Annotated in this window: 64 protein-coding genes, 1 pseudogene and 1 riboswitch (2 of these 66 running past the window's edge); of the genes and pseudogenes, 57 read left to right on the top strand and 8 right to left on the bottom strand. The window is 46.4% G+C overall.

The features are described 5' to 3' along the window. From DESRU_RS17760 to DESRU_RS17705, 12 genes are all read left to right on the top strand, one after another. Positions 1-488 carry the 3' end of a hypothetical protein gene (locus DESRU_RS17760; protein WP_013843471.1) on the top strand. Its footprint begins 1144 nt before the window's first position, so 488 of the gene's 1632 nt are visible here — the last part of the coding sequence; the start codon falls outside the window, past its left edge; the stop codon is at positions 486-488. Further along, positions 485-1159 carry an RAMP superfamily CRISPR-associated protein gene (locus DESRU_RS17755; protein ID WP_013843470.1) on the top strand — a complete coding sequence of 225 codons (675 nt, stop codon included), beginning with the start codon at positions 485-487 and terminating at the stop codon, positions 1157-1159. The genes DESRU_RS17760 and DESRU_RS17755 overlap by 4 nt, the downstream gene beginning before the upstream one ends. After that, complete coding sequence (locus tag DESRU_RS17750) at positions 1156-2796, top strand: RAMP superfamily CRISPR-associated protein (RefSeq protein ID WP_041275474.1); 1641 nt, start codon at positions 1156-1158, stop codon at positions 2794-2796. The genes DESRU_RS17755 and DESRU_RS17750 overlap by 4 nt, the downstream gene beginning before the upstream one ends. Next, on the top strand, positions 2793-4130 hold the full coding sequence (locus DESRU_RS17745; RefSeq protein ID WP_013843468.1) for an RAMP superfamily CRISPR-associated protein: 1338 nt from the start codon (positions 2793-2795) through the stop codon (positions 4128-4130). The genes DESRU_RS17750 and DESRU_RS17745 overlap by 4 nt, the downstream gene beginning before the upstream one ends. Positions 4131-4156: 26 nt before the next feature. Further along, positions 4157-4561 carry a hypothetical protein gene (locus tag DESRU_RS17740; protein WP_143758815.1) on the top strand — a complete coding sequence of 135 codons (405 nt, stop codon included), beginning with the start codon at positions 4157-4159 and terminating at the stop codon, positions 4559-4561. A gap of 1 nt (position 4562) precedes the next feature. Beyond that, on the top strand, positions 4563-6785 hold the full coding sequence (locus DESRU_RS17735; RefSeq protein ID WP_013843466.1) for a TIGR03986 family type III CRISPR-associated RAMP protein: 2223 nt from the start codon (positions 4563-4565) through the stop codon (positions 6783-6785). Between the two features lie 399 nt (positions 6786-7184). Beyond that, positions 7185-8009: a DUF4915 domain-containing protein gene (locus tag DESRU_RS17730; RefSeq protein WP_013843465.1), complete on the top strand. Its 825-nt coding sequence runs from the start codon at positions 7185-7187 to the stop codon at positions 8007-8009. Positions 8010-8417: 408 nt separating this feature from the next. Then, positions 8418-9020: a TetR/AcrR family transcriptional regulator gene (locus DESRU_RS17725; protein WP_013843464.1), complete on the top strand. Its 603-nt coding sequence runs from the start codon at positions 8418-8420 to the stop codon at positions 9018-9020. 5 nt (positions 9021-9025) lie between these two features. After that, positions 9026-9826, top strand: coding sequence for a respiratory nitrate reductase subunit gamma (locus DESRU_RS17720; RefSeq protein ID WP_049786813.1), 801 nt, complete (start codon positions 9026-9028; stop codon positions 9824-9826). 169 nt (positions 9827-9995) lie between these two features. After that, complete coding sequence (locus tag DESRU_RS17715) at positions 9996-10811, top strand: alpha/beta fold hydrolase (RefSeq protein WP_013843462.1); 816 nt, start codon at positions 9996-9998, stop codon at positions 10809-10811. Positions 10812-10931: 120 nt separating this feature from the next. Then, positions 10932-11690 carry a class I SAM-dependent methyltransferase gene (locus DESRU_RS17710; RefSeq protein WP_013843461.1) on the top strand — a complete coding sequence of 253 codons (759 nt, stop codon included), beginning with the start codon at positions 10932-10934 and terminating at the stop codon, positions 11688-11690. A 77-nt stretch (positions 11691-11767) separates the two neighbouring features. Beyond that, positions 11768-12013 carry a hypothetical protein gene (locus DESRU_RS17705; protein WP_013843460.1) on the top strand — a complete coding sequence of 82 codons (246 nt, stop codon included), beginning with the start codon at positions 11768-11770 and terminating at the stop codon, positions 12011-12013. 28 nt (positions 12014-12041) lie between these two features. Here the strand turns inward: DESRU_RS17705 and DESRU_RS17700 are convergent, their stop codons facing one another. Beyond that, the gene (locus DESRU_RS17700; protein WP_013843459.1) at positions 12042-13517 is read right to left on the bottom strand and encodes an aldehyde dehydrogenase family protein; all 1476 of its coding nucleotides are present in this window, start codon (positions 13515-13517) and stop codon (positions 12042-12044) included. 611 nt (positions 13518-14128) lie between these two features. On the opposite strand from DESRU_RS17700, the gene DESRU_RS17695 reads away from it, so the two are divergent. After that, positions 14129-16144, top strand: a complete 2016-nt coding sequence (locus DESRU_RS17695) for a sigma-54-dependent Fis family transcriptional regulator (RefSeq protein ID WP_013843458.1) — start codon at positions 14129-14131, stop codon at positions 16142-16144. Positions 16145-16225: 81 nt separating this feature from the next. Here the strand turns inward: DESRU_RS17695 and DESRU_RS17690 are convergent, their stop codons facing one another. Continuing rightward, the gene (locus tag DESRU_RS17690) at positions 16226-17638 is read right to left on the bottom strand and encodes an IS1182 family transposase (protein ID WP_013843457.1); all 1413 of its coding nucleotides are present in this window, start codon (positions 17636-17638) and stop codon (positions 16226-16228) included. Between the two features lie 277 nt (positions 17639-17915). Continuing rightward, positions 17916-18578 carry a helix-turn-helix domain-containing protein gene (locus DESRU_RS17685; protein WP_013843456.1) on the bottom strand — a complete coding sequence of 221 codons (663 nt, stop codon included), beginning with the start codon at positions 18576-18578 and terminating at the stop codon, positions 17916-17918. Between the two features lie 351 nt (positions 18579-18929). On the opposite strand from DESRU_RS17685, the gene DESRU_RS17680 reads away from it, so the two are divergent. The 28 genes and pseudogenes from DESRU_RS17680 to DESRU_RS17565 all read left to right on the top strand — a co-directional run bounded on the left by DESRU_RS17680 (position 18930) and on the right by DESRU_RS17565 (position 36993). Continuing rightward, the gene (locus DESRU_RS17680) at positions 18930-19460 is read left to right on the top strand and encodes a sigma-70 RNA polymerase sigma factor region 4 domain-containing protein (RefSeq protein ID WP_041275473.1); all 531 of its coding nucleotides are present in this window, start codon (positions 18930-18932) and stop codon (positions 19458-19460) included. A gap of 310 nt (positions 19461-19770) precedes the next feature. After that, on the top strand, positions 19771-20751 hold the full coding sequence (locus tag DESRU_RS17675; RefSeq protein ID WP_013843453.1) for a hypothetical protein: 981 nt from the start codon (positions 19771-19773) through the stop codon (positions 20749-20751). After that, positions 20751-20936, top strand: coding sequence for a YqzN/YkzM domain-containing protein (locus tag DESRU_RS17670; protein WP_013843452.1), 186 nt, complete (start codon positions 20751-20753; stop codon positions 20934-20936). Before DESRU_RS17675 ends, DESRU_RS17670 begins: the two co-directional genes overlap by 1 nt. Further along, a complete protein-coding gene (locus DESRU_RS17665; RefSeq protein ID WP_013843451.1) occupies positions 20936-22387 on the top strand; it encodes a phage tail sheath family protein in 1452 nt (483 codons plus the stop codon). The genes DESRU_RS17670 and DESRU_RS17665 overlap by 1 nt, the downstream gene beginning before the upstream one ends. Positions 22388-22399: 12 nt before the next feature. Next, positions 22400-22810 carry a phage tail tube protein gene (locus DESRU_RS17660; protein WP_013843450.1) on the top strand — a complete coding sequence of 137 codons (411 nt, stop codon included), beginning with the start codon at positions 22400-22402 and terminating at the stop codon, positions 22808-22810. Positions 22811-22820: 10 nt separating this feature from the next. Next, on the top strand, positions 22821-23228 hold the full coding sequence (locus DESRU_RS17655; RefSeq protein WP_013843449.1) for a phage tail assembly chaperone: 408 nt from the start codon (positions 22821-22823) through the stop codon (positions 23226-23228). 20 nt (positions 23229-23248) lie between these two features. Beyond that, positions 23249-23395, top strand: a complete 147-nt coding sequence (locus tag DESRU_RS21020; RefSeq protein ID WP_013843448.1) for a hypothetical protein — start codon at positions 23249-23251, stop codon at positions 23393-23395. Then, the gene (locus DESRU_RS17650) at positions 23392-24894 is read left to right on the top strand and encodes a hypothetical protein (protein ID WP_013843447.1); all 1503 of its coding nucleotides are present in this window, start codon (positions 23392-23394) and stop codon (positions 24892-24894) included. The genes DESRU_RS21020 and DESRU_RS17650 overlap by 4 nt, the downstream gene beginning before the upstream one ends. 23 nt (positions 24895-24917) lie before the next feature. After that, positions 24918-25562 carry a LysM peptidoglycan-binding domain-containing protein gene (locus DESRU_RS17645; protein ID WP_013843446.1) on the top strand — a complete coding sequence of 215 codons (645 nt, stop codon included), beginning with the start codon at positions 24918-24920 and terminating at the stop codon, positions 25560-25562. Further along, on the top strand, positions 25559-26563 hold the full coding sequence (locus DESRU_RS17640) for an XkdQ/YqbQ family protein (protein WP_013843445.1): 1005 nt from the start codon (positions 25559-25561) through the stop codon (positions 26561-26563). Before DESRU_RS17645 ends, DESRU_RS17640 begins: the two co-directional genes overlap by 4 nt. Next, a complete protein-coding gene (locus DESRU_RS17635) occupies positions 26550-26957 on the top strand; it encodes a hypothetical protein (protein ID WP_013843444.1) in 408 nt (135 codons plus the stop codon). Before DESRU_RS17640 ends, DESRU_RS17635 begins: the two co-directional genes overlap by 14 nt. Continuing rightward, complete coding sequence (locus DESRU_RS17630; RefSeq protein WP_013843443.1) at positions 26958-27407, top strand: DUF2634 domain-containing protein; 450 nt, start codon at positions 26958-26960, stop codon at positions 27405-27407. Continuing rightward, positions 27404-28516 carry a baseplate J/gp47 family protein gene (locus DESRU_RS17625; RefSeq protein WP_013843442.1) on the top strand — a complete coding sequence of 371 codons (1113 nt, stop codon included), beginning with the start codon at positions 27404-27406 and terminating at the stop codon, positions 28514-28516. Before DESRU_RS17630 ends, DESRU_RS17625 begins: the two co-directional genes overlap by 4 nt. Then, the gene (locus DESRU_RS17620; protein ID WP_013843441.1) at positions 28513-29100 is read left to right on the top strand and encodes a YmfQ family protein; all 588 of its coding nucleotides are present in this window, start codon (positions 28513-28515) and stop codon (positions 29098-29100) included. The genes DESRU_RS17625 and DESRU_RS17620 overlap by 4 nt, the downstream gene beginning before the upstream one ends. A 31-nt stretch (positions 29101-29131) precedes the next feature. Then, a complete protein-coding gene (locus DESRU_RS20420) occupies positions 29132-29263 on the top strand; it encodes an XkdX family protein (RefSeq protein WP_013843440.1) in 132 nt (43 codons plus the stop codon). 46 nt (positions 29264-29309) lie between these two features. Then, the gene (locus DESRU_RS17615) at positions 29310-29552 is read left to right on the top strand and encodes a hypothetical protein (RefSeq protein ID WP_013843439.1); all 243 of its coding nucleotides are present in this window, start codon (positions 29310-29312) and stop codon (positions 29550-29552) included. Between the two features lie 17 nt (positions 29553-29569). Next, complete coding sequence (locus DESRU_RS21015; protein WP_013843438.1) at positions 29570-30565, top strand: hyaluronate lyase N-terminal domain-containing protein; 996 nt, start codon at positions 29570-29572, stop codon at positions 30563-30565. Between the two features lie 15 nt (positions 30566-30580). Beyond that, entirely contained in the window at positions 30581-30871 is a 291-nt protein-coding gene (locus tag DESRU_RS17605; RefSeq protein WP_013843437.1) for a hyaluronate lyase N-terminal domain-containing protein, read from the top strand. Further along, entirely contained in the window at positions 30871-31644 is a 774-nt protein-coding gene (locus DESRU_RS20025) for a hypothetical protein (protein WP_013843436.1), read from the top strand. Before DESRU_RS17605 ends, DESRU_RS20025 begins: the two co-directional genes overlap by 1 nt. 277 nt (positions 31645-31921) lie before the next feature. Further along, complete coding sequence (locus DESRU_RS20020; protein WP_013843435.1) at positions 31922-32284, top strand: hypothetical protein; 363 nt, start codon at positions 31922-31924, stop codon at positions 32282-32284. A gap of 8 nt (positions 32285-32292) precedes the next feature. Next, positions 32293-32430 (top strand): annotated as a pseudogene (locus tag DESRU_RS21835) (S24 family peptidase); the annotation flags it as partial. Positions 32431-33339: 909 nt separating this feature from the next. Beyond that, positions 33340-34365, top strand: a complete 1026-nt coding sequence (locus DESRU_RS21380) for an Ig-like domain-containing protein (RefSeq protein WP_238446323.1) — start codon at positions 33340-33342, stop codon at positions 34363-34365. A gap of 10 nt (positions 34366-34375) precedes the next feature. Next, positions 34376-34699: a hypothetical protein gene (locus tag DESRU_RS17585; protein ID WP_013843433.1), complete on the top strand. Its 324-nt coding sequence runs from the start codon at positions 34376-34378 to the stop codon at positions 34697-34699. Positions 34700-34818: 119 nt separating this feature from the next. Next, positions 34819-35136, top strand: a complete 318-nt coding sequence (locus tag DESRU_RS17580; RefSeq protein WP_013843432.1) for a hypothetical protein — start codon at positions 34819-34821, stop codon at positions 35134-35136. Between the two features lie 14 nt (positions 35137-35150). Then, positions 35151-35729 (top strand): N-acetylmuramoyl-L-alanine amidase, encoded by a 579-nt coding sequence (locus DESRU_RS17575; protein ID WP_013843431.1) that lies wholly within the window; start codon positions 35151-35153, stop codon positions 35727-35729. Further along, positions 35729-36049 carry a hypothetical protein gene (locus tag DESRU_RS17570; protein WP_013843430.1) on the top strand — a complete coding sequence of 107 codons (321 nt, stop codon included), beginning with the start codon at positions 35729-35731 and terminating at the stop codon, positions 36047-36049. Before DESRU_RS17575 ends, DESRU_RS17570 begins: the two co-directional genes overlap by 1 nt. A gap of 425 nt (positions 36050-36474) precedes the next feature. Continuing rightward, positions 36475-36606, top strand: coding sequence for a hypothetical protein (locus DESRU_RS21565; protein WP_013843429.1), 132 nt, complete (start codon positions 36475-36477; stop codon positions 36604-36606). 189 nt (positions 36607-36795) lie between these two features. After that, positions 36796-36993, top strand: coding sequence for a hypothetical protein (locus DESRU_RS17565; RefSeq protein ID WP_013843428.1), 198 nt, complete (start codon positions 36796-36798; stop codon positions 36991-36993). 114 nt (positions 36994-37107) lie between these two features. On the opposite strand, the gene DESRU_RS17560 is transcribed toward DESRU_RS17565, so the two are convergent. Continuing rightward, on the bottom strand, positions 37108-37482 hold the full coding sequence (locus DESRU_RS17560) for a hypothetical protein (RefSeq protein ID WP_013843427.1): 375 nt from the start codon (positions 37480-37482) through the stop codon (positions 37108-37110). 171 nt (positions 37483-37653) lie between these two features. Between DESRU_RS17560 and map the strand changes: the two genes are divergently transcribed. The 11 genes from map (at position 37654) to DESRU_RS17505 (ending at position 50901) form a co-directional block, all read left to right on the top strand. Next, entirely contained in the window at positions 37654-38400 is a 747-nt protein-coding gene (gene map / locus DESRU_RS17555; RefSeq protein WP_013843426.1) for a type I methionyl aminopeptidase, read from the top strand. 163 nt (positions 38401-38563) lie between these two features. After that, positions 38564-39268, top strand: coding sequence for a GntR family transcriptional regulator (locus DESRU_RS17550; protein WP_013843425.1), 705 nt, complete (start codon positions 38564-38566; stop codon positions 39266-39268). 349 nt (positions 39269-39617) lie between these two features. Next, positions 39618-39968 carry a DUF5362 family protein gene (locus DESRU_RS17545; RefSeq protein ID WP_013843424.1) on the top strand — a complete coding sequence of 117 codons (351 nt, stop codon included), beginning with the start codon at positions 39618-39620 and terminating at the stop codon, positions 39966-39968. A gap of 129 nt (positions 39969-40097) precedes the next feature. Further along, positions 40098-40844, top strand: a complete 747-nt coding sequence (locus DESRU_RS17540; protein WP_013843423.1) for a P-loop NTPase family protein — start codon at positions 40098-40100, stop codon at positions 40842-40844. Positions 40845-41208: 364 nt separating this feature from the next. Next, positions 41209-41292: riboswitch (cyclic di-GMP riboswitch) on the top strand. A gap of 73 nt (positions 41293-41365) precedes the next feature. After that, entirely contained in the window at positions 41366-41548 is a 183-nt protein-coding gene (locus DESRU_RS17535; RefSeq protein ID WP_013843422.1) for a hypothetical protein, read from the top strand. A gap of 189 nt (positions 41549-41737) precedes the next feature. Continuing rightward, positions 41738-43336: a methyl-accepting chemotaxis protein gene (locus tag DESRU_RS17530; protein WP_013843421.1), complete on the top strand. Its 1599-nt coding sequence runs from the start codon at positions 41738-41740 to the stop codon at positions 43334-43336. A gap of 142 nt (positions 43337-43478) precedes the next feature. Continuing rightward, positions 43479-44753: a diguanylate cyclase gene (locus DESRU_RS17525; protein WP_013843420.1), complete on the top strand. Its 1275-nt coding sequence runs from the start codon at positions 43479-43481 to the stop codon at positions 44751-44753. Positions 44754-44965: 212 nt separating this feature from the next. After that, complete coding sequence (locus DESRU_RS17520) at positions 44966-45880, top strand: DMT family transporter (RefSeq protein ID WP_013843419.1); 915 nt, start codon at positions 44966-44968, stop codon at positions 45878-45880. Positions 45881-46019: 139 nt separating this feature from the next. Then, positions 46020-48572, top strand: coding sequence for an alpha-glucan family phosphorylase (glgP, locus tag DESRU_RS17515; RefSeq protein ID WP_013843418.1), 2553 nt, complete (start codon positions 46020-46022; stop codon positions 48570-48572). A gap of 344 nt (positions 48573-48916) precedes the next feature. Then, positions 48917-50332: a branched-chain amino acid transporter BcaP gene (locus DESRU_RS17510; protein ID WP_013843417.1), complete on the top strand. Its 1416-nt coding sequence runs from the start codon at positions 48917-48919 to the stop codon at positions 50330-50332. Positions 50333-50559: 227 nt separating this feature from the next. Beyond that, entirely contained in the window at positions 50560-50901 is a 342-nt protein-coding gene (locus DESRU_RS17505; RefSeq protein WP_013843416.1) for a hypothetical protein, read from the top strand. 37 nt (positions 50902-50938) lie between these two features. Here DESRU_RS17505 and asd read toward each other — a convergent pair whose 3' ends face one another. Next, the gene (gene asd / locus DESRU_RS17500) at positions 50939-51718 is read right to left on the bottom strand and encodes an archaetidylserine decarboxylase (RefSeq protein WP_013843415.1); all 780 of its coding nucleotides are present in this window, start codon (positions 51716-51718) and stop codon (positions 50939-50941) included. A 235-nt stretch (positions 51719-51953) separates the two neighbouring features. Between asd and DESRU_RS17495 the strand changes: the two genes are divergently transcribed. Both DESRU_RS17495 and DESRU_RS17490 read left to right on the top strand, forming a co-directional pair. Beyond that, the gene (locus tag DESRU_RS17495) at positions 51954-52412 is read left to right on the top strand and encodes an MgtC/SapB family protein (protein ID WP_013843414.1); all 459 of its coding nucleotides are present in this window, start codon (positions 51954-51956) and stop codon (positions 52410-52412) included. A 178-nt stretch (positions 52413-52590) separates the two neighbouring features. Then, entirely contained in the window at positions 52591-52890 is a 300-nt protein-coding gene (locus DESRU_RS17490) for a zinc-ribbon domain containing protein (protein WP_013843413.1), read from the top strand. A gap of 46 nt (positions 52891-52936) precedes the next feature. Here DESRU_RS17490 and DESRU_RS17485 read toward each other — a convergent pair whose 3' ends face one another. Next, positions 52937-53377 carry a CBS domain-containing protein gene (locus DESRU_RS17485; protein WP_013843412.1) on the bottom strand — a complete coding sequence of 147 codons (441 nt, stop codon included), beginning with the start codon at positions 53375-53377 and terminating at the stop codon, positions 52937-52939. A gap of 261 nt (positions 53378-53638) precedes the next feature. Here DESRU_RS17485 and DESRU_RS17480 point away from each other — a divergent pair, with 261 nt between their 5' ends. Beyond that, on the top strand, positions 53639-54304 hold the full coding sequence (locus DESRU_RS17480; RefSeq protein WP_013843411.1) for a TerC family protein: 666 nt from the start codon (positions 53639-53641) through the stop codon (positions 54302-54304). A gap of 55 nt (positions 54305-54359) precedes the next feature. On the opposite strand, the gene DESRU_RS17475 is transcribed toward DESRU_RS17480, so the two are convergent. After that, complete coding sequence (locus DESRU_RS17475) at positions 54360-54905, bottom strand: carbonic anhydrase (protein ID WP_013843410.1); 546 nt, start codon at positions 54903-54905, stop codon at positions 54360-54362. 197 nt (positions 54906-55102) lie between these two features. Here DESRU_RS17475 and DESRU_RS17470 point away from each other — a divergent pair, with 197 nt between their 5' ends. Beyond that, positions 55103-55555 (top strand): YaaR family protein, encoded by a 453-nt coding sequence (locus DESRU_RS17470; RefSeq protein ID WP_013843409.1) that lies wholly within the window; start codon positions 55103-55105, stop codon positions 55553-55555. 72 nt (positions 55556-55627) lie between these two features. Here DESRU_RS17470 and DESRU_RS17465 read toward each other — a convergent pair whose 3' ends face one another. Then, a complete protein-coding gene (locus tag DESRU_RS17465; RefSeq protein WP_013843408.1) occupies positions 55628-56113 on the bottom strand; it encodes an RDD family protein in 486 nt (161 codons plus the stop codon). Positions 56114-56492: 379 nt separating this feature from the next. Here DESRU_RS17465 and DESRU_RS17460 point away from each other — a divergent pair, with 379 nt between their 5' ends. Further along, a protein-coding gene (locus DESRU_RS17460; protein WP_013843407.1) for a PAS domain S-box protein crosses the window boundary here: on the top strand, positions 56493-57671 show its 5' portion. It continues 630 nt past the right edge of the window; only the first 1179 of its 1809 coding nucleotides appear in the window; its start codon is at positions 56493-56495; the stop codon falls past the right edge of the window.

Genomic DNA, 57671 nt, shown 5'->3' with positions numbered 1-57671 from the left:
TGCAGGATGGTTTTGAACGGCTTGAGGAAGGCGATGCCTCGGCGCTCGATTTTCATATTTTGCATGGAGATTGGTCGGGCTCAATCAGGCAGCAGCGGGAGGAAGATTACCTGATGAAAGATGCGAATAATCAAGCCTATTCCCTGACATTGAAGCCCTATTATGTGATGAGCCCTTCAGCCCGTCAGTCCGTCAGCGGTTTATTCAACCAGTTGGCAACTTTTCAGGTTGCTTGGGAGCGGATGACCGATAAAGAGAAGATAGCCAGAAGCAAGATTAAAAAACTGCGGGAATGTATTAAACGGGGACCGGCGGAAACGAAACGATTTATCCAATTGAATCAATTGGAGGATTATTTGATGGGCTTTAAAGATACGCCGCTGGAACAAGGGGAGATCTTTACTTATGAGCGCTGCTGTCCATATTATGATGCCATCGAAGCGATGGATGATGTGCTTTTATTTCCACGAGAGGAGCGGGAGTTATGAGTTGGTCAGCACGAATTCATTTGAAATCGGAGGCCATATTCGGCAGCGGGCAATCTACGCCGGGGGAAGTGGATCTGGAGGTTTTGCATGATGACTATGGTTTTCCTTACTATGGATCGAGAACGCTGAAAGGCCATTGGCTGGAGCAAACAAAACTGGCGGCCAAGGTGTTGGGTCAAGGGGCGGCGTCAAGGGCAAAGGCTGCTGAACTGGCTGCTGTTGTTGACCGTTGTTTCGGGCAGGGAGGTATAACTAATGCTCTGCCGGGTGCAATTCATTTGAACGATGCGCAAGTAGCGCCGGCCATCCGTGCTTTGTTTGCTACGGCAATTCAAAAACAACAGCTTACTTCTTCCGAAGTGTTCAATTCCATGACAGATATACGCAGGTTTACAGCGATCAATGACGAGACGGGCACGGTAGAAAAAAGGTCTTTGCGTAAATTTCGAATAATTCGGAAGGATCTTGTGCTGGAGGCGGAGATTGACGGTTTGGATTGCTTGCGTGGACATGAAATTGGACTATTGGCTGCGGGATTAAGCAGTCTCCGCTATTTGGGAACAATGAAACACCGCGGCAAGGGATGGGTTCGTTGTGCCTTAATCCATAAAGGAACGGATGTCACAGCAAAGTATATTCAGGAATTACGGGAGTGGGTGACTACATCATGACCGTTTATTATTACTATGAGTTGAAGACGCTCCAGCCTCTTAAGATGGGGGGAACGGGGTCTCAGGCAGATAATGAGACAGCCCTTGATTATATCGCGGGTTCTGCTTTACGGGGTGCATTTATTGGAGCTTATGTGCGGGAAAAACCTGAAATTCAATTGTGTAGAGACAGTCTAATGCGCAAGCGATGGCTGGAAGGGGATTTAAGGTTTCTCAATGGTTATATAAGTATTGACGGACAAAGAAGCCGGCCATTCCCGGCCTGCCTTTGTATGACCAAGAATAACCGGAAGCTTTTTAGCGAGCAGAATCAGCCGGCGCCTGTAGTTAACTCACTGGACCACTTGATTGGCGAACAGATGGAACGGTTGCCTGCCGCCGGTTTTATTTCGGATTGGACTGCGGAACAAATTACCTGGCATCAAACGAAAATGACGGCTAAACTGCACATTAACTTGCAGGGGGAACAAACCCGCTTGTATCGCTATGAAGCCATTGCCGCAGGGCAAACCTTTATTGCTGTAGTGGCTGTGGACCATGAAGATGACGAGATCAAGACATTTCTGCAGTCATTTACCAATAAAATCATTTATTTAGGCGGTTCCAAAAGTAATGGCTACGGCAAATGCCGGGTGATCAGTGTAACCAGACGGACAGAAAATCCTGAATATGGAGATAATTGGCCGGTTTTTTCCCAGACGCTTTATGTCTATTGTCTATCCGATATTATCGTCCGGGATGAAAAAGGACGTTTAAGTTCACGAATACCGGAGCACATTTTGGCGGCAGGTCTAGGTGTGGATAAGGCTTTTCTGGAGTCTGCTGCCGTACAAACCATTACTACGGATGGATTTAATCAGAAATGGGGTGCGCGGCTGCCGAAGCAGCAGGCAATCCGGAAAGGAAGTATCTTTAAATTTCGTTATGAAGGCAACATAGATCAATCAAAAGCGGAGCAGTTTTTGCACCAGGGGATTGGGGAAAGACGTGTTGACGGGTTTGGACGGATTGCCTTATTACCGGACATGAAAGTGGAGTTGGTGGGCAAAGGAGAGGCTCTGCCCATGTCCCGGCAGGTTTCGGACTTCCGGCTTAATCAGGAAGAACTCAGGCAAGTACAGCAGATGCTCAAGCGCGTGATGATGCAGCGAATTCGTGCTGGTTTGGAAAACCGGATTTTGGAATGGTCCCAGGATAGCGATGACAAAGCGATTTCATCATCACAACTGGCACAATGGATGGATCTTTTTAATCGTGCGAAAGGGCTGGCGCCGGATGCGGGTAAGGCGGAAATTGAACAATATATCCTGTATTTGGAGAAGCGGGGGAAGGAGCAAAAAGGGAAAAGCGAAGAAACCGAAAGAGCCAATCAAAGGGTATTGCATTCGCTAAGGGACGCACGAATTGGCAAAAAACCGTGGTTGGAGCAAATCCACAGCTATATACGGCAGGCGGATGACGTGGATGAACTGATCCATTCCTTACAGTTGCCGGAGTTGAGTATTGCGGGACAGGAGGCCAAGGTCTTGTTGTCTAAAGAAGAGGTGTATTGCCTCAACATGGAAATGTTATATCAATACGTGCGGGAACGTCGAAGATTAGCTAATTTTAAGAAGCAAAGGAGGCAGAAAGTATGAGTTGGAAACAGTATGTGACCGTACTGCTTTTTGAAGCAACAAATGTCGGACCTTTGCATGTGGGAGACCAGGATGGAGAACTGCTCATGGATGGGGAAAGCGGTTGCGCTATGATCCCGGGCAGTTCTTTGGGGGGAGCGTTGCGAGCCTGGTTGAAACAAAGCGGTGCAGTGGAACGCCAGGTATGGCTCTCCTTGTTTGGCAGTCCTAAGCCGGATGGAAGACGCCCATCGAATTTGTATGTTCACGATCTGGTTAGTGAAAAAATAGCCCTTAGGGAAGAGCGCCCGGGTGTGCGTATTCATGGAGCCGCCGGTGCGGCTGTAGACAAATTGGAACGGATATATATTGCTCCGGGAGCCGTATTTCGAGGTAGACTGGTGTGGACTGCGGCCCATGAAGAACAGAACCAAGCCTATGCTCAGGCCATAGAAAAGTGCTTGCAAGCCTTACATCAAGGCATTGTTCGCCTGGGAGCTTTCAAGAATGCCGGCGGTGGACGGCTGTCCATTAACCATATCTATAGGAATACTTATAATTTAAATCAGCTGGACGATTACTTTGATTTTTTGCAGGAGGACGGGGAGCAAACAACCACGCTCAAGGGGCGGTGGATGAAAAGGATTATGGATGAGAATGTTTCCCTGCCCGGTTATAGGTACACCTTGAAGGCTAAAATCGTTTCTCCATTATTGATTCGCGGGGATGAATTTTCCTGGCCGGGAGAACCGGACGCAGCTCCTATTCGTACGGCAGATGGCAAGTGGTATATCCCGGGAACCAGTTGGAAAGGGGCCCTTCGCCACCAATTATGCCGCATTGTGCATTATTACGGTCGTCCCGAATTGGAAGAACAAGCTTTTGGGAGCGATGCGGAGCCGTCGCCAGGAGATAAAAAAGCCAATGGCGACCGGTATGGGGGTATTGTCCAGGTAATGGACGCCATGATTGAAGAAGATCAACAATTGGAGCGGCAATGGGTAGACTATTTTGGAATTCACATTGATAAATTTACCGGCGGTGTGATAAACGGGGCATTAAAACAGGAAAGAACAGTTCGGGGAAAAGTTACTTTTGATTTGTTTTTGCAGCCCGGTAAACAAGGGAAGGATTATGAAGCGATTGCCGGAGCGCTGTTATTGGCGCTGCGGGATTTGGCTGAAAAGGGCTTCGCATTGGGAAGCGGCTCTGCCAACGGGCGGGGCTATCTGTGTGGGGAAAATTTGCAGATTGCCACGCCGGAGGGGAAGGTGACGGTTCATTTCGGCGACCGCCGGGTGGATAATGAAAATTTGGCCAATCATTGGATTTGTGCGTTAAAAGGAGTGAGTTAAACATGGACAAGACCCAAGGAGTTAAATTGACGCCGGTCGCCCCGTCCGAAGTGAGTAAGGAATGGCTTGCGGATCAAGGAATGACCCAGGCGCTACTCTATTATTGGGACCATATAGAAGCATATCCTTATCATGCGCCGTCTCCCCGGGAAATTGAGATGGAGCAGTTGTTTGAAGCCTATTGGTTCGGCGAAACGGTAGCCGTGCATTTCTACCGGCTGGATCATGGCTGGCAGGTCATTTGGTGTACTGAAACGGGGACTGAGGAATGTTTGGATGAACGCCAATTTATTCAGAGGATGGACGATTTTGGGAAAACGCTTTGTATTCGCAACTATTTGGAAGCGGATGAGGATGGACAGTTTCATGTTGTGTACACAAGACCGTTGAAACTGGAAGCGAATTTGGGATCATCAAAGGGAGGCGAGTGACATGGCTAAATTTAATCGGGATCAGCATCCGTCAGATAAATCTTCCAACTCCTCCCATGACGCCAGGCAAAGTAAGGGGAATTTCGAATATGTGGGCGCGCCGTACAATTTTATTGATTTTCCCCGGCGCTGGGTTGCCCGGTATGACGGTTTTGAGCAACTGCCTCCCCATGATCGTTATGGGGACGGATTGCTAAGCGGCAGCATTGACTTGAAATGGAAGGCGGAAACGCCGGTATTTATCGGGCATAAGGAAGAAGGGTTTTTTCGTAACCACCAAGGTTTTGCAATTCCGGGCAGCAGTATGCGGGGGATGATTCGCAGTCATATCCAGATATTGGGCATGTGCAATTATCGTGATGATATCGAAAACCAATGGTTTCTGTACCGGGATATGGCCAGTCGAAATCAAAGGCTTAAAGCACAGTATCGAGCCAACCTTGGTATTGTTTCGCACAATATACAAAGCGCCCAGCAGCAGGAACGGGGAGCATTACCGGATAAATTGAAGGCGGGCTATGTGGAAAAAGGAGAGGATGGGAAATACTACATCTTTCCGGCTCAGCAGGATAAAAAAGGGGTCCAAATGTACCGGATTTCTGAAAGGCATCTGAGAAGAATGAAGCTTCCTCCAGACAAGGTTAAATTGATGTATAAAAAAGAGTTTTGGGAGCAGGACATAAACAAATTGACACCGCAAGACATAAATAAAGAATACTACGATAAGCACGGGTATAGGCCTTATTATGTACCGGTCTGCTACACCATGGATGCTGCCAAGGGAAAGGTTGGCAAGATTGTAATAAAAGATGCCGTTTCAGCAGAAGGTCAGATGGAAGAGGGCTATCTTCTTTCATCGGGGTATATGTACGCGGGGAAATCGGGCAAATTAACGCACTATATTATTCGAGCGGCTGAAGAGAATATCCCCGGACGGGCCATTGACAAGACCTATGTCGATGCCTATAATACCGATTTGATACGTAAGAAATATAAAGGCAACGAAAGACTGGACAAGGAATATGAATTTTACCATTTGCCCGAGGAAGCGGGCAGGCGCAAACCCATTTTCTATGTGGAGACTGCCGGAAAGATCACGTATTTTGGTTTTACACCGTATTTGCGTATTTTCTACGATTATAGCGTGCATCAAGGCATCCCTCAAGCCTTTCGTGCGGGGGATCAACTGGATTACTGCAAGAGCCTGTTTGGTTTCAGCGCGTATCCTTCTTCTAACGATGGAGAATTGGCAGAGCCGGACGCCGTTCAGGCTTACAAAAGCCGTATTTCCTTTGAGGATATGCAGGCCGTTGGCAACCCGTGTGAGATGGACCCCATTCCTTTGATCCTTGCCGAGCCGAAGGCGACGGCTTATCCCCTGTATTTAAAGCAGCCGGATGCCCCTAGCACCGGAGAATTGGCAACATACAATGAACCTAACTTTACCATCCGTGGCATGAAGCGCTACTGGTTTAAAGAGGAAGAGCGCCTTGAAAAAAACCATAAGAAAAACGACAGAATTTTATCCTATTTGCGACCCTTACCAAAGGATACATACTTTCAAGGCCGGATACGTTTTTCCAACCTTGCCCAGGATGAATTGGGTCTGCTTTTATGGGCTATTATGCTGGAAGCGGAAAGCAAAGTGCAAATCGGAAAGGGAAAACCTTACGGTTATGGCCGCATGAAGCTGAAACGAGAGGAGGTCATATTGCAGCTTGAGGATTTGGCGATAAAATATGGGAGCCGCCTTACTTTTGCTTCAGATTATTTGAAACCCGGCTGTCCGGAAAAATACATTCAAGCCTATTGGAAATATATGCAAGAAAAATATCAAATTGACATTAGACAGGAGCCTCATGTGCAGTCCTTTTTAATGATGGCAAAGCAAGTGCTGCGTAATGAGCAGGTAAGGTACATGGAAATTGAACGACAAGCTAACGGAGAAAAAAATAATGAATACAAAGGACTTCATCCACTAAGTTCGGTGAAGGATGTCGTCGAAGGAAAAGTAGTCAGACGGGCCACAGTGAGGAGAAGCAATAAATCTTCTGGTTCGTCCGGTATTACAGAAAATGGGGGAAAAAGTAAAAGTTCCCGGTCAAAGACCGTAACGGGCTGCGAAATATCTGCAACGGATAATCATAATGAACTGCAGGTCAAGGATTTACCCGCTTGGAAAGTGAAGTTAATGAATATGGTTAACACAGGAAAAAATGACTAATAACAATTAAAATCTTTCCCGCAGCTGTACAGCTTCCTTAGACTTGTTTGTGGGCTCCTTTGGCGAATTTATTCTACCAAATGACCTCAAGCTTGTCTTTTTCTTTTTGTGCACTTTATTGTACGTTATCTTCTGCATGGTCGTCTAGATAATGTGGGTCACTCATTCTCCATTTTCCTTTAATTATAGTTATAAAGACATATGGCCAAAATTTGTGTCTTGACAATGAGGGGCATTTACAGAAGTCCTTGAATATTTTAGAGCAAAAAAGTTGTGGCCTATAGATTTTCAAAATATGGTAAATCAACTCATATAAAATTGATGATAACAGAACAATTTTGCAAAAATTTATCTTCTTAGGGTCTTAATCTGATTTATCGGATTAAAGGGGGAACTTCCTTGTTTAAATTTGACTCATGTAAAGTTCTTGTTACTTGTTGCAACTTAATGGGTGGGTTATATGAAATATCTTTTGATGAACAAACCTATCATATTAAAAAAGTCTTAGAGGCAAATTGCAGGGGAATTGCTAAATATGCAGATAATTATGTGTTAGTTGCTAATTCAAGTGAAATTTTATTATTGGATTCTAACTATCAAACAATTAAAAATTACAAAACAGAAGAAATATTAGACCTTCATGGAGTAGCTGTTCGAGATGAAAAAGCATATATTGTTGAGAGCAGAAGAAATGCTGTGGGCGTTTATAGATTGCCGGATTTAGTAAAAATAGAAGAGATAAAAATGTCACAGGAAGACTACGATGTCAATCACTTGAATGATATATGTATAGATAAAGAAAGTATTTACGTTTCCATGTTTTCAGGCTCAGATGAATGGAGAAAAAGCTCTGCTTATTTTGGCCTGATAAAAGAGTATTCTTTATTAAATTTATCATACGTCAATACTGTGTTCTGCGATTTAAAGCATCCTCATAGTGTGATTACAAAGGATGAGAGGATTTTATATTGTAATTCAGCAGATTTTGAGGTGATGGAAAATGGCAACACAATTTTTCAGGGGTTAGGTTATACTAGAGGACTGGCAGTTAATAATGATTTTATATATATTGGACAGAGTGAAAGTAGAAATATTGAAGTTTCAAGACAAAACAGGTTAAATATTTCATTAGATTGTGGTGTTAATGTGTTTAATGCTCGTGAAAAGGTAAGTAAATTTATAACATTGCCTTCTAAGGAAGTATATGCAATTTTAGTAAAATAAGTTTAGGCTTTAAAAGTGATGGGCTCAAAGAGAATAACAAATCTGTAACTAAAGACCTAAACCCGCCTGCCAGGTGGGTTTTTTCGTCGCAAAAAGTCTGCAATTTTCTGTAAGTCTGTTTTATATATTAATATTTGTAACTTTGTCATCTGAAATCACCGGATTACTCCGTATTTAGTTATAAATAAAATTTAGGTAATATTGCCCTGTTAATAAAAACAAAAGTGCTAAAAATAAAGATAATATTAAGAATGCTTCCTTCAATACCAACGATCATATGACGGAATATGATTTGGTTCATAAAACTAATTCAGGAACTGTTGTTGACGGATCCATCATTATTCGCTACAATTAAATATGAACTAATTCATATTATGAATATGATCATTTTTTGGAGGTTATATGGTGATGAGTGAGGATCTGAGCAGACGAGATAGAAAAAAGTTACGTGCCAAGAAAAGCATTTCGGAAATTGCTTTGGAAATGTTTTTGGACAAGGGTTTTGCTGAAACCACCATAGCCGAAATCATGGATAAAGCCGATCTGGGTGTGGGTACTTTTTATAATTATTTTGAATCCAAAGAAGATATCTTAAAATATTGTTTAGCAGAAAAGATTAATGGGGCACAACAAACTTTTGAAAATACCAAAGAGGCAAATATGAATGCGGCCTCTAAGTTATCCAATTTACTTATGACCATCGGAAAAACCTATGAAGAGAACCGAAAGTTACTTATGATGTACATGCACTTTTACCGCAGTAACAAACATACTCACAGACATCCGCCACACATGATTGAGTTTCAGGAGATTATTTCATCAATTATCAAAGAAGGACAGGAGAAGGGGGAGTTTAGAAAGGATATTCCTTTAGAAATCATGGTTGAATTGTTTAAAGGGATTCTGAAAACCTCTATGACCAGCAAAACAGGGATTCCCTTCTTAGAGAATTTGAAATACAAACTGAATCTCTTCTTTGAGGGAGTTATTCTAAATAAGGAGACAGATTGACAATGATAAATTATTTTATTTTACAGATATTGCCTTATATTTCTGTGGCGGTATTCATCATCGGCTTACTTTACAGACTGGGCAGATGGGCTAACGCACGTATTATTCATAATATAACCTTGACTCCGGCGCCAACCACCAAGGCAGGGGCCATGCTGGATATTGCGAAAGAGGCAACTTTTTTCCGCAGCCTTTTTAAGAGTGACAAAGCCCTTTGGGCAGGAGCCTGGATCATGCACGTTGCTCTTTTCTTCATCTTAGCCGGACATGTTTTGGGTATCGGTCTGCTGGGAAGGCAGTTTGCTTACGTGGGGCTTACTTCTGTGGAAACCAGTGAATTGCTGTCAACCCTACTGGGCACGTTCTTTGGGATTGTTCTTTTGCTGGCGCTTTTTTATCTGCTTTATCGCAGAATTCGCATCAATGAAGTTAGGGTGATTTCAGCACCCAGTGACTATGTAATGTTACTACTTTTGATTGGTATTGTTGCAGCCGGCAACTTTATGCGTTTTGTTCCTGAATGGGGCATCCATTACGAGCCGGTTCGTGACTATATACAACACTTAATAACCTTTACTTCCATAACTCCCGATATGGAAGTTATGCATAAGCCAATGTTCATCATTCACCTGCTGTTGGTCCAGATTCTGCTAATTGTTTTCCCCTTTAGCAAGCTGCTTCACTCTGTTGGTATGTTTGCCCACCGCTATATCATTAACCGTGCTTATGCTGAACCGGCATCGGGACTGCCAAATGCGGTTGTGAAGGATCAGGCAGCGGATCCCAAAATTGAACCCAAAGAATAACTCAATATTTAACACAAAGAGTAAGGACGCTAATAATAGTATCAGCAAACTATTATGTGTCAGTGAAAATTATGGTGATTTACTCCGTGCAAACAAAATTATGGACACCCATTTATTTCCAACGGAATAACCTATCCTGAGGTAATTTTTACTAAGGGGGGGAATCCGCGTGGGATACTATATTGGAGTAGAACCCGGCGTGAATATTTATGTAGAAGATATTAACCCGGGGGGCGGCAAGACCATTTTCTTTATACACGGTTGGCCGGCAAGTCATAAAATGTTTGAATATCAGTTTAACCAGCTCCCTAAAATGGGATACCGGTGTATCGGCATGGATATGAGAGGATTCGGAAAATCCGATAAGCCCTGGAGCGGCTACGATTACAACCGGCTGGCGGATGATGTGCGATGTGTGGTGGAAGCGCTCAAATTAGAAGGGATTACACTGGGAGGGCATTCTACCGGTGGAGCGGTTGCCATCCGCTACGTGGCCCGGCATAACGCATTTGGCGTAGCCAAATTAGCCCTTTTTGCCGCGGCGGCGCCCAGCCTTATTAAACGTCCCTATTTTCCCTACGGCTTAAACCGGGAAGATGTTATAAACATTATCCAGGATACCTATAGCGATCGTCCTAAAATGCTGCAGGGATTTGGAGACATGTTTTTCTTCCAGTATGTGACCCAGCCTTTCTCAGAATGGTTCTTTCAATTAGGTCTGGAGGCGGCAAGTTGGTCCACCGCTGCGGTGGCAAATACCTGGCTGGATGAAGAAGGCTTATTTTCCGATCTAGGCAAAATATTTGTTCCAACATTAATTTTGCATGGTATTCATGACCGGGTTTGCCGTTTCCCGTTGGCGGAGGCGCAAAAAGAAGGGATCAAAAACTCTAAATTGATTCCCTTTGAATACAGCGGACATGGATTGTTTTATGATCAGTGCGATAAATTTAACAAAGAACTGGCGCAATTTGCCGGAGCTTAATGACCGGCCATGATATTGTAAATAGTTTTACACCGGGAAATTGATTGAAAGCTGTCGTATTAGCAATAATGGGGCAGCTTTTCTTTAGGACCATTTGAATTTGCAAAAGGAGGAGTGGATTTGGAAACAACGATCAAACCTTTTACTGGAAAAGCAGCTATTTATTCCAAGTATCGCCCCAATTACCCGGAAGAATATATTGATTATTTAATTTCATTCAACAAACTAACTCCTAACAGTCGTATTGCAGATATTGGAGCAGGTACAGGTATTTTAACTGAACAACTTGTTGCAAGAGGGTTTAAGGTATGGGCAGTTGAGCCTAATTTTGATATGAGAACCCTTGCAGAAAAAAGCCTGAAAAGCCATCCCAATTTTACTTCCCTACCGGGTACGGCTGAAGAAACGAATATAGAAAATGCCAGTATGGACCTGATAACCGTTGGCCAGGCCTTTCATTGGTTTGTTAAAGATAAATTTAAAAGGGAATGTCAAAGAATATTAAAAGCAAACTCAAATGTAGCCCTTGTTTGGAACAGCAGAGATTCTTCCAGTCCTTTAGTAAAGGAGAATGCGGAAATATGCAAAAGGTTTTGTCTCGCATTTAAAGGTTTTAGTAAAAATATGGATGAGACGCCACACCTTTATAAAGAATTTTTCCGAGCCGGCAAATATGAATATGAAATATTCCGGCATGATCTGCAATATCATCAAGAGGCATTTGTGGGACGCAATCTGTCGTCATCTTATGCGCCTAAACCAACAGAAGAAAATTATAGCCAATTTGTAGAAGCCATTGTTGGTCTTTTTCAGAAATACAGTAAAAAGGGAATGCTGGTTGTTTCCAACCTTACACGGAGCTACATAGGCCAAGTATAGATTGAAGATCATGTTGACACCGGCATAACCCTTAAAAAGATGCCGGACGCATTGCAGCAAAATATTTGGAGGACTTTGTGGCGGGAGAAAAATATGGCCAGATATATGCCGGGAATGGCTATCCTGTGGCTACGCCCTGGTGGACAACGAATTCCCCCGGAAGTGAAACCCAACTAGCTATAGGCCGGGATTTTATTTACTCACAATATGGAGCCTTTAAACATGCCGCCGGGGCTTTCATAAATTTTAAGTATCATCCGGGTTTAAAGGTTGAAATAGAGGAGGGCGGCTTGATCCGAATAAGCCGCCCCAAACAGATTTAAATACTTCCAAAAGCGTTGAAACTGATCTCTAATAAAGTCCAACTTTATCTTCAGTCAGGCTGATAAAAATGTTTTTCTTCTGAGAATAGTGATCCAGCATCATCTTGTGGGTTTCCCGCCCGATGCCCGATTTTTTATATCCGCCGAAAGGCGCGTGAGCCGGGAGGTTGTTGTAATTGTTAACCCACATCCGGCCGGTCTCGATGCTTCGGGCCACCCGGAAAGCTCTGTTAATGTCACGGGTCCAAACTGCGCCCCCCAGGCCGTATTCGCTGTCGTTGGCCATTTTAATCACTTCCGCTTCATCCTTAAATTTGATGAAACAGACCACCGGGCCAAAAATCTCTTCCTGGGCCACTCTCATCTTATTATTTACATTGGCCAGAATGGTGGGTTGCAAAAAGCTGCCTTTATCCAGCCCGTTTTCCGTTATCTTGTAACCCCCGCAGGCAACGGTGGCGCCTTCCTGACGGCCAATCTCAATGTAGTTCAGGATTTTTTTCAACTGGTTTTCGTTGACCTGGCAGCCCATTTGGGTGTCCTGCTCCCAGGGAAGGCCCACTTTTACTTTTTCAAAAGCCTTTACCGCCTCGGCCAGGAACTTATCGTAGATGTCTTCGTGAATAAAGACCCGTGAACCGGCGCAGCAGACCTGTCCCTGGTTGAACAAGATGCCGATTTGCAGGCCTTCCATGGCCTTATCCCAGGGGCAGTCCGGAAAATAAATATTGGCCGACTTGCCGCCCAATTCCAGGGTAGCTGGAATCAATTTCTTAGCGGCGGCTTCGGCGATGGTATGTCCGATTTCGGTAGAACCGGTAAAGGCCAATTTGGCGAACCCTTTATGTTCCAGCATGTAATTGCCGGAAACGGATCCCCTGCCGGTAATGACGTTGACCACTCCCGGGGGCAGCACCTCGGCCAGCAGTTTGGCCAGTTCCAGAAGACTTAGGGGCGTGGTGGAGGAAGGCTTGATGACCACGCAATCTCCTGCCGCCAAGGCCGGCGCTATTTTCCAGGCGCCCATCAACAGCGGAAAATTCCAGGGAATAATCTGACCAACAACACCGATGGGCTCTCTGAGCACCAGGCTCATGGTGTCCTTGTCGATCATGACGGCCTCGCCCACTTCGGTTCTGACGGCACTGGCAAAATAACGGAAGTGATCTGAACTCAAGGGAACATCCACCGCCATGGTTTCTCGGATCGGCTTGCCATTATCTAAAGACTCCACTAAAGCCAGTTTTTCGGCATTGGCATCAATTAGATCCGCTATCTTTAACAACATGCCGGCCCGCTCCTGGGGACTTACATCTTTCCAACTGGCATAGGCCTTCCAGGCCGCATCCACCGCCATGTCCACGTCTGCCTGGCCGGCATCTACGCAAGTAGCCAGAAGTTCGCCGTTGGCAGGGCAATAAGTTTTGAAAGTATTCCCTTCCTGACCCTCAACCCATTTGCCGCCTATAAAAAGGCGATAATTTTCATCCATTGGTTTTTGCATGATGCATCCCTCCAATTTTTTTAAATGTTGATCGTTGAAGTTTGGTTTGGCACTTCTTAAAAGATCAAAGCGCGCACCATCTTTACATCAATTCCTGTGGTCACCACCCTTCTAAATATCCTTAAAACACAGCAAAAGTCGATATAGAATGAATTTTAAGACTGTTATGTTTTTTTGTTAAATGCAAAACCAATACCAAACCGGGCTTAATATGTTAGAATGAATTAACTGATAACCAATAAAAGCTCAAAAACCCTTTAGTAAAGGCCTTTGAGCCGATCATTTACATCCCTGGGAAACGAAAAGCAGTTCCCTTTAAAATTGTCATCATACTGTCACCTTGTTGTTCGCGATATGAAACACAATATTAACAATGGGGTTTGGCGGTTCTTAAACAGGGATGGCATCTTGTAACCAAACCATGATTGTCATAGAGAATACATAATGTAACAAAGGGTTTTAGAAATAAATATGGTATAATTCATTTAAATCATAAGGTAAAATTTGGTATTGATAAATTTGAAATTTCATCACTACTCTCCTGAAACTCATCGGAAACGGTGATTTAATTCTTGATTAGGGCTCCTCTTGTATTTTGGAGGTGAAAAATCTTGCTGGATCATAACGCCTACGCTTCCTTGGTTTTGGCTGCCTGGGAAAAATTTATTGAAACCGGTAAAATTGAGACCACTGAAATCCGACCGGAAATCACGCAATCCTGGCTCCGCTGCCGTAAAGCCGGCGTTGATCCCTTTGCCGGCCGCAGTACACGGCTGCTGCCCGAACCGGAAGTAAATGAACTGCTGGAAAAAAGAAAAAGCCTGATTAATATTGCCAGACCTTTTATGGAAAAATTATACGATTTCGTTATTTCCTCTCATTTTGTTGTCGTACTGTGCGATGAGCGCGGCTATATCATGGAGACCGTGGGAAATACTTACGTAACCAAATATTACGCCAGGGACCTCAATTTCTACCGGGGAGCGCTATGGACCGAAGAGGAAATAGGCGGCAATGGCGTGGGTACGACTCTGTTGTTGAAGAGGCCTTTCCAAATTTCCGGAGCGGAGCATTATTGTAAAAAACATCACCCCTGGACCTGCTCGGGGGCGCCAATTTTTAATGAAGAAAACCAATTGATTGGCATTTTGGAAATGTCCGGTCCGGTTGAAAAAACGCACCTTCATACCCTCGGCATGGTTGTAGCCGCTGCGGAGGCCATTAAGCAGCAGTTGCGGGTGCACCAGAGGAACCGCCAACTAACCTTGGTTAATAATCGTCTAAACAATATATTTTTATCGGTCTCCGACGGAGTGATTGTTGTGGACCGGCAGGGCATCATTAAACAGGTAAATCCGGTGGCGGAAAAAATCCTTGGCCAAGAGAAGGCGGGGATTAACAACAGCATGCTGGAGGATTATCTGGAGCGTTATACGCCGGTTAGGGACATGCTGACCAGCGGTAAAGCTTTCAGTGATCTGGAAGTAGCGGTAAAAACAACTGCCGGTATCGTCCAATGCCTGGCCAGCGGAAAGTCTATTCGGGATGATCAGGACAAGATAACCGGCGGCGTTATTTTCATCAATCCCATTCATAGAATTAAAAATTTAATTAACCGCTTCAGCGGCGCTCACGCTACATTTTCCTTCGAGGATATTTTGGGAAACGGCAAACTCCTGTTAAAAGCCATTCAATTGGGTTCCCTGGCTGCGGGCAATCACAGCAACGTGCTGCTTTGCGGCGAAAGCGGCACCGGCAAGGAAATGTTTGCCCAAGCCATTCATAATAAGAGCACCCGCAGCAGCGGGCCCTTCGTAGCGGTAAATTGCGGTGCAATCCCCCGGGAATTAATCGGCAGCGAACTATTTGGCTATGCGGAAGGCGCCTTTACCGGGGCCCGGAAAGGAGGACGGCCGGGCAAATTTGAACTGGCGGTCGGGGGAACTTTGTTCCTGGACGAGATTGGCGACATGCCGCTGGAACAGCAGGTTTCCCTGCTGCGGGTGCTCCAGGATAAAACCATCACCCGCATTGGCGGGGATAAAGTGGTGGTGGTTGATGTCCGAATTATTTGTGCGACCAACAAGAATCTGTCCCTGGAAGTGGCCAAGGGGAACTTCCGGCAAGATCTTTATTACCGTTTGAACGTAATCTCCATTACTTTGCCGGCCCTGAGAGAACACCGGGAGGACATTCCTCCGATGTTTAAAGCCTTTTTCAAGAAGTCCTGTGAAAAGCTGGGGCGGGTGCCGCCGGACGTGGACCCTAAAGTGATTACTTGTCTGCAGCAGTATGGCTGGCCCGGAAATGTCCGTGAGCTTCAGAATGTGGTGGAGAGAATGGTGAATGTCGCCACCGGACCGGTCATTCGTACAGACCATTTGCCGGAGGAAATATTGTCACCACAGTTTATGGTTTGGCAGAGAGAGACTGGCTGGTCTCCCCAATCCATTAGCATCACGGAAGAAAGGAAAAAGATCAAAGAACGGTTGGCAGAAAACCAACGGGAGGAAATCCTTACATTATTATCTAAAAACAAAGGTAATGTAAGCCAGGTAGCCAGAGAAATGGGCATTTCCCGAAATTCACTGTACAGAAAACTAAAAAAGTTAAACATTTTGTTATAAACAGTTTTAATGAAAAGGTAAAAAGAGATGATAAATCCCCACCCCTGTGGTGGGGATTTCAGACTGTCAAAGAACCTCGTTTCAAACGAAAGAAACGGGGTTCTTGATATAAAAGAGAAAGAAGTGAAGAGAAGAGAGAAAAGAAGAGGAAGCTTTAAACTTCCACATGGCCAGTTTTTTGAGATTCATGGCAGCAAATTTAAGCCGGACCCAATTGCTAACCTGATCCAGGCCTCGATAGGGAGTATAGCGCATGGCATACTTCTCTTTGGCATCTGCGAAGACCCGTTCAATGGTCTGACTTCGCAAGGCATAGGTCTCTTTCCCCAGCGGCGAATGCCGGACATCCTCTGCGCGTTCCAGATAATCCTGCCACACATGACGGGTGACTGTCTTTTGGCCGCTTCGGTTCCCGACACACCGTTCCCAGGTAGGACACTTTTCGCATCGGTAGCTTCTGCTCTTGTATTCCCGATAGCCGTAACGGTTGGTGGTGCAATAGCTCAGAGGCTTGTATTCCGGGCAGAGGATTTGATCGTAATATTCATCGTAGACATATTTGTACCATTCATGGTTTCCCTTTTTAGTCACCGGTCGTTTATAGGGTAAGGACGGCACCCGTCCATCATCAAAAATTCTTTTGCAGATCCAGGGCGTTTTGTATCCGGCATCGGCGGTGATCACTTGGATTTGAGGATAACGTTGCGTCACTTTTTCATAGACGGTATCAAAGACCACACTGTCATGGACATTCCCGGCCGTCACTTCCACTTCAAGCACAAAGTTATGCCGGTCGCATACCGTGTGGGCACTGTAGGCAAAACATTGCTTATGCTCTCCTTTGTGGAAAACACCACTTTCCGGATCGGTTGTGGATTGGGTAAGGATCTTTTCTTTGGGGCTGCCGCTGGAATCGTCGTCATCAAAGGGCTTTTTACCATGGGCCTTCCGGTCGGCATTGATCTCTTGTCTCAGTTGCTGTTCATAGACCCGGGCGGCGGTGGGAATGGCCTTTTTTACTTTCTTTTTGAGGTTGGCATTGGCTTTGATATGGGTCGCATCAATAAATACCACTTCCGGCTTTAGGTACCCTGCTCGCTCCGCTTCGTAGAGGATCCAGGTGAAGATTTGTTCCACGGTCTGGGGGGTGTAGCGCTGCTTGAAGTTGTAGCTGATGGTAGCAAAGTGCGGAATGGGTTCATTGAGGGTATAGCCCAGGAACCAGCGGTAGGCGATGTTCATTTCGATGTCTTTTACGGTTTGCCGCAGCGACCGGATCCCGTACAGATGCTGGATCAGGACCATCTTAAACAGCACTACCGGATCGACGCTGGGTCTGCCGTTATCCGGGCAATAGAGTTCTTCTACCAAGTCATAGATTCTTGTGAAATCCACGCTTCCGTCGATTTGCCTCAACAAATGATCGTTCGGCACCAGCAGGTCTGTATTCACGATCTCCATTACGTTGCGTTCTAGTTTTTCTCTTTTAAGCATCTTTCCATCACCCATTCCATTTTATCAAAAATGGCCGGCCATCGGCCGACCTTTTTTGACAGTCTGAAATCCCCACCCCTGTGGTGGGGATTTACTTGTGAGGCGCATATTTATTAAAAGACTGTAGATATAGAAAGAAACTTTGAAGTAAAGTAATCCCTGGGAATGCTTATGGAAAGATAAAAGTATGCAAAAAGAATTCTGCTGAAAGGCCGATGAGCTTGCCCTGTGAAAGAATGGTTTGTGCAGCAAAGCCTTGCTCACTGGGCGAGACTTTTTATTCAAAATCCCGAATCAGTTTGGTTACCACGCCAATCATCTGCAGTTCATGGGGATGAAGGCTTTTATATTTTAAATCCATGGGCTCAAGGACAATAAGGTTATTTTTTACATAATATCTTTTACAGATTAAATCCTCTTTCACTTTGGCCAGAATGGTTTTGCCGATTTGCGGCTCGGACTCCTCCTTACGTACAAATACCAGATCGCCCGGTTCAATACCCATATCGGACATGGCGTTGTCGGTAATTCTCACAGCCAAAGCTTCTCCTCCATAGACAGCTACTGGCAGGGGATAGTAAAGGGTTGTCTGGGGCGGATTTTCTAAAAGGGTTGGGGACACTCTGTTCATATCAAAAATAGGAATCTCTTTAATTTTAGACAGTTCATGATATTCCTTTTGCAGTAGCTTCAGTTGATCCAGCTTTTTAACCTTGGAATAAACCTCGTTGTTTTCTTCAAAAAAGGAAGCAATGGGGACATTGGCATAGGTAGCAATGATTTCCAGCATTTTAAAAGAGGGTTTTCTCTGTCCCGTAACATATTTGTGCAAGCTGGAAGGGCTGATTTCATAGCCCGTTTTCTTTTCAATGGCTTTGGAAAATTCAATATAACTTAAGTCCTGCCGAATATGATCAATCTTTTTACCGATGCTGTTCATGATTCAGCCTCCCCATATAAAAATAAGAGATATTTTAAGGATTAAAGGTTTAATCCTAATAGATCATTCAATATCATAAAATATTCATCTTGCCCTTTGTGTACTTAGAGTATATAGTTTCAAATACAAGATTGTCCAAACCATAAAGTATTTTACGTTAGAAATGCTGATCCCGGGTGATTTCTATTATTTTTTGCTAATTTCGTGTACTAAGTACACGGTGGGCGCAAAAATAAAAGTACCAACCTGTAATATATACTTAAAGTCTATAAAAGTCAATTGCTTTTTTAAAAAGTTAAGCAAATTGCCATATATGCCAAGGAAAATGAATGTTTAAGGAAGGTGATTATTTTGGGAAAACATCCTTTGTTTGAAAAGGTAGAGACTTTGCTGCGAGATTACAATTCCATGAAAGCCCGGGTAAAGAATCTTGAAATTGATATTCAACTGCTGCAGGTGCCCATGATCCGGGAAACGCCGGAAGAAACCCTGGAAGGAGTATATTTTGCCAGAAGCCTGGAAAGCCGAACCCAATCCCAGGGATGGGCCAGTGATAAGACCTCGCAGGTGGCCTTCAACTATCTCCAGGCCAATGAAGGTATCAACAGGGAATTTGAACAATTGAGAAGGCAGGATCGGGCCGCCGCCGAGCGGGAAAGAAATCACCTGATCCGGTTGCTGCAGAAAATGGATAATGCCTTAAGCTCGTTAAATGAAAAGGAGCAGGTGATTATCAAAGGCTTTTATATTGATAACCTGCGCTGGTTTGAAGTAGCAGAACAAGTCATGTATGAAGAGAGGCATTGCAAGCGGGTGAGAGACAGGGCCATCAATTATATGGCTAAAAGCCTGTTGGGCTTTGAAAATTATCATACGGCTTAAATGAAAAACCGCCTGCCCGGGCGGTTTTTCATTTAAGCCGGAAAGGATGTCCCTTTCTTGTCCTGTTTTTGTACCGCCAAAGAACTATAATGTTATTAGGGAAAGAATGAACCGCCGGCAATGAGGCGGTTTTTTCTTTCCCCGGCAAGAGAAAAACAGCCCTGCAAAAGGATAATGAAAGGAGGAACTCATGAGGACGTTGATGAATATTCTGCCCTTGCCTCCCCCTGACGGAACCGGCGGCACGCAAAAAGGGATTTCAGGAGAAAGGGATTTTATGAAGATCCTGCTTCTGATCGAGGTGAATTAAATGTACAATACAATGACATCCATCGGCAAACACATTGTTGAGAATGCGGCGGAATTTGGCTTAACCTCTACGGAGGATTTAAAGACCATTGGAGCAACCCACCAACCCCCTCCCGACGGGGCCCGCTGGCTGGTAATGCATGCCCTGCGGACCGTACCCAATCATACCGCCGACAGTTCCTTTGGCCATGGCTTGATCACCGGTCCGGGGGCGGAACGATTCCTGACCCAGGTAAAATTTGAGGTGAGAACCCGGTCCCCGGAACCCGGCAGTGATTTTTTGTGGGACACCGCCCGGCAGTTCAGAGACAAAGTATACGGCGCTCTAAAGAATGCACAACCAGGCGGGAAGGTTATTCCGCGGTATGACTGGAGCGATCCCGGGAACCCCTTGGCCGCCGGGGAAATATGGTTTGAAGTGAATCCTTCCGTTTCACCGGTGGAGGAGAACCTGGAAGACCCCCAGGACCCTGCCAATAAATCCATTTTTCTTACCTATCAGGTGCACTGGTGGAGACCGGCCCCAACCCTGGAGCCTGCGGAGCAGGACCCGTGGCTGGAGGCCCTGACGCTGTGGACCCGGTCCCGGTTGGGGGAAGGATGGACTATAAACTGCAGCGACGGGCTGGAAACCCTGGCTAGACCGGCTGTTCTGTGGAACCTGACAGGGCTGAGCACAAAACAAAGCACCGGGTCTTTGTTCGAAGTGAGCAAGAAATTTACCGGCAGGATTTTCGGCTGCCTGCCCCATCAGCACGCTATGGCCGCCGTATCCATCATGGAGGGTCTGAGCGGGGAGGTAAAAATGGTCCTAAATGCTGCGGAAAAGAAATATGCGGCGGTGGTTAACCCGCAAATGGAGATTCCGTCCAATGCCTTGCGGGAAGCCCGGGTTACGGTGGAGTTAACCCGCAAAACCCCCAGACCGGAAGAAGAGGTAGCCTTGATGATGAAAATAAAAACCGAAGGGAGCTGGCAATAATGGCTGGAAAAACCAAACAGGAACAGCGTTATCCCCGGCAGGAACTGGTGGATAATGCTGAAGCAATTTTTCAGGTAAAACCTGAGGTGATCCTGGGAGCACTGCATAACAACAGTGCCCGGGAATTAACCGTCGGCGAAGTAAAGCAGGCGGTTAAATTATTTTTAGAGGAGGTTGCGAACTAATGGCAGGAGGAACATGGAGCCCTACCGAGCAAAAAGTAAGACCTGGATTTTATTTGAACTTTGAGGCCGCGGCACTGGCCGCCATTAAACCGGGAGCCAGAGGCATTGTTGCTTGCCCGGTAAAAGCCGATTGGGGTCCGGTAAGAGACTTCAAGGAAATCACCAGCGAAGCGGAGCTCTTGGCCGCCTATGGCGAGGATACTGCCGCCGGGTCCACCGCTTATAAAACTTTGCGCCTGGCCCTGCTGGGAGGGGCCAAGACGGTATTAGCCTATCGTTTGGCCGACAGCAATGCGGCTAAAGCCGGCATCACCCTGCAGGACGGGTCCGCCAGCCCGGTGGATGTGCTAAAGCTGGAAACCAAGTATGAAACCACCCGTCCTTTTAAGCTTTCCGTCCGGACCAATCTGGTGGATTCCAGCAAGCAGGACATTCTGCTTTACAACGGCAGCGCCTTGCTGCGGACCTTTACCTTTACCGCCAACGCCAACGGTGTGGACAACGCTGTGGCGGCCATTAACGGCGATGCCGGGAACGAATGGGTAACAGCGGTTAAAATGGCGGACGGTAACGGGGCCCTGGCCCTTATCAACAGCCAGGATTTCACCGGCGGCAACAACGGCATTGCAGAAGTGGCCAATGCCGATTATATTGCAGCCCAGTCGGTCTTTGAGGCCCGGGTCTGGAATTTGTTCACCCTGGACGGCATTACCGGCAGCGCCCTGCAGACTTCCTTCAAATCCTGGATTGAACGTCTGCGTGAGGAAGGCAAAGGGGTTATCGGGGTCTTTGGCGGTTCCGTCACAGACGATGCGGACCCCAACCTGGGCAATCAGCGCTCCCTTAGCTTTAATCATGAGGGCGTCGTGAATGTAACGGTGGGCGCCGTACTGAACGGTGAAACCTACGCCAGTTCCGAGGTGGCTCCCTATGTGGCGGGCTTGATCGCCGGGCAAAAGCTCAGCGAGAGCATTACCTACGCTGTTTGCCCCTTTGAGGATGTTTCCCCCCGGCTCACCAACAATCAGGTTATTGCAGCCCTGCAGTCCGGCTCCCTGGTGCTGGTTCACGACGGGGAAAAGGTTAAAATCGAGCAGGGCATTAATACTCTGACCAGCTTACGTCAGGGGCAGAACAATCAATGGAAGAAAATTCGGGCCATCCGGACCATGGACGCCATCAACAATGATCTGCTGAAGGCGGCCAGCGACAACTACATTGGTAAGGTCAACAACAATGACGACGGGAAAGTGGCTTTGATCAATGCTTTCAAGCAATATATGGATACCCTGGTTCAGGGCGGCATTGTGGAAAGCGACTATTCGGTTTATTTAAATCCCGTTTACCACGGCAATCCCGCCCTGGCTGCGCCGGACGAGGTCTATCCCAAGTGGGAAGCCCGGATTACCGACGGCATGGAAAAAATCTTCGGCACCTTTATGGTGAAATAAGGAGGAGAGACAATGGCTTTAGATGCAAGCAGAGTAATCTTAGGAACCTATGGCCAGGTGTTTATTGACGGCGTATGGCAGACCAACGTCAATCATTTGGAGGCCAAGGTGGCCGTGGAAAAACGAGAATTAAACCTGTCCGGGGACGACTGGGTGCGCCATAAAAAGGGACCCAAAAAAGGAACCGGCACCATGAGCGGTTTTAAAGTTACCAGCGGCATGCTGCAGCGGGGTTTCAACAAATTCGAGCTGGTAAGCAAGCTGGCGGATCCGGAATCCTATGGACATGAAAGGGTCCGGCTGAAGAATGTAATGGTGGACGAACTCCAACTGGCCAACTGGACTTCCGGGGAAGAGGTAAAGGAAGAAATCCCCTTTACCTTTGAAGGCTATGAGCTGCTGGACCCCATCGTTGAAGATTAGGAGGTAGGGAATGGAAATCCACAACATGACCGATGAACAGGTTCTGGACAGGCTGCTGGATGCGGACAAACTGCCTCAAAAGACCGTTACCCTTCCCCGTTTGGGGATTCCGGTAACCCTGCAGGGATTAACGGGCAAGCAGGTGTCCAACATCCGGGAGCGCTGCACCGAACGCAGCGAGAAGCGCGGCAAGGTGGTTGAGCGGCTGGATGAAGAACAATTTAACGCCGCTCTGATATCCGCCGCCACCGTAAAACCCAATTGGGGAGATCCCAAATTACTGTCAAAATTTAAAGCCTCCGGTCCCGAGGAAGTGGTCAGACGAATCCTTTTGGCCGGGGAGTTAGCCGCTGTGGGCGATGTGGTTCTGGACCTAAGCGGCTTTAACGTGGACCTGGAAGAACTAAAAAACGTGTAAAATCCGGCGGCCTGGCCGGCATGCTGTACTCCATGTGGGTACAGCATGACCTCCGCCCCGGATTGTTTTGGCAATTACCCCGAGGGGAACAACTGCTTTTGCTGATTTTTACCGAGATTGAATTGGAACAAACCGAAAGAGCCCGGAGAGAGGGGACGAAAAGATGACTACCGTGGAAACGCTGGTAAAAATCCGAGGGGATACCTCCCAGCTCCAGTCGGTCTTAAAGAATACAACCAAGACTCTGGATAAATATATGAATACTTTTAAAAAACGGGTAGAGACTCTCAACAAATTAAAAGTAACTCCCAAGATCGAAATGATTGATAATGCAACGGATGCCTTAAAAAAGATTGAAGCCTTAAGCAACCGGGTAAAAGACAGTTTATCTTCCATCCCGGTGACAGTCAATTTGTCATCAGCGGAACAAGAACTGGCCAAGTTGGTCGGCAATGCCGGAAAAAGAATGAACGAAGCCGGAACCGGTGTATTCCTTACCCCTGCTGCCGGTGTTTTGCCTGCGGGAGGGCAAGGAGTGACTAAAGCAGGGGCAAACGGTGCAAATTTAACCCAAGAGGCTGGGGGCAGTTCCGGCTCTGAAAGAGCCGCCCGTACCTTGGCGGTTGTGGCTGGAGCGGCACCGTTTATTTTAGCGGAAGATTCCTGGAAGAAATCCCGTACCCCTAAGGCGGATATTCCGGCTTTGCCGGATGGAAATGCCGCTTCCGGGGGAACTTCACTGTGGAAAAAAGTGCTTCCTAAATTAGGAAAGGCAGCGGCCAGCCATCTGGGACCTTTAAGTATCGCCTCAGGGCTGGTGGGTGTTGTTAATTCCGATAATAAAGGGAAAGCCGCGGCAGAGATGGTTGGAAGTATTATTGGAGGAATTGGCGGCACGGTAGTGGGTGGTCCGTTAGGCGGTTTTGCGGGTTCTCTGGGTGGCCAAATGGCTGCGGGGAAACTTTATGACTTTTTATTTCAAAAGAAAGAGCAAAGCGCTGCAACAGAGGAGAATAGCACTTCAACTACAACGCAGCTTGCGGAAAGCGGCAAAGCGGTTTCCGAGCAGCAGAAACGCATGGCATCTACCGGACAGGTGTATCTGGACAGTCAGAACAATATCGTTACTTCCAATGGTTTTGTGGTCAACAGCCAAAACAATCTTATGCAGGCCTTTACCACTCTGGCCCAAGCCTTGGATTTTGCCAGCGCCAAGCTGATCGCTTTTTCCGGTGTTCAGTATTTACCATCTATCCTGCCAAACAGTGGGACCGCCGGGAACAGTCGTGAGGAATTTCATTCAATAAAGGGTTACGAGAACCACGCCACCGGCGGTATTTTAAGCAAACCCCATCTGGGGCTGGTGGCTGAAGCCGGTCCAGAGGCCGTTATTCCCCTGTCTGCACGGATGCGCGGCCGGGCCTTGGCCCTTTGGCAGCAGGCGGGGCAATATCTGGGCGTGCGGCCCTATGCCGCCGGCGGTTTTGCCGGGGTTATGCCGGTTCCCGCCGTGGCCGGCGGGGGGGAAACTCAGATTACCGTTCCCGTAAATGTAAACCTGCAGGTCGGCAGTGAAAATATAGACTATGAAAATATTAAAAACGAGGTGGGCTGGAAAATCGCCAGAAGCATTAAAAACGCACTGGAGAACAAGGCGGTTGGCTAGCACTGCGTGGGAGGTGACGCACCATGGATATATTCCTGACCGATCCCGCCGGCGGGGAACTGCACTTTCCGGTAAACCCGGAGGAAATACAAATTAGAACTGAAAAACAGTTGGAAACAGTAAACATTATTCAACTGGGCGAGATTGATCTCCCCAGCCAGGAGAAGGTAAAGGAAATTACTTTCTCTTCTTTTTTTCCCAAAGAATACGATTCATCCTTTTGCCGCTACACGAATATTCCGGACCCCGGCCAGGCCATGGCCCAGCTTATGGCCTGGACCACCGGCGGCAGCCCCATCCGGCTGTTAATTACAGGGACGCCCATCAACGGCCAGGTCCTGGTATCGGCTTACAACGGTACCTTTAAGGGCGGCGAGCCGGGGGACATTTACTTTGATCTCACCTGCCGCACCTGGCGCGACATTAAAGTGAAAACCGCCGCAGGGCCCCTTTTGTATTCCGGGGCAGCCGCTCCAACAAGCAACCGGCCCGATGAAAAACCGGTGCCTAAAAAATATACCGTAAAGCCCGGAGACAGCTTGTGGAAGATTGCCCAAATGCAGTACGGCAATGCCGCAAAGCTAAATGACATCTATGAAATCAATCAAGGAATCATCGGTAAAGATAAAAATCTCATTCACCCGGGAATGGAGCTGATCATGCCATGATGGTAAACCCCGGTCTTAATTTTTACGAGGTGGTGCTGGCTAACCAGCATTTCCTGCGGGAGATTGTGGAAAGCATTACCTTGAAGGAGTCCCTGGACGAAATGGCCTACAGCGCTGAAGTTAAAATGGTGGTGACCGCGGATTTCCCCGGCATTCAACCGGGCCAGGAAATCAGGGTCTCCGGCGTTCCCTTTGGGGGCACCAGCCGGGTTTACCTGCTTCAGCCCGGGGTGGTATGGGAGGTGGAGAGCAGCAACAGCGGCGTTAAGCACCTTTCGGTGACGGTTTATGATCGCACCATTTACCTGGCCAAATCCTACGAGGATTATTTGTTTCCCGCCGGGCAGACCGCCAGCCAGAGACTCCGGCAGTATGCCGCCGACTGGGGCATTACCCTGGCCAACGTGCCCGAAACTGCGGTTCCTTTAGCAAAAACCGGCAGCCGGTACCGGAATAATACCATCTATAACATGATCATGTCCGACCTTAAAGAAACGGTGGAGAAGGGCGGGGAGATGTACCGGCCCCGCATGACTCCCAATGGACTGGAATTGTTTAAGCTGGGCGGCAATCAAGAGGTATGGGTGCTGGAACCGGAGCAAAATGTTAAGGATGTGACCCAGCGGCGCAGCATTGATAAGGCCGTAACTCAGGTAAAAGTCCTGGGCAACGCCCCGGAGGACCGGCGGAGCCCCGTACTGGCCATTGTGAAGGGGGAAACCGAAAAATACGGCACCCTGCAAAAAATTATTACCGAGAGTACCATTACCAATGCGGGAGAGGCCAAAGGCAAAGGGGAGAAACATCTGGCCGGCTTGGAGGAAACCTTCGACGTGACCGGCATCGACATCAATACCATCCGGGCCGGAGACAAAGTTCAGTTCAGCGGCATGGAGCTGCTGGTTACTTCGGTCAAGCACGAACTGGGCAATCCGGGCCAAATGTCCCTGCAACTGGCCTCTCCGCAGGATGTAAGGAGGCGGTACTATGGATCCCTATAAAGAACTGGCCGCCCTGCTGGATCTGCGCATTCAAGGCCATACCAAGCAATCCGGATCCGGCATGCCCGGGGAACTGGGCACCATGACGGCCACCGGGTTGAAGCTGGATACCTTTAAGCATGAAATTAAGGATTACCTAATTGCCGATTGGCTGGTTAAAATCTATCTTCCGGCCTTTTCCCTGGTGGGTACCGCTACCAGCCCGGTGAAGGATACGGGCGAGGATTTACCGGGGGCAAGCACTTCCCAGTTGACCCGGTATGACTTTTCCAAGCGGGAAATTGACGATGTGCGGCTGGAATTAAAGCCGGGACTGAAACCGGGGGACCGGGTCCTGGCCGTTCCCGTCAACAACGGCCAGGAAGCCGTAATTATGGCGAAGGTGGTGATATAAATGCCCAGTATTTTTCCAACGGTGCCAACAGAGCCTCTGCCGGTTAACGAGCTGAATCAAAAACCGGTGGCCTTTGGCCGAAGCGTGCGATTCGATTATGACCGGGGAGAGTTCATTATGACCCCCACCGGGAAAATAGCCGGGAGCACCGATACCGAAGCCTGGATGGAATGGTGTCAAAAGGCCCTGAACACCCAGCGCTACCGGTATTTAGTGTACAGCAGAAACTACGGACAGGAATATGACGAGCTCATTGGCCGCCATTTAACTCGGGAGGGAAATGAAAGTGAAATGATCCGGATGACTACCGAGTGCCTAATGGTTGACCCGAGAACCGCCAGTGTGCAGGCCTTTGCCTTTAAATGGGAAGAGGACCGGGTGTATTTTACCTGTGAAGTAGTCAGCGTACGGGGAGAAACAGGTCAAATTAACGGGGAGGTGAAAATGTGACAACATTACCGGATTATTTAAACGATCAAACCCTAGACGCCATCCGGCAGCGCATGCTGGAAAACGTACCTGCGGATATGGATAAATCCGAGGGAAGCTTTATTTGGGACGCCCTGTCGCCGGCCGCCATCGAGCTGGCCCTGGCTGCTCTCTGGGGACAGGAGGTTTTGCAAAGGGGCTTTGCGGGCACCACCTTTGGGCCCTACCTGGATTTGCGCTGCGACGAACACGGCATTACCCGGCGGCAGGCGGTAAAGGCCACCGGGCAAATCAAATTTAACGGAACGGCGGGCACCGTCGTCCCTGCCGGAACCGTGGTGGCCACGCCGGCCGATCCGGCCACCAATAACCCTTCTACGGAGTTTATCACCGTTTCCGAAGAGGTTATTGACTCAACCGGCGTCGGGTATGCCGATCTTGAAGCCGTGCAGGCCGGAAAGGACGGCAACGTAGGTGCGGGAACCATTAACATCATGATTACGCCGGTGGGTGGTATCTCGGCGGTACTGAATAACCAGGCCCTGACCGGCGGGGCCGATGAGGAGGATGACGCCACCCTGTTATCCCGGTTCTACGCCAAAGTCCGTACGCCGGGCACCAGCGGCAACAAAGCCGATTATGTCAACTGGGCACTGGAAGTGCCGGGGGTTGGCGGAGTACAGGTCCTTCCCCTGGCGGACGGGGCGGGAACGGTGAAGGTGGTACTGCTGGGTACCGATAAAAAGCCTGCCGTGGAACCAATTGTCAGCAAAGTGCAGGATTATATATCACCCTCACCGGGAGGGGGCGAAGGCAAAGCTCCTATTGGGGCAAAAGTAACCGTGGTTTCTGCAGAACCCGTCGATGTGCATGTATCCGCCACCGTCATCCTTACGGGTGCCAAAACCCTGGCGGAGGTGCAGGCTTCCTTTGAGAAGTCTTTGGATGAATACCTCGGAAGCATTGCTTTTGCGGCGGATCCCACGGCCCGTTATGTACGAATCGGATCCCTGCTGCTGGACACCGAAGGGGTTCAGGATTATACCGGCATGACGGTGAACGAGGGAACCGCCAATGTGGCAATCGATCAAGGCCAGGTGGCTGTAAAAGGGACGGTGACGCTGGCATGAACGTTTACCCCATCAACAGTGTTCGGGGGCAGGAGATGTTAACCTACCTGCCCCGTTTTTACGAAACTTCCAGGATGACAAGAAGCCTGCTGGAGGCCGAAGGCATGGAACTGGACCGCCTTCGGAAGGCCATGGATGAAGTCCTGAACCAGTTTTTTGTAAATACCGCCACCTGGGGACTGGACCGCTGGGAGCAGGAATTAAATATTATGTCCACGGCGGGCAAGCCGAACGACCAGCGCAGGTCGGTTATAAAATCCCGGATTCGCGGCATTGGGACGGTAACCATCAGCCTCATCAAGAACGTTGCCGAGTCCTACGACGGCGGCACGGTAGAGGTGACGGAACAACCTTCCCTTTACCAGTTCACGGTAAAATTTATCGACACCCGGGGCATACCGCCCAATATTGAGGATTTGAAGTCAGCCCTGGAAGAAATTAAACCGGCCCATTTAACCATTAAATATGAATTCAGATACCTGATTTGGGATGAACTGGATGCCAAAAACTTAACCTGGGACCAGTTGGACGCCAGGAATTTAACCTGGGATGAATTTGAAACCGGGGGTTGGTTAGCGGATTAACCTTACATCTTAGAGGAGTGGAGGAGGATGTATGAGTCACTTTGAGCGGGTAAAATATTATTTTGAAAAAAGGTGGGCCGGTGTGGATCAGGTCCGTAAGTATGTACAGTTCAATATGATTACCGGTGCCGAATTTGAAGAGATTACCGGCGAAGTTTATTAGCGTAAGCACCCGTTAGGGTGCTTTTAAAACAACGAGGAGGGAGCCTATGCCTACGACAACATCCAATTTGGGACTTAAAAAACCACTGGGGAATGAAACGGTTACCCGGCAAGCTTATAACGAAAATCTGGATTTGATTGACCAAAATGTTGCTACAAAAACCGATCTTGCCGTACATTTGACCGAGTTTCAGCAGTTGAAAGATTTTTTAAATTATATGCCCATTAACGGAGGGGATTTTGATGGGAATGAACCTACGGGCCTCACGGTGGATGGCGGGGAATATTAAAGAGAGGAGCAGAAAATATGGTTACAATAAAACTTAAAAGGGGCAACAACGTAAATTTATCCGGTTTAAGCCTGGAAGCAGGCGAACCGGCCTTTGTTTTAGATACAGGTAAATTATATTTAGGCAATGGTACGGATAAAGTCCTGATCAACCCGGATCCGGCTTCCATAAGTCCTGAGGAGATCGGGGCGGTACCTTTATCGGATGTAGTAACCACCGCAGCAGCAAATAAAATTCTGAAATTGAATGCCAGTTCAGAACTACCTGCCAATGCCGCCAGTGCAAGCAAACTAAAAACAGCCCGGACCCTATCCCTGTCAGGCGATGCATCCGGTTCCACCAGCTTTGACGGGAGCGCCAATAAAGAGATAGAGATTCTCTTGGCTAATAGCGGGGTCACTGCCGGTACGTACACCAAAGTAACGGTAGACGCTAAAGGAAGAGTTACAAGCGCTACAAACTTAAGTGCTGCCGATATACCCGGCCTAACCTTGGCAAAGATTACAGACGCCGGCACGGCGGCATCCAAAAATACCGGCACTGCCGGGGGGAACATTCCGGTGCTGGATGCTAACGGCAAGTTGGATGCCGCTGTTGTACCGGCCATTGCCATCTCCGATACCTTTGTGGTGGCAAGTCAAACGGCCATGCTGGGGCTTACTGCGGAAGTGGGCGATATTGCGGTTCGGACGGACCAAAACAAATCTTATATCCTAAGAACCGCCGGTGCGTCAACGCTGGCTAACTGGCAAGAACTGCTTTCACCCACAAGCCCGGTACAAAGCGTAGCCGGGAAGACCGGAGCGGTGACTCTTACGGCTGCTGACGTGGGACTGGGTAATGTGACGAATGAGAGTAAAACCACTCTGTTTGCTAGTGCGGCATTGACTGGCATCCCCACAGCTCCAACGGCAGCAGCGGCAACCAATACCACTCAGGTTGCAACAACGGCTTTCGTGAAAGCCCAAGGTTATTTAAGCTCCGGTTCAGTCGTTGATGGCGGAACATTTTAAGGGGAGGGGTCAAAAGTGGCTAACAAAATACAATTTAAGCGAGGAACAAAAGCGAATTTGCCTTCTTTAAGCGTAGGCGAGCCGGGATTCTGCACAGATACTAAAGAATTATTTATAGGAGCAAGTGAGGGAAATGTGCAAATTGTGGACCAGGCGCAGTTAACTGCGCATTTGTCCAATGGAGTGCATCAAGTGTTACCTATACCGTCGGGCACAGCCTTCCCTTCGAATCCAGAGGGAAAACCGATGCTGTTTTTCCGAACGGACGAAGGGAAACTATACTGGTTTAGTGGAGGTGGGGCATAGTGACTTGGAAAGGTATTGGAACTGAGGAAAACCAAGAAACAATAAAAACAAGAATTGGACAAAACACCGATCCCGCTGGTATTACAACGCTTTTTGCCCGTTTGAAACAGATATACGATTACTTAACGACTAATTTAAGCAGTTCCAGAGCGTCAAAAATTGATAACATGGACACTACAGTCTCAAGCCGTCAGGCTAACTGGGGAGCAACTACAACCCATAAAGATAGGATAGATGCAAATATTTCAAGTCGTGCTGCTCAAACCACGGCAGATACAATCAATACAAATGTAGGTTCTAATGCTGATGTATCCAGTGCTACTGGTAGTATTCATGGAAAATTAAAAGATATTAAAGCTAATATTAGTTCGCTAGCTTCTACTAAAGGACCTATAGGTGCAAGTGGTTCTTCTGCTGTAACATCAGATTCATACATTACCGTATTAGATATATCTGGCCCAGGTTTATTGCATAGTATTAGAGTTAGTTCCAGCATTTCAAATTCTGTAGATGGTGCAGGTATTCGGATAACTGTCGATGGCTATGTTTTAGCGCAAGGGAGTTGCGGGCCTACAGCTTGTGCAGCTAACGCATATTGTTATCCAATAGCCGGATTTTATTTGGCAAATAACGGAAGTATGTTATTTAATCTTATAAGTAATGACGGAACTGTTTCTGGTAGAAATGCTGAAATTCAATTTAAAAATTCCTTAAAGATTGAAGCATATAGAGAGACCGGTATACTTAATGTTGAATGGCTATGTTTAAAATAAAAGGAGTTGACGTTATTGGATTCAGTTTTGGTTTGTTTTATTGAAAGTGAAGAAAATAATTGCTGTGTAATTATTAGATAAATATTGAGGTGCATGAGAATATAATTTGAATTACACAAAAATTTAATAATCTCAAGAGCAAATATTATTTTATACACTTAAAATATGAATATAGTACAAGTAATTGTCAATCTAACTCCTGCTTTTCAATAATTATTGAGAGTTGTTTTCTATAAGATTAAAGGTTTAGTTTGAATGGGAATAGGGAGGTGGCTGAATGCCTAACGTTACACCTAATTTGGGGCTGAATAAACCACTGGGGAATGAATTTGTCAGCAGACAGGCATATGTTGAAAATCTGGAACTCATAGACCAAAATGCTGCTAAAAAAACCGATTTTACCACACATATGGCACAGGTTATACATCCTAGATTAGCGGGAAACGCCAATTTTAACGGTGCGGTTGGAACGGTGATAGCTCATACAAAGGGAGATGCCAATTATTATGTAGAGGTAACTCCGGTTGCAAACCCTGCCGGATATTTGGGCGAGGTTTGGGTGGAGCAGGGGGCCAATAGTTTTTCCGTGAAATGTTCGGGGACGGCAACCACATCGTTTAAATATGTTGTGTTCTGGTAGGTGATAATATGGATCATTTATATCAGGTTTCCGGGTGTTCTATGATGCCGACATTAGCTGACGGGGATGTTATTGAGATCGTAGACCGCCGCTGGCAAGATGGAGATATTGTCGTTGCCCGGGTGGGTTCTAAAACGGTCGTCAAACGAGTGGTTGGAGATAAGCTAGTTGGGGATAATAATATTAGTACAAAATTTAATATTTTTGATGTTGTAATTTTAGGTAAAATCAAAAAAATACATTGTCTACCAAGCTCCTATTTATTACAGTCTGCAGAGGCAACTTATGAAAAATTAAGAGTAATTGGATTAGATTCAAATAATGTTTGGAAAGTCTATGATGTTGACATTAATACAGGAGCTAAGACCTTAGTATCAGGCTTTACCGATTTTTCAGCTTTTAATGGTAATAGACCGACAGGTTTTGGTGAAGCTGATAAATATGTTTACTTTACAAGTACAATGTCATATATAGGTAATGGAAAACTTCGGGTTATAACAAATGACAATAATAATACATGGAAGGCTTACGACGTTGACGTTAATACAGGAGCTAAGACCTTAGTATCAGGCTTTACCGATTTCTCAGCTTTTAATAGTAATAGACCGACAGTTGGTAGTGAACGTGATTCGTATGTTTACTTTACAAGTACAATGTCATATATAGGTAATGGAAAACTTCGAGTTATAACAAATGACAATAATAATACATGGAAGGCCTACGACGTTGACGTTAATACAGGAGCTAAGACCTTAGTATCAGGCTTTACCGATTTCTCAGCTTTTAATAGTAATAGACCGACAGTTGGTAGTGAACGTGATTCGTATGTTTACTTTACAAGTACAATGTCATATATAGGTAATGGAAAACTTCGGGTTATAACAAATGACAATAATAATACATGGAAGGCCTACGACGTTGACGTTAATACAGGAGCTAAGACCTTAGTATCAGGCTTTACCGATTTTTCAGCTTTCAATAGTAATAGACCGACAGTTGGTAGTGAACGCGATAATTACGTTTATTTTACTAGTGCTATGACTCAACTAAATAGCATGCCTCAAATGATATTAACCTTCCCAACCACCAATCAATCCTTCTCTACCGTCTACGAAAGAAAAATCATTACTCTTTCCGGCACGGTCAGTGACGTAGACAATGACAACGTTACGGTCAGCGCAACCATTGGCGGAAAAACAAAAGGTACGGTTATCAGCGGCACTTCCACAGAAAAAAGCTGGTCTTTAACCTGGGATGTGGCCGCTGATAATATTTCACAGGGAAGCTACAGCAATATTGTGGTCACTGCGGATGACGGCAACGGGGGCGTCGCTACGACCACCATGGGCTATACATTGACGGTGGACCGCACTGTCCCGGTGATTAGCCTTTCCGGGGTGGCAAACGGGCAGACTTATCAGAATTCAGTGTCGCCTACTTTTTCCGCTACGGATGCGGGGGGATCGGGATTGGCCTCGGTAACGGCGACGCTGAACGGTTTGGCTTACACATCCGGGACTACCATTACTTCCGGGGGGAGCAAGACCCTTGTGGTGACGGCGGTGGACAAGGCCGGGAACCAGGCGCAGCAGACGGTGAATTTCACAGTAAACAAAGCACCCTTTATGGTGCTTTTCTCTCCTGCCGCCAATCAAACTCTGGCTGAAGGACAGGCGGTATCGGTTGCCGAGGATCGTTTTACCCTGCGTGTCACTCCCGGTGATGCAGATACGGGGGACACGCTGCAGTATAAGATGATCCAGGGCGAGGTTACTAAGGTGGACTGGACCGCTTGTACCGGCGGGACGGCCTTTGAGTATACTTTTGCGGGTTTGCTGCTGGGCAATAATGTCTGCCAGGTATTGGTAAAGGACAACAAGGGCGGTCAAGCGGTTCGGACCTTTACTTTAAGAAACAAGGCTTCCGGCTCCAGTTCGGCTGCGCTGTCCCAGAAAGGGGTGCGGGAAGTGCTGGCGGCCTTGGGGTATCCGGGGACGGATTTTGGCTGCCTGAATGATCTGAAGCCCGGCGGGTACAGCGGACCGCTGTCTTTAAGCGGTATTCTTAATCAGGTGGAATAGGAGGGGAAGCATGCGGTATTTTAAAACACAAAAGCAGGTGAGGGAAGACGGGACCGTGCAGTATGGTAATCTGCCGGTCCATTTTGTTATCGGCTATGAAGGGGAATCCGAGGTGGTTTTTCCGCTGGAGGATCAGGTGGAACTGCCGGATCATGCGGAGTTACAGGAAATCAGTCCGGAGGAGTACATGCAGTTCATTGATTTCCTGAGGGAACAGGACCGGCAGAGGCGGATTATGGAGCAGGAAGAAATGATAAAGCAGATGCAAAGAGGGCGGACGAAGAATGGTATTCGGAAGCTGCTGAATTTTTTGAACGCCGGAAAGAGCCGTTAGACTGTTGAGACAACGGGCAAGATTCATTTAACGGATAACGGGGCAGCCCATCATTAACAATTTAGAGATGCAGTACCGGTATTGATTACTAGCAAGTGAATGACATAGGGGGTGGGCTTGTGCCGCCGGAGGATATCAACGTATTGAAAAATGAACTGAGTAATGTGGTGAAATGGTTAGAGAAGATTGAGGTGGCTCTGACCAAGCAGCGGGAAGAGACCCGGGAGGAAATTAAACAGATCTATGAGCGCCTGGACCACCAGCGGGACGCCGTGAACCGTCAGGAGTGCGAGCGGTACCGGGAGAAGTGTTGCAGCAGGCAGGAGTCCCGGAATGAGAAACAGGATGATAAAATCACCACCCTGATGCTGCAATTGGCCAAATGGGGCGGTATCGGCGTGGGCATTGGGCTGGTGCTGAAATATTGGCCACAGTAAAAGGAGAGGTTGGGGTGAAGAATAAAAAAATCATTGTTCTGGACCCGGGGCATGGGGGCCAGGACCCCGGAGCGGTTGCCAACGGGCTGGTGGAAAAGTTTATTGTCTGGGAACTGGCTCAAAGGGTGAAGGAGAAGTTAGCCGGAAGGAATGCGGAGATTATCATCGTGCAACCCTCTCTGAGCAACCCTAAAAGCACTGCCCGAGATGAATTATACAAGCCGCCCCAGGAAGCCAACCGCCTAAAGGCGGATTTTTATTTATCCCTTCATGTGAACGCCGGTGGCGGTGAAGGCTTTGAAAGTTTTGTTCACCCGGCTGCTAAAAATAAACCGGCGGATGCTTTGAGGAACCGGCTGCACAGTCAGATTATGCAGTATCTGGCCCGGCATAAGGTGAAAGATCGCGGGTGTAAATATGCCGATTTTGCGGTTCTTCGCCTGACCCATATGCCGGCGGTTCTTTTGGAATGCCTGTTTATGGATCATACTGGCGATGCCCAATTGCTGAAAAACCATGATTTTTTAGACGGCTTAGCCAATGAAATTGCTTACGGGTTGATGGTGACTCTGTCATTGGAAGGAGAAGCATAATGGATATTAGTGTTATTTTTGAGAATTTTGGCGGACTGCTGCAGGTATTTGTGCCTGCTAAAGCAATTCCTTTTGTACCGGTTATTCTGATTTTAGTTTGGGTTACTTATCGGTTGCTGCCAAGTCTTAAGGGTGTGGCGCCTCTTTTAGCTTTGGTCTGGGGGCTGGCTGCAGCTTTCCTGTTCCTGCAAATGCCTTGGCGGGAGGCGGTGCCGACGGGTTTAACCCTGGGAGGTTATGCTGTGGCGGCCTGGGAACTGGGAAAAATTAAAGGACTGGAGTGGAAGGACGAAAAACCGCAGAAGATTACCCTGAGATAAATCATTTTTTAAAGGTTGCACAGAACAAATGTTTGGTTTAAAATAAGAAGTGCTTAACAAACATTTCCAAAGGATGGTTTCTAAAGATGCTAATCTTAAAAATAATAATAAATATTAATAGTAAAATTTTGCAATAATACAGACTAACTTGAAAAATTTTACTATTTATGTAAAAAAATACAGGATTTTAAATCCCATTGCTAGAATAATCCTCTTTAAAAAATCTCATAAATTAAAATTAAGCTTAAGGGGGTGCGGCAGAAAACCGAGAATAAAAATTGACGTTTGACTGCGGCAACAGTCAAACGTCAACAATCACACATCCTAATTTAAAACATTCATTTTGTTTAATTCAACAAAAAGTATAGAGTTCCTTCTAGTAAAAAAATATTATGAGAAAAATAAAAGAGACGGAGGGGTTAAGTTTGAAGAATCAATCCGAGTGGGAATCCCTCCACCAGGAAATGACAAATTTAGGCATTATCAACGGAGAGGATCTTGAACAACAAATAAAACAGTTGGAGATTGAGGTTAATACCAAGCTACAAAAAATATGAAAAAGATAGGTTTCGTAAGACTTGAGCCGTAAATTTCTGGATGCAAGAAATTTACGGCCTTTCACTTTTCTGCTTAAATGTTTCTTTTATTCGGGGGATTTTCTATATAAAATAGAACAAGTTTATTAGAGATTACATTACAGATCATATGATAGATATAAATCCTTGATTTTTGAAAGGATACTTTTAATGAGCAGGGAAAAGGCCGTTGCCGAAATTTGCAGTGAAATGTTTGATAAGATTACCATTATCAAAGGATATCTTCTATTAAACATTGAGCGGAAGAAAGTAGATTATTCTCCTTTAATTTTAAGGGAAGTTGGTGAGATGGAGATTTTGGTCCGTAAAATCGTAGATACTTGTAATACAAAAGAAGAGGGAACATGATGATTTTTAGCTGGAATATTAAGATGATTGGTTGGCATTTAGATCGATCCCGGCATTTCTTCCTTTTTAGTCTTATACAAAGGTGATGAAAAATGCTCCGGCCTCTTTTTATATTTATAAATAGGTTTTTATAAAATAGAAGAGAATAACAGCCGTGGAAAAGAAAATCATGATAATCACCGAGCGGCTGTAACGGTCGCTCTTCCGGCGGTGGCGCTTTCGGTTCACCAGCAGAGTAAAGATCGAGAAGATAAGCATCAGTACACTTAAATAAAAGGCATAGGCCAAAATATCCGTATCCCAGTCCTGTCTTAAAGTAACGTTGAACAACCGGCTGAAGAAATTTTCAAACTCCGGTTTGGCCTGATCAATAATTAGAAGAATGACCAGCATGGCCAACCAAACAAGAATGGCAGCGGCTTTTAAAAACTTGACCCAGAGGTCCGGTCCCTGCCTTCTTTCCACAACGGGATTTTTTTCAGTGTTCATAACGTCTCACCCCCTTTCTTTAAGCTAAGGACGAATCATGATTCTTTCATAAGGAAAATAAAAATACATAATTTATGAACCCTTTTGGGGAAAAAGCTGTCAAAATAATCATATCAAACGTTAAAATAAAGTAAATAACAAAAAAGTAAATTTATACTAGGGGGATCCAAATTGATTATCTTAAAATCGGCCCGGGAAATTGAGATTATGAGAGAGGCCGGCCGGATCGTTGCGGAGTGCCACCGGATACTGGCAGAACGGATAAAACCCGGGATAACTACCCTGGAGTTGGATCAGACTGTGGAGAAGCATATTCGTCAAAGGGGAGCCACACCCAGTTTTAAAGGGCATCAGGGGTTTCCCGCCGCCATCTGTGTGGCCCTGAATGATGTCATTTGCCATGGTTTTCCCGGGCCGGAACCTCTACAAAAGGGGGATGTGGTAACCATTGACGTGGGGGCCTTTTATAAAGGGTATCATGGGGATTCGGCTTGGACCTATGCGGTAGGGGAGGTCTCGGAAGAGATCCGGCAGTTGATGGAGGTAGGGCGGAAATCTCTATACCTGGGGATTGAACTGGCTCAACCGGGAAACCGCATTGGCGATATTGGAGCAGCCATCCAGACCTATGCGGAGAAATACCGTTATGGGGTTGTTCGGGAGTTTTGCGGCCACGGAGTAGGGCAAAATTTGTGGGAAAGTCCGCAAATTCCTCACTTTGGCAGAGCAAACACCGGCCCTTTGATTAAGGCCGGCATGACCCTGGCCATCGAACCCATGATCACTCTGGGCAAATGGAAGGCGGTATTGGATAAAGACGGTTGGACCGCCAGAACTGTGGACGGTTCCATTTGCGTGCAGTATGAGCATACCTTGGCGGTGACTGCGGAAGGCCCGGTTATTCTGACAGAAATATAGCAATACCCTGTCAAAGTGGAGGTAATTGCAAGATAGGCTTCATAATAAGTGATTATTTAGAGAAATAAAGCCAATACAACGAGCAGCGTCCATTGCTTTAATCTCCGGGAATGGGTAGTATAGGTTCAAGATTGGTATGTGGTATACCAAAGGGGGTTAAAAAGTGCCTGAAGAATTCGGACTTACACCGGTGGAAATTGAAATCCAGCCCCAGGTGCGGGATAAGGTTTATAAACGCTTGCGGCAAGCCATTGTAGAAGGCCGGTTAAAGCCAGGGGAGCGGCTGATTGAACGGAAGTTTGCCCAACTGCTGGGAGTCAGCCGGACTCCGGTTCGGGAAGCCATCCGCATTCTGGAGTCCGAGGGTCTGGTGGTTAATCTTCCCAGAGTTGGCGCTGTGGTGGCTCAGGTAACGGATACGGAGGTTATGGAGGTCTACCGCATCCGGGCTGTGCTGGAGGGTCTGGCGGCCCGCATGGCCGCGGAGAAGATTAAACCGGAAGAAATGAATGCTTTAACCGGGCGGCTGGAAGCCATTGAACAACTGGCCCTGAAAAAAAGGCTGGGAGAACTGGAAGGGGTGCACCTGGAATTCCATAAGGTGATTTACCAGGCTGCCTGCAGCCCTCGGTTATATGAGATGATTATCTCATTAATTGACTATATAACCAGGTATACCCGGGTTGGTTACTGCCATCCCGGACGTCTTGAAGAAGCCACCCGGGAGCACCGGCAACTGCTGGAAGCGATTAAAAGAAAGGACGGTGTGCTGGCAGAGCGGGTTGCCAGGGAACATATTGATAATTCCCGCCGGGCTTATTTTAGCGAAATGGCGAACCATAGCATGAGTATGGTACCGGTCATTTAATTCTAACAGCGTCTAAGACATGGTGGGGACCCCGGTGTTTATAAGGAAATAGGACGGGGAACCATTGTTTTTCAGCGGTCTTAGTGCGGAAGTCTCAGTGGTTTAATAACTTTCGGGGATAAATTGTGTATAACTCTGTGGATAAATCAGAAACATGTGGATAAAGTAGAAAAGTGTAGAGATATGCGGAAAAACATAATCCGGTCTTTCCCTGGGACCGGGAAGGGCGTTTTTTATATTTGACAGGAAAACGGCAAAAGGAGTGCTGCTTGAGTCTTGTAATGAATTGGTATCAAGGACAATCCCCCAAGAATAGACTGAAGTAAAATGCTATCAAGGGGGTGTTTTTTTGGTCGGTCGGGAATATCTGGAACAAATGAGTAAGTGGGCAGGCTTTGTAGGACTTATGACCATTATATTCGGGGCTTTATCGGCCCTGGCCGGTGTTTTTGCTTTCATTATCGGCGCGATTCCTGGTATTATTACCATTGTGCTGGGGATAAAACTCCGGAATGCGAAAAAGTATGCCGATGAGTTTCTGGCATCGGAACAAGATGAGGCCAAGCTGAATATGCTTTTTGCCAGTTTAAATTCCTATTTTAAAATCCAGGGTATTTTAATTATCATTGTATTGGCTCTTTCCTTGCTGGGAATGCTTACCGGAATGTTTGCGGGGTTGGCCCTGCTAAATTCCCTTTAGAGATTGTTTAAGTCAGCGGGGAAGACTATAATTTAAATAACTGCAGGGACTGCATGATCCATCATGGAGTCCCTTTTTATAAAAATCCATCAGCGGAAAGAGGAGTAAAAAATAACAAGGGGTGTGAACATGTTACAAAGCATCAACATTGAAGATATTCTCAAGGGAATGGATGATCTGGTGGGACTGGCACCCTATAAAGAAACTCTCCGGGAAATGGCCAGGGATCTTTCTATATCAAGAAGGCCGGTGCATTACGCCTTTGTAGGGAATCCCGGCAGGGGGAAGGTTGCGGTGGCCCGGATGATGGGAAGAGTATTGGGGAGAATGGGAATTGCCCAAAGGGGTCTTTTTGTTGAACTGGACAGGGATGACATGGCCGGGTTATCTCAGGAGGAAGCCCTGCATAAATTAGCGTTGGCTATGGAAAAGGCAAAGGGAGGCATTCTTTTCGTTGATGACGCCCCGGAAGTTTACCGGTTGACCGGGAAAAAGTTTGAGCAAATGATGGAGCAGACAGAAGTCCGGGTGGTGCTATCCGGCAGCAAGGAAGAAATGGACCTGCTGCTGGAGAAGGCGGGGTGCGCTTCAGAGGTGGCCCGGACACTGTATTTCCCCGATTTTACCCCGGATGAGCTGGTACAGGTGGCTGAGAAAATGGCGGATGAATACCAGTTAACCATGACTGCCGGAGCCAGAGAAAAACTTCTTCAGTTGCTGGTACAAAAAAAAGATCGGATCGGACAATTGGGCAATGCCCGGTATGCTAAAAATCTGATAGACAGGGCCTACCGTAATGCCGCTTCCAGGATTATGCAGGGCGGAAACTCGGACAGGCTGCTCCCGGAGGATATAGAGGACGTGACGCCGTATTAAAAATGCGCAAGCCAGATTAATCGTAAAACTACGATTAAAAAAGACGCCAGAGAACGGGCAAATAACAACGAACAACAGACTAAAGAAATGGAACACGAATTTAACGGATTATACGGATTTGCGCGGATTTTTAAAATATTATTTAATCCGTGGGATCCGTGGAAATCCGTAAAATCCGTGTTCTATTCTTTTTATTTTAGTCAATAGGAGGCTGGACAAAAGGAACCAACTGTGTTCATTTTGACAGCTCCTTTAATTTTTTCAGGGGAAAGAAAGGGCATGGATATTGAAAAAGATGTAAAAAAAGGATAGAATGAGTAGGAAAATAGTCCTGTCTATGGGACTTTTTACCTATAAAATAAAGAGACGATAAAGGCAAACTTATCGAAAGGTAAGGACGCAAAGCCATGGGCCTAATCCCGAAGGGAACGGTTGCCAGGCTGCCAAAACTGTTTTATCACACAGGGCGGGAGTCTCTGCGTTTTTCATTTTTTAATTCATTTAAAAAAGGAGGACGAAGGATGGACCGTCAAGAAATTCGTGAAGCCTTTCAAAGGGAGCTGGATGTGATTTTGGACATTTATGAACAACTGGATAAAACCACCGATCCCCAGGTAAAGGCACAGTTGGAGAGAAGGAAGAGGGAGTTGATCCAATTACAAATTGAGTATATTGAAATGCTGCACAAAAGCATGAGCAGTTAAGGATTTTGTAATAAAAATATGTCGAAATAACAAAGAAAAAAGAAAAATCATTGCCCTGCCCCTGAGGACAATACCTTTAAATATAACAAGAATACTACAATTTTCCTAACTTTGCACCGTTTTAACGAGAAGAAAAAAATGTCGTGATACCATTGCAGTATGATTAATGTTTCAGGGAGGGGCAAGGATATGAATTTAAAAATTGGGGTAAAAGTTAGTCTGGGTTTTGCATTTATGCTTATTCTGGTTATCTTGTTAAGTGGCAATGCTTTTTTATCCCTCAGCAAATCCGAAAAACAGGTGGAAGGAATTGAACAGGCGAATCAACGATTAATTCTGGAAATGCAGCTTGAAAACCAATTTTCCAGCGCCGCAGCCGCCATTCGCGGGTACATTGCCTATGGTGACGAAAAGTATTACCAGCAGGTGGAGGAGACCCTGAATGAAATTATCCAGGGAGAAAAGGACCTTCTACAAAAAAAATATCAGGGGAACAAACCGGAAGTTCAAAACCTGATATCCGTCACCGAACAGTATAAAAACGGGTTATTAAACGTATTAGCTCCTGTTACCAGGGAATATCACCAGGCCTTGGCCGATGGCAATGTTGAAAAATCCAACCAGTTAAGAGGGAAGGTCATTGGTATTGCTAAGGAACTGATTCCCATGACGGATCAGATATCAAAAACCTTGCATGAGCTGGTCCTGGAAAATGACAAGATAATGAAGGAAATGACGGCTTCGGCCATTAAAGAGCAAAAGGGGATCATTCGAACCGCCTTAATCGTCAGTATCGTTGCCGTCTTAGTAGGAATCGTTTTAAGCATTGCATTAACTAGAATGATTCGCAATCCGATTATCCATATGGTGACTGCAGCCAATCAATATGCTGCGGGGGATTTCAGGGAGACCGTGCAAAGTCAGTCCAGGGACGAATTGGGCGAATTGGCGGATGCACTGAATAAAATGCAGGGGAATTTCCGGGAAATCATTCAAGAAATCAAGCACTCGGCGGAGCAGTTGAGTGAGGACTCCAAACAACTGACGGCCCAGGCCCAGCAGACCTCGGCCGGAGCTACGGAAACGGCGGCTACCATGAACCAGATGTCCAGCACCGTGGAGAATATGGCCGATGATACCCAGGAAGTGGCCAGACAGGCTGAAGCGGCGTCCATACATGCAGATAAAGGCCAGCAGGACGTTGAACTGGTAACCGGTCAGATGGAGGATATATCCGCCGCCACCAGCCAGGTAAACCGGTCCATCGAGGCGCTGAACAGTGCCATTCAAAGGATTGGTCAGTTTGTAGAAGTGATTACCAACATTGCCGATCAAACCAACCTGCTGGCTTTAAACGCAGCCATTGAGGCGGCGCGGGCCGGGGAAGCGGGTAAAGGCTTTGCGGTGGTAGCCGATGAGGTTAGAAAGCTGGCGGAACAGTCCGCCCAATCCACCCGCCAGATAAAACAATTGATTCAGGATATTGATGAGCAATCCCGGCAGGCTTTGCAGGCCATGGCTTTGGGCAATGAAAAGGTGCAGGTAGGAAACCGTGTTGTGTCTGAAGTGGGCCGTTCCTTTCATGAAATCATTGAAGCGGTTAAGAGCTTGGGCAGTCAGGTGCAAAACGTTGCCGCTTCAGCCCAGCAAATAACCGCCGGGGTGCAGAATGTGGCAGCCACCACCGAGGAACAAACGGCGGCCATGGAGGAAGTGTCCGCTGCAACGGAAAATCTGACCCATTTGGCGGAAAACCTCAATTCCCTAGTGGTTAAATTTAAAGTATAATCCGGATTACCCAAACACGGTCTTGCCTTGGTGTTTGGGTAATTTTTTGTTTCGGATACATTTACTGATTTTTCTAAACAAACCTTGTTCAGTTACCGATAATGATAGAATAGGTATATGATATAAAAGGATGTTGGCAATTTTGCTCAATCATATTTTTTTCAAATATAACCGGGACATTATGCTGGTTCTGCAAAGTGAGGACGGCCGGATTATAAGGGCTAATGATGCGGCTGTATGGACCTACGGCTATAGCCGGGAAGAACTGCTGTCCCTAAAAATGAAGGACTTGTGTGTAGACAGCGATATACCCCTGGTAGGAGAGAAACCGGGTGGGATTTTTGAAACCCGACACCGTTGTAAAGATGGGAGCATCCTGCAGGTGGAGGTTAGCTCCCAGTATGAGTCTCTTTCGGAAAAAACCGTAATATTAAGCGTTGTAAGGGATATTTCTCAGCGAAAAAAGGTGGAGGCGGCGTTAATTGCCAGCGAGGAACGGTTCCGCCGTTTGGCGGAGAACGCTCCCGACATCATTTACCGTTTGAAACTGCTGCCGGAACCCCATTTTGAGTATTTAAGCCCGGCAACGGCGAAAATTATGGGATGCAGACCGGAAGTGTTGTATCGCAACTTTGATATTCTTACTTTGTTATCCCATCCTGAGGATCCCCAGGATCTGGCGGAAATTTTCGCCGGAGACGGCCAGACCGTTGATACGGCACGTCTGGTACGTCCCGACGGCAGAATCATCTGGTTGGAATTCCGGAGGGTGCAACTGCCGGATCAAGAGGGCCGGCCGTTGGCTGTAGAGGGAATTGTCCGGGATATTACCGAGCGGAAAAAACTGGAGGATGAACTAAGAAGGGCAAAAATCCAGGCTGAAAAGGACCGTGAGCGTGCCGAATGCCTTGCGGCAACCGATCCCCTGACCGGACTGCTTAACCGCAGGGCCTTTATGGATCGCCTGGAGGATGAATATAACCGGACCCAGCGGCAGGGAGATTCCCTGAGCATTATCCTGGGGGACATCGATCGTTTCAAAAGGGTAAACGATACCTATGGTCATTCGGCCGGGGATTTTATTCTTCACCAGTTTGCCCTGTGTTTAACCAAGACCTGCAGGCTCTACGATATTTTGGGGCGCTATGGCGGTGAGGAATTTATTGTTTGCCTTCCGGAGACCGCTCCGAAAGAGGCTTTGACCATTGCCGAACGTATGCGTCAGGCTGTGGAAAACCAGTCCTTTGATTTGCCGGGGAGCTCGGCATCCATTCGAATAACCGCAAGTTTTGGCGTCTCTTTTCTGGATAAAGAGACCGAGAAAACCATTAGTGAATTAATTAATGAAGCGGATGAAGCCCTTTACCGGGCCAAATCGGAAGGCAGGAACCGGGTTGCTTCCGCTGCAGGCAATTAAAATTAGTTTCCTTGCTTTAGTCCTGCAGGAAATAGTTATGGGAAGATAGAAAGATATTTAGATTGCGATGTTAAATCTACATTAAGAAAATTCCCATCTTATGGATGACCCAGGCAAACAGTTCCCATTGGAAATGGCAAGGAAAGTCACCCGCGGGACCATGATTGATCTTCGACGTCAAAAAGAAAATACCGATGAGCGGGTGAGAAATCTTGAATCCATATCAAATTGGGGTTGTGCTGGTCCTACTATCGGCTGTTTTTTTTGGCATTATGCCTATTTTTGCTTTGTATGCCTATGAAGGCGGCGCCAGTGTGAATACCCTGCTGCTAATGCGTTTTAGCATCGCCACCGTGCTGTTTTTTCTTTATATTTTAATTAAAAGAGAAGCCTTTGCCATTAAAGCAAAACATTTTCTTTTCCTGTTTATTCTGGGCGGTATTTTTTACACCCTGCAATCGCTGTTTTATTTTTCATCGGTTCAGTACATACCGGCGTCCCTGGCGGTGCTGATTTTTTACACCTATCCCATTTATGTGGTTCTGCTGTCCTATTGGGTGGATAAGGAAAAATTGAACCGTCAAATTATTTTCTCCATCCTCTTATCCATTATCGGTCTCTCCATGGTGGTGGGAACATCCTTTAACGCCATTAATCATCTAGGGGTACTGCTGGCTGTAGGGGCTGCTCTGGTATATTCCGGTTATACGGTGCTGGGCAGCCGGGTGGTTAAACAATTACCGGCTGTGATTACCAGTGCCTTTGTTTCTTTATTTGCTACGGTTTCCCTGCTAATTATGGGTTTGGCCCGCCATGAACTGGAACTGGATCTGGAGCTTCAGGCCTGGGTGGCCATTGCCGTCATTGCCGTCCTTTCTACGGTGGTCTCCATGTTTACCTATTTTCGCGGGCTGGAACTGGTTGGTTCCACTAAAACCGCCATCCTAAGCATGGTTGAGCCCCTAATTACCATTGGCCTTTCCGTTATTTTATTTCATGATAAATTAACGGTCAGCCAACTGATTGGAGGGGTGGGGGTTTTGGCGGGGGCGGTGCTGGTGGTACTGTCCCATAGACCGGAACCGGCTCCGAAAGAAATCAGCAGTGTTGTAATTAAGCGAGGTTAATGCCTCGCTTTTTTTATTTTTAAAAAATTAAAGATAAAATTACCATAAGAACTAATAAAAATAATATAATTGTGCTAGAATCTTTGACAAGCCGTAATATGGTAGCGACAACCTATTTTTGAACACATGGGGGGATAAAATGTATTCTTTTCGTACAATTTCAGTTATGCCTGAAATGCCTGAAAGAATTAGCCGGTTAACCGAACTGGCCCGGAACCTCTGGTTCAGTTGGCGCCCTAGATCACAACAACTTTTCAGCAAAATTGACAGGGTGTTATGGGAAGAGGTTAATCACAATCCGGTTAAATTTTTGCTGCATGTAGATAAAGGCAAACTGGAAAAAGCAGCCGACGATCCAAATTATTTGTACATGTATGATTTGATGATGGGCTATCTGGATGAATATATGAAGAAAGAAACTTGGTATCAAAAGAAATTTCCTGATCAAGCTAATCAATTAATTGCTTACTTTTCCGCCGAATTTGGAGTGCACGAGTCCAACCCGGTCTATAGCGGAGGTCTGGGTTTATTGGCCGGAGATCATTGCAAATCTGCCAGCGATCTAGGATTACCCTTTGTGGGAGTGGGCATTTTATATAAGCAGGGCTATTTCTATCAGAGAATTAACCGGGAAGGCTGGCAGGAGGCCCACTACTCCTTTATGGATTTTAACGAGATGACCGTTACTCCGGCCTCCAAGAATGGTGGAGACGTGATTGTTACGGTTCCTCTGCCGGGCCGGGACCTTTTTGTTAAAGTATGGGAGCTTCAGGTGGGACGAATAACCATTTATTTCTTGGATGCGGATTTGGCTCAAAACCGTATGGAAGACCGGTTGCTGACCTCTACCTTGTATGGGGGAGACCAGGCTACCCGCATTTCCCAGGAAATCATCCTGGGCATCGGCGGGGTAAAGGCCCTGCGGGAGCTGGGTATCTCGCCCACGGCCTGGCATATCAACGAAGGCCACGCGTCCTTCAGTATAGTAGAACGGATCCGGGAACTGGTTGAAAAAGAAATTCCCTTTGCGGTTGCCAGTGAGGCGGTCCGTTCATGCACCATTTTTACCACCCATACGCCGGTTCCTGCCGGACACGATGTATTCAGCCCGGAAATGATTGACCAGTACCTAAGCTATTTTTATGATAAATTGCATGTCAGCCGGGATGTTTTTATGGGCATGGGCTGGGATGACCGGCGTCAGGGTTTTAATATGACCAAGCTGGCCATGAACCACTCGGTCTTTACCAACGGAGTGAGCAAACTGCACGGGGAAGTTACCAAAAAAATGTTTGCTTACCAATATACCGGTATTCCCATGGAAGAAATTCCAATTTATTATGTGACCAACGGTGTCCACACCGAGACCTGGGCCGATCGTGAAATGAAACAACTGTTTGAAAAATATATCGGCATGAATTGGATGGAGAACATTTCAAATCAGGAACAGTGGCAACGGGTTTACGATATTTCCGATGAGGAGCTCTGGCAGGTACACATGCTATTAAAGGAAAGAATGATTCAGTTTGTACAGCATAATTTGTGCCGGCGTATGGAGCGGAATTTTGAACCCATTGAATTAATCCGGGAGAATGCCGGGTATTTAAGTAAAGATGTTCTCACCATCGGTTTTGCCCGGCGCTTTGCCACCTATAAAAGGGCTAATTTACTCCTCCGCAACAAAGACCGTTTGGCCCGGCTGCTGAATAACCCCGAAAGACCGGTGCAGATTATTTTTTCCGGTAAGGCCCATCCGGCAGACCGGCCCGGACAGGAGATTATTAAACAACTTTTGGATCTGGCCGAAGAGGAGCGGTTCCGTGGAAAAATTGTTTTTGTAGAAAATTACGATATCAATGTGTCCCGGCATTTACTTCAGGGAGTGGATGTTTGGCTGAACACGCCCAGGCGTCCTCTGGAGGCCAGCGGCACCAGCGGTCAAAAGGCGGCTGTAAGCGGTATTATCAACTGCAGTATCATGGATGGCTGGTGGCCGGAGGCTTATAACGGGGAGAACGGCTTTGCCATTGGTTCCGAACTGGAGTATGACAACGAGGAAATTCAAGACAGAGAAGATGCCAATTCCCTCTTTGACCTTTTAGAACAGACCATTGTTCCCTATTATTACCGCAGGGTGAATGGGATTCCCCGGGAGTGGGTGCGCCGGATGAAGAATTCCTTGGCCACCATACCCTGGCGGTTCAGCACTGAACGCATGGTAAAGGAGTATACCCAGAGATTTTACCTGCCGGCAGCCATGAAGGGCCGGCGGTATATGGCCCAGGAATATAAAGTGGCTCAACAAATGCAGGAGCATAAGCGGTACATGCAGGAAAACTGGCACCATGTTCATTTCCAGTCGATCCGGGTTGATCAGCCCAAGACCCTGAAGGTAGGACAGAATATTTTTATTCAGGCCGACGTGTGCCTGGGGTCCATTAAACCACAGGATGTGATTGTGGAGGTGGTTTATGGGAAAGTGGGCGATAAGGCGCTGGTGGATGTCATGTTGATGCCCATGAATTTAAAAGAGCCGGTGGGACAGGATTTGTACCGCTACGAAACGAATCTGGTCCTTCTTCAGGGAACCTCCGGCTATACCCTGCGGGTACGACCCTACAGTCCGAATTTTGAATATCCCTTCGAGCTGCCCTTAATTAAATGGGGAGATAACATGAGTTTTTCAACCTAAATTTTGCGGATATTGATCTGAATAAAGCCATATAACAAGCGGGTTCTAATGGGAACCCGCTTGTTGTGTTTAAAAATATGACATATAAATAGATGGAATTTATACATATTTATCTGTCCGATTTCCTTATGTTGTAGTGGGGCTGATTCCAAGAAAAGCATGGTTTTTTAGGAAGACAAATGTCCCTTGTGTATGGTATGTGTTTAGTTTTTGAACATATAATTCCTTTTGGAATGAAATTAAAAAACTGTCATTTGGTCAAGAATTCTTTTGACTATTGTCGAAACGGGTTGTACAATTGGTTATGAGAATTGTCATAATAATTTTAACCTGGGAGGATTGGTATGAGTCTATTTCGGAAAAAGTCACTGGATGAACTGCTGGGTTCATCAAAAAGGCATGCCTTAAACCGCTGCTTAAGTTCTTTTGATTTAACGCTGCTGGGAATTGGGGCAATTATTGGTACCGGAATTTTTGTACTTACGGGTGTGGCTGCGGCGCAGCATGCCGGGCCCGCTTTGGTCTTATCCTTTGTGATTGCGGGTTTAGCCTGTGTGTTTGCTGCTTTGTGTTACGCCGAGTTTGCTTCCACCGTTCCCATTGCCGGTAGTGTTTATTCTTACAGTTATTTTACTCTTGGTGAAGTTGTTGCTTGGTTAATTGGTTGGGATTTAATTCTTGAGTATGGGTTAGCCGTTTCTGCGGTTGGTGTAGGCTGGTCCGGTTACTTTCAGAACCTGATTGCCGGTTTTGGTATCCATCTGCCGGCGGCCTTAACCGGTGCCCCGGGCAGTGCTCCCGGCGCGGTATTTAATCTGCCGGCCTTTGTTATGATCCTGCTGATCACCTGGCTGTTATCCCGTGGCATTCGCGAAAGCGCCAAGGTGAACAATATTATGGTTGTCATCAAGGTTGCCGTGGTATTGGTTTTCATCGCGGTAGGGATCTGGTATGTTAAGCCTGCCAACTGGACTCCTTTTATGCCCTTTGGTTTTAGCGGTGTCATGACCGGCGCTGCCACCATTTTCTTTGCCTATCTTGGTTTTGATGCGGTGGCTACGGCTGCGGAAGAAGTGAAAAACCCCAAGAAAGATTTACCTGTTGGTATTATTGCCTCCTTAACCATCTGTACGGTTCTTTACATTGTTGTATCCGGTATCCTAACCGGGATTGTCCCTTACAACCAATTGGATGTGGCGGCACCGGTGGCCTTTGCCATGAATTTTATTGGACAGAACTGGTTTGCAGGATTAATCTCCCTGGGAGCCATCTGCGGTATGACAACGGTTCTGCTGGTGATGCTCTATGGACAGATCCGTTTGTTCTTTGCCATGAGCCGTGACGGATTAATTCCTTCCATGTTTTCCAAAGTTCATTCCACTTATAAAACACCCTACAGCAGTACTTGGATCACCGGCTTAGCCTGTGCTTGTATTTCCGCTTTGGTCCCCTTGGGCACCCTGGCCCATCTGGTAAATATCGGAACCTTGGCTGCTTTTGTGCTGGTTTCCATTTCGGTCCTGATTTTACGGAAGACGCATCCCAACGTATCCCGGGCCTTCCGTGTACCCTGGGTTCCCCTGGTGCCGGTTCTGGCCGTGTTTTTCTGCGGTTACCTGATGATCAGCCTGCCGGCTATTACCTGGAAAATGTTTGTTGTCTGGCTGGTTATCGGTGTGGCTGTTTATGCTCTATATGGCCGGACCCACAGCGTTATGGCCAGACGGGAAAAGGGGTTGCCGGTTCATACTGAAAACTAACCTTTTTCCTCTGTATCCCGGAGGAAAATCGTCGTTATTTTTGTTCAAAACGCCCGTACCCGGAACCCCGGAGGCGGGCGTTTTCTTCATGGCCTGCAATGCCGGTTAAATGGAAAAAATTTATATTAAATGAAGATGGTCAAGAGAAGAAATGTATAATAAAATTTAACATGTGCAGTAAGAGTGTCAATATAGAGACTAGAGTCTTTTAAAGGAGCGAAAAGAGCATGGAAAAGCATTTTGCAAAGTTGAAAGAGTATCTGGGAATGGATACGGAGATATCCTACGAGGAATTTGAGGGTTACTTCCAGGACGTAATGAAACTTTTTAATGAAAATTACCAGGATTTTAACCGCGAGGAGTCCATTCAAGGCCGCTTTATGATGTCCATCCTGGTTTCCAATGCCGATGAACGGGCTAGAAAGGACAAAAAACTGGCCAAGAAATATAGAAAGATTCGGGAGAAATCTTCTCTTTGGGCCGAGGCATTGACTTTAAAACTAATGAAGGAAGGCATGAGCAAGCAGGAAATCGCCAAGGCGGAGCAGGAATTAAGCGATTCTATCTAAAGGTTTTTATGGAGCCGGTCAGCCCCATAAAAACTGCTTAATAGATCATAGTTCCGATACGTTGGCCCATTTTAATTTCCTGGCCGGACAGCATGGATTCGACCGGTTTAAAAATCTCCCGTTGAAACAGCAGGATGACGGTGGAACCAAACTCAAATCGGCCGATTTCCGCCGCTTTGTCAATCCATTGCCCTTCGGTAAAGTGGGATACAATTTGGCCCACTCCCAGGGCACCCACTTTAACCAAGGCAAATTTTAGCCCCCCGGGCGTTTCAAAAAAGGTGCAGGTGCGCTTATTCCGGGCAAATAAATCTTTAATGGTGGCGGCTCCCAGGTCATTCACGGGGAAAACCTTTCCCGGAATGATTTTGTGTTTTATCACCTTGGCGCCAAAGGGCATATGGATACGGTGATAATTTTTGGGGCTAAGGTAGATATTAAAATAATAGCCTTCTCTAAAATCGTCCGCAGCACTTTGGCCCAGCAATTGGGAGATAGAGTAGGAATTGTTTTTAGCCAGGATAAGCTGGTCCTCGCGGGCAAAGCCCAGGTCCGCGATTTTACCGTCCACAGGACTCACAACGGCGTCCTTTTCCGGATCCACGGGACGGAGGGAGGGGCAGATATCCCGGCTAAAAAAGTCCGCAAGACTTTTGTACTGGTCGGGGTGTTTAATTTCCGCGGGATTCACCTGGTACAAACGGATGTAAGGCCGAATCAATTTCCGGCTATACCGGCTGCCGCAGGCCCACTGAAATATTTTGCCCAGGGATTCCCTGGAGAGGGCATGAACCATTGCTTTTTTTAATATTTTCAATTTTACACAATCCTTTACAGGTTTTAAGTTAAAATGGATTTTTTTACGTTTTATGGCCCATGATTATGCTAAATTTTGGCCGGGCCGATGCCTTTTATTATTATAAGCTTTTTTAAACTGAACGCCAATAATGCCTTTTAACTTGATTTATTAAAGAAATTATGCATTTGTTTAAAAAAGTGGTATTTGGTATATAATTACACAATAATTAGGGGATTTATTTAGAGGTGATGCTATGACCCTTTTTCCACCGGAGATTTATTTGAGAATTGTCGTGTCTATGCTAATGGGCCTGATCATTGGTTATGAAAGAACCCTTTACAATAAACCGGCCGGCATGAGAACGTTTTCGTTAGTTAGTGTAGGGTCCACCTTGATTATGCTGGTTTCCGTTTATGGAGCAGAAAAAATGGGCATAACCTTAGAAGACCCTTTTCGCATTGCCGCCCAGATTGTTAGCGGTATCGGCTTCTTGGGAGCCGGTGTAATCTGGAACAGCAAAGGTGGCGGGATGAAACACGGGGTAACTACGGCCGCCGAATTATGGGTTACCTCCGCCGTTGGGATGGCCCTGGGAGTAGGGATGTATGATCTGGCGGTACTGGTGGTTGCCTGCGTGTTTTTTGCCATTTTTATCGGGCGAAAAGTAGAGCAAGCAAATAAAGAAAAAGAAACGCAAAAAGAATCGTCTTAAAGTTGAAAAATGTTTTACTTTCTTTCCAAGAAGGGGTAAAATAAATCAAAGCTCAAGTTTAAGGTCTAGTGAGGTCCAGTTCATTTATCCTTCTCATTTGCTTTTTAATGGTAAGGGAGGTAAAGATAAGTGAATCCCCTAAACCATTTTGGGCAAACCTATTATGAGGAGGATTTCCATGTATCAAGACAAAACTTTGACCTGCCGCGATTGCGGGACCGACTTCACTTTCTCTGCTTCCGAGCAAGAATTTTACGCTGAAAAGGGTTTCGCCAACGAACCCGGACGTTGCCCTCAATGCAGAGCAGCCCGCAAGCAAAGAAATAACGGCGGTTTTGGTCGCAGCGCCCGCCCGCAAAGAGAAATGTACCCCGCTACCTGTGCCGCATGTGGCGTAGAAACCGAAGTACCTTTCCGTCCCAGTGGCGATCGTCCGGTTTATTGCCGGGATTGCTTCTCCAGAAACAGCCGTTACTAAATCAGTGTAAAACAGCCCTCTGCCTTGGCAGAGGGCTGTTCTAAATTTAAGATAGATTTCCGGGTTGGGAAGGCGTGGATATTCCGGACAGGGCCTGGCCGGCCTCATTTTGGTAAATATCCGTTGTCGCCAGGTCGCCCAGAGCCACCATCCCGGTAACCTGACCGTTTTCCACCACCGGCAGCCGGCGAATTTGACGCTCTGCCATCAAATTGGCGGCTTGGTGGACATCCATCTCAGGGGCTCCTGTTACTACATCGGTGGTCATAATAGATTGCACCTGGGTGGATTGAGGGTCCAGTCCCTGAGATGTTATCCGGAGAGTAATGTCCCTGTCTGTAATCATGCCCACACATTTGCCGTTTTCAACAACAGGGATGGATCCCACGTTGTGTTGACTCATTAGCCGGGCTGCCTCCTGGGCGGATTGGTCCGGGCCAATGGTGGCGACGTTTTGGGTCATGATGTCCTTCAGTGATTGCGTCATTTTTATACCTCCCTGTGATATAGGCTTTCTTCTCCTTTAGGTTGTCTAATCTTTGTTAAATTTAAACAAAAGAATTTTTTAAAATGATTATTGAATTATGAACAAGGAAATGATAAAATTACATTAATTTCAAGGGGAGTAGCTTTAACCTCAGGGTCGTCACTTCGGAGCATAACGCTCTCGGCCTTGAAGGACGTTAAGTTAGCAAGACCTTGTCCAACACGGGCAAGGTCTATTTTTGTGTTAAAAAGGAGGAATAAAATGGAATTTGTAGTGGGCCTTCTCTCAATTATCTGCCTGGATATTGTTCTGGGCGGAGACAACGCCATCATCATTGCCATGGCCAGTAAGAACCTGCCCCCTGCCCAACGGAAAAAGGCTATCCTATGGGGAACTGCGGGGGCGGTGGCGGTAAGGGTGGCGCTGACCTTTGTGGCCCTGGAACTGCTGAAAATACCCCTGCTGCAATTTGTTGGCGGGTTGGTATTGCTGTGGATTGCTTTTAAACTGCTAAAACAGGAGCCCTGCCAAGTCAATGTAAAATCCGGCTGTAATCTCTGGGATGCGATTAAAACTATTATCATTGCCGATATTGCCATGGGCGTTGACAACGTGGTGGCCATTGCCGGTGCAGCCCATGGGAACATCGTCCTGGTTGTGCTGGGTTTAGCCATTAGTATACCTATTATCGTCTGGGGCAGCGGTCTGGTGTTAAAGTTAATGGACCGATACCCAGTGGTGAGCTTGGTGGGAGCGGGCATCTTAGCCTGGACCTCCGGGAGTATGATGGTACATGATCCAATGATTCAGAAAGGCTTGGCTCATATACCAATGGCGGACCTATTGGTACCCGGTATCCTGCTGCTGCTGATTCTGGTAGTGGGGAACAGAAGATCCTCCCTGGCACTGGAAAAAGAAAGTGCGTAATCATTAGAAAAGAGAACAAGGCGGATGCCTTGTCCTCTTAGCCGGGTAGCTTACATTATTGGTCGTTTTCCAGTAAGTAAAGCCGGTTATCTTCCAGTTGATACATTAAGGGGGCCACCAAAACCCGAGGATACCGTTGTCGCAATCGCCTGGCCTCTGCCAGAACAAAGTCCAGTTCATTACCGATCTCAAACATGGGGGCAAAATGATAAAAATGGTCTTCCGCGGCTTTTCTGTCCCAACCTACATCAACCAACCCATTAATAAACTTTTCTTCCTTGGCGTTTAGATTGGCCATCCCACAATTATTGTGGCCAATCAGGGCAATGGCCCGGACGCCGCCCACAGCGACGGCATAGGAAACTTTGAATTCAGAGGTGCGCAAATTTCCGGCGCCGGTTCGGATAATATAAGCAAATTTTTCAGGTATATTCAGACGTTTGCGGTTATCCATGCACATTGCAACTAAGATTTTAGCATGATCGTATTTTATGTCGTTAGGCTTGTCAAAGTTGTGATATTCAATTAAGTCACTGATGGGTGTGTTTAAGTACTGTGGGAAAATGTCTTCTCTTGTGTTAATTGGAACAATGTAAGCCATTTTTGTCCCTCCTTATACTAACCTTGCTAACTAATTTATCAAAAAAATTAAATAATGTCCAACAAAAAGTTGTCACTACAAGAAGTTTTTTATACCCGGAATAAGCAGTATAAGTAAAATAATACCTGTTTTTAACGGAGAAGAGGAAATAAGGAATTTTTAGCGAATTATATCTTTAACTTCTTTTGGAAAGACAGGTGCTATTTGTGAAAATTTCTACCATCACCGGTCAAAATAAAAACTCATCCCGTCTAAGGATGTCCTCTGCCGGAACAGAAGGGGCAAAAGTGAAAAAAACTTTTTCCAGTTCCCTGGATACTGCGGACCGGGACCATACCCAGAAAGAATTGATGGAAATGGTGGAAAAAATAAAAGCCGCCGGCAATAAATTAAAGTCTGCGGCCACCGAGCAAAACATTAAAGAATACAAGGGTTTGGTTAAAGAATATTTAACCTACGTATTGAGAAATTTTCATAAATTACGGCATGACCGCAGTGTAAACTACAGTACTGTTTACACCAGAGTGGAGATTATTAATCAGGAAGTGGAAGAACTGACCCAAAGGCTGCTGGCCCAGGAAAAAGGAAATATTGATATTGTAGCCGAGGTGGATAAAATTGCCGGATTAATTATTGATGTTTTCAGTTAGTGCCCAGTCTAAAACAGCCCTTCCCTGGTTTATTAAACCGAGGAAGGGCTGTCTTATTTTCTTCTCTGCACCTTATTTTACCGTGGTACCTACAGGCTGATTCTTTTCCCGGGGTTTCCGGTGAATGGCATGGGCCTCGGTTCTTACCACCACCGTTCCGCTTAAAAAGTCGTGGATGCCGCGGCCATACATCAGAACCAGGATGATGGTGGTTAACATCCAAATCATCCAGCCGAAGCGAAATACCGAGTTGCTTAACCAATAAACATAGAAAGGATAGAGGGTAAAGGCGAATTCCCGCCAGAGATAGTGGAGCATGTTCAGCTTGCCGCCGGTAGAAGAATGAATGCGGATATTCATCACTCTTTTGCCCACGGTTTGCCCATCCCAATAATAGTTCAGCAAAACAATGGTAACAAGCAAAATTCCTCCTCCAATGGCTTCCATGGTTTGTTGCTCACCGGAAAACCACAGGAAAACCGGAAGTGTGATGACAACCTTGTCAATAATCCTGGCGATCAGGCGTTCAAAGGGCGCGGCATGGTTTATTTCAGTCATAATGGGTCACTCCTTTTATATTGCGTTTTAACTGACCTTTAAGTTTGTCACAAAAGTAACAAATTCCTTTAATGATTGCAACTACCTAGCATAAAAAAGTTATCCCCAGGGGGCAGAAGATTTTATGAGAAGTGGATACTTTTTGTCATATCTTTCAGGTTTCGCCATACCGCACTTCCCCGGATCCGGGTTGGTGAAGTATTAAAATTAACATTAAATCCATAGCTTCCCTTGTCAATTTACTTTTTTTGTAATATTCTAAGCTATTAGATATATATTTTTAGCATATTAACAAAATATTTCAATACAATTACAGCAATATAGCTTGTTTTTATAGCCTAAATTTACTGTTTCAGACCTGTGAAAGTAGGGAGAACCCATGCCTGACAGTCATTACGAAGTAATTTTTGATTCTTCTCCTCTTCCCATCTATGTTTACCAGGATCATGCTTTTAAGCTGGTCAACCCCAAAATGGTTGAATTGACGGGGTTTTCCAGGGAAGAACTTTCGGCTATGCCAACGGACGAGCTGATTTATCCTGAGGATCGGGAGCAAATTATAAAAATTCACAGGGAACTGCTGGAAGCTGAAACAGCATCAACACAATATGAGTTTAGAGCTAGGAATCGACAAGAAGAGGAAAGAACGGTGCGGGGTTTTTTTACCAGGATTACCTTTCAGGGCCGCCCGGCTATACTGGTCCAATGGATGGATATAACGGAACAAAAAAAGGCGGAACAAAAGCTTCAGAAAAATAAGAGCCGGCTGAAAGCCCGGGTGACTTACCTGAATAATTTAATTGAAAATATGAATGAAGTTTTTTTCACCTATAATACAAAAGGAGAAATTAACTTTATCAATAAGAAGACCCTGCCCAATATCGGATACCAAGCAGAAGAACTCTTGGGTAAGCATGTTTGCGAATTCGTACCTGAAGCCTACAAAAACAGCATTCGTGAACGAATCAAAGCCCGGTTGGAGTATATAGAGTCAGAAAATTATGAAACTATCGTGCTGCACAAGGATGGCAGTCACCGCAATGTAAAGATTAATGTGTCACCCATTATCAAAGAAGAAAAAGTAACGGGTTGCATGGTGTTGGCGGAAGATATTACCGAGCGAAGGAAGAACGAAGAGCAGCTTAAATATCTCAGCCTGCACGATCCGGTAACCGGGCTTTATAACCGCAGATACTTTCAGCAGGCCATGACTTGGCTGGAAGGAGACGACCAGGCGGGTGTTTTAATTTGTGATGTGGACGGTCTTAAACTAATTAACGACACCCTGGGCCATGAAAGCGGCGATGAATTGCTAATTGCCGCAGCCAAGGTCATTACCGCAGGGATAGAACCCGGTCAAATTGTCGCCCGGATTGGTGGGGATGAATTTTCGATCTTATTTCCCGCCACGGATCAGGAGGGCGTTCAACGGGTTGCTCAACGGATACAGCAGGCGGTTGCCGCTTATAATAATGTCAATCCGGAGCTTCCCTTGAGCCTATCCATGGGGTATGCGCTTAAAAAGAGACAAAATAAGAGCATGACGGATCTTTACCGG

Source organism: Desulforamulus ruminis DSM 2154 (assembly GCF_000215085.1).
Lineage (GTDB): Bacteria > Bacillota > Desulfotomaculia > Desulfotomaculales > Desulfotomaculaceae > Desulfotomaculum > Desulfotomaculum ruminis.
Note: the sequence above shows the minus strand (reverse complement) of the source record. Positions and strands in the feature narration are given on the sequence as shown.

Excerpts from the sequence above, each read along its gene's own strand:
- DESRU_RS17755 (WP_013843470.1), top strand. The coding sequence starts at position 485 with ATGAGTTGGTCAGCACGAATTCATTTGAAATCGGAGGCCATATTCGGC.
- DESRU_RS17750 (WP_041275474.1), top strand. The coding sequence starts at position 1,156 with ATGACCGTTTATTATTACTATGAGTTGAAGACGCTCCAGCCTCTTAAG.
- DESRU_RS17745 (WP_013843468.1), top strand. The coding sequence starts at position 2,793 with ATGAGTTGGAAACAGTATGTGACCGTACTGCTTTTTGAAGCAACAAAT.
- DESRU_RS17735 (WP_013843466.1), top strand. The coding sequence starts at position 4,563 with ATGGCTAAATTTAATCGGGATCAGCATCCGTCAGATAAATCTTCCAAC.
- DESRU_RS17725 (WP_013843464.1), top strand. The coding sequence starts at position 8,418 with ATGAGTGAGGATCTGAGCAGACGAGATAGAAAAAAGTTACGTGCCAAG.
- DESRU_RS17700 (WP_013843459.1), bottom strand. The coding sequence starts at position 13,517 with ATGCAAAAACCAATGGATGAAAATTATCGCCTTTTTATAGGCGGCAAA.
- DESRU_RS17690 (WP_013843457.1), bottom strand. The coding sequence starts at position 17,638 with ATGCTTAAAAGAGAAAAACTAGAACGCAACGTAATGGAGATCGTGAAT.
- DESRU_RS17685 (WP_013843456.1), bottom strand. The coding sequence starts at position 18,578 with ATGAACAGCATCGGTAAAAAGATTGATCATATTCGGCAGGACTTAAGT.
- DESRU_RS17675 (WP_013843453.1), top strand. The coding sequence starts at position 19,771 with ATGTACAATACAATGACATCCATCGGCAAACACATTGTTGAGAATGCG.
- DESRU_RS17670 (WP_013843452.1), top strand. The coding sequence starts at position 20,751 with ATGGCTGGAAAAACCAAACAGGAACAGCGTTATCCCCGGCAGGAACTG.
- DESRU_RS17665 (WP_013843451.1), top strand. The coding sequence starts at position 20,936 with ATGGCAGGAGGAACATGGAGCCCTACCGAGCAAAAAGTAAGACCTGGA.
- DESRU_RS17660 (WP_013843450.1), top strand. The coding sequence starts at position 22,400 with ATGGCTTTAGATGCAAGCAGAGTAATCTTAGGAACCTATGGCCAGGTG.
- DESRU_RS17655 (WP_013843449.1), top strand. The coding sequence starts at position 22,821 with ATGGAAATCCACAACATGACCGATGAACAGGTTCTGGACAGGCTGCTG.
- DESRU_RS21020 (WP_013843448.1), top strand. The coding sequence starts at position 23,249 with ATGCTGTACTCCATGTGGGTACAGCATGACCTCCGCCCCGGATTGTTT.
- DESRU_RS17650 (WP_013843447.1), top strand. The coding sequence starts at position 23,392 with ATGACTACCGTGGAAACGCTGGTAAAAATCCGAGGGGATACCTCCCAG.
- DESRU_RS17645 (WP_013843446.1), top strand. The coding sequence starts at position 24,918 with ATGGATATATTCCTGACCGATCCCGCCGGCGGGGAACTGCACTTTCCG.
- DESRU_RS17640 (WP_013843445.1), top strand. The coding sequence starts at position 25,559 with ATGATGGTAAACCCCGGTCTTAATTTTTACGAGGTGGTGCTGGCTAAC.
- DESRU_RS17635 (WP_013843444.1), top strand. The coding sequence starts at position 26,550 with ATGGATCCCTATAAAGAACTGGCCGCCCTGCTGGATCTGCGCATTCAA.
- DESRU_RS17630 (WP_013843443.1), top strand. The coding sequence starts at position 26,958 with ATGCCCAGTATTTTTCCAACGGTGCCAACAGAGCCTCTGCCGGTTAAC.
- DESRU_RS17620 (WP_013843441.1), top strand. The coding sequence starts at position 28,513 with ATGAACGTTTACCCCATCAACAGTGTTCGGGGGCAGGAGATGTTAACC.
- DESRU_RS20420 (WP_013843440.1), top strand. The coding sequence starts at position 29,132 with ATGAGTCACTTTGAGCGGGTAAAATATTATTTTGAAAAAAGGTGGGCC.
- DESRU_RS17615 (WP_013843439.1), top strand. The coding sequence starts at position 29,310 with ATGCCTACGACAACATCCAATTTGGGACTTAAAAAACCACTGGGGAAT.
- DESRU_RS21015 (WP_013843438.1), top strand. The coding sequence starts at position 29,570 with ATGGTTACAATAAAACTTAAAAGGGGCAACAACGTAAATTTATCCGGT.
- DESRU_RS20020 (WP_013843435.1), top strand. The coding sequence starts at position 31,922 with ATGCCTAACGTTACACCTAATTTGGGGCTGAATAAACCACTGGGGAAT.
- DESRU_RS21380 (WP_238446323.1), top strand. The coding sequence starts at position 33,340 with ATGCCTCAAATGATATTAACCTTCCCAACCACCAATCAATCCTTCTCT.
- DESRU_RS17585 (WP_013843433.1), top strand. The coding sequence starts at position 34,376 with ATGCGGTATTTTAAAACACAAAAGCAGGTGAGGGAAGACGGGACCGTG.
- DESRU_RS17570 (WP_013843430.1), top strand. The coding sequence starts at position 35,729 with ATGGATATTAGTGTTATTTTTGAGAATTTTGGCGGACTGCTGCAGGTA.
- DESRU_RS17565 (WP_013843428.1), top strand. The coding sequence starts at position 36,796 with ATGAGCAGGGAAAAGGCCGTTGCCGAAATTTGCAGTGAAATGTTTGAT.
- DESRU_RS17560 (WP_013843427.1), bottom strand. The coding sequence starts at position 37,482 with ATGAACACTGAAAAAAATCCCGTTGTGGAAAGAAGGCAGGGACCGGAC.
- DESRU_RS17540 (WP_013843423.1), top strand. The coding sequence starts at position 40,098 with ATGTTACAAAGCATCAACATTGAAGATATTCTCAAGGGAATGGATGAT.
- DESRU_RS17535 (WP_013843422.1), top strand. The coding sequence starts at position 41,366 with ATGGACCGTCAAGAAATTCGTGAAGCCTTTCAAAGGGAGCTGGATGTG.
- DESRU_RS17530 (WP_013843421.1), top strand. The coding sequence starts at position 41,738 with ATGAATTTAAAAATTGGGGTAAAAGTTAGTCTGGGTTTTGCATTTATG.
- glgP (WP_013843418.1), top strand. The coding sequence starts at position 46,020 with ATGTATTCTTTTCGTACAATTTCAGTTATGCCTGAAATGCCTGAAAGA.
- DESRU_RS17510 (WP_013843417.1), top strand. The coding sequence starts at position 48,917 with ATGAGTCTATTTCGGAAAAAGTCACTGGATGAACTGCTGGGTTCATCA.
- DESRU_RS17505 (WP_013843416.1), top strand. The coding sequence starts at position 50,560 with ATGGAAAAGCATTTTGCAAAGTTGAAAGAGTATCTGGGAATGGATACG.
- DESRU_RS17495 (WP_013843414.1), top strand. The coding sequence starts at position 51,954 with ATGACCCTTTTTCCACCGGAGATTTATTTGAGAATTGTCGTGTCTATG.
- DESRU_RS17490 (WP_013843413.1), top strand. The coding sequence starts at position 52,591 with ATGTATCAAGACAAAACTTTGACCTGCCGCGATTGCGGGACCGACTTC.
- DESRU_RS17485 (WP_013843412.1), bottom strand. The coding sequence starts at position 53,377 with ATGACGCAATCACTGAAGGACATCATGACCCAAAACGTCGCCACCATT.
- DESRU_RS17480 (WP_013843411.1), top strand. The coding sequence starts at position 53,639 with ATGGAATTTGTAGTGGGCCTTCTCTCAATTATCTGCCTGGATATTGTT.
- DESRU_RS17475 (WP_013843410.1), bottom strand. The coding sequence starts at position 54,905 with ATGGCTTACATTGTTCCAATTAACACAAGAGAAGACATTTTCCCACAG.
- DESRU_RS17465 (WP_013843408.1), bottom strand. The coding sequence starts at position 56,113 with ATGACTGAAATAAACCATGCCGCGCCCTTTGAACGCCTGATCGCCAGG.